Origin of the sequence: Ignatzschineria sp. F8392 (assembly GCF_002252045.1) — a bacterium.
Taxonomy (GTDB): Bacteria; Pseudomonadota; Gammaproteobacteria; order Cardiobacteriales; family Wohlfahrtiimonadaceae; genus Ignatzschineria.
Genome location: NZ_NEFF01000002.1, coordinates 173,015 through 230,685 on the forward strand (window position 1 = coordinate 173,015; position 57,671 = coordinate 230,685).

A 57,671-nucleotide genomic window follows, 5' to 3' on the forward strand; every position below is an offset into this window, starting at 1 on the left:
TGCCCAAATTTATGGATCAATACTCTAAAGAAGATCGTGAGATTATCTTATCGGTTCGCCCAGGCATTACAGATCGCGCTTCTATCGAGATGGTAGATGAGAATGAGATTCTTAGCCAATATGAAGATCCTTCCCAAGCTTATGTTGATATCATCATGCCGATAAAAGCAGAACATTATAAGGCATATGTTAAAAATCACTCTCTATTTGGAGATATTAAGATAATCATTCAAACTATCTTGAAAATAATCAAGCGTTAATGATTTTCCAAAGGCCTTCTACCTATGTTTAAAACTCGATTACTCAACCTCCCGCGTAATATAAAAAGAGTTATCCAACTTCTTGTTGATATCTGTTTAATATGGTTTTCTATCCTTCTTGCCTTTATTATCCGCATCGGTTGGGATGATACCTGGCTCTATATTGGTGATTATCAGTGGCTCTTTATTGTTGCGCCGATAATCTCAATCCCTATCTTTATCATCATGGGGATGTATCGCGCCGTTATCCGCTATGTTGGGAAAGAGGCATTAATCACGATTGCCAAATCTGTTACGATTGCCGCCCTACTCCTCTCCCTTATTATCTATTGGTATGATGATGCACCGAGAGTTGTCCCCCGTTCGCTTGTCTTCAATTACTGGTGGATTACCTTACTGGCAATTGGAGGATTACGGCTCTTTATTCGACACTACTTCTTAGGGGATTGGCTCGATGTTTTTAAGCATACTTTCGGAAATCATAAAGATCGAGCAAGAGTTTTAATCTATGGCGCCGGCACTGCCGGGAAGCAACTTGTCTCTGCTTTGCGAAGTGGCTCCCATATCGAACCGATTGCATTTATTGATGATGACCCTAATATTCGATCTGCCAATATTGATGGCTTACGGGTATATGCCCCCCATCAATTAGAGATGGCACTTAAACGAACAAAAGCAACTGAATTACTCTTGGCCATTCCCTCTGCGCCTAGAGCAAGACGGCAAGAGATTATTACTTCTCTTTCTAAATTCCCTATCCGCGTCCGCACTATCCCTGGGTTTATCGATTTGGCAAAAGGGAAAGTGAAGGTGCAAGATCTGCAAGAGATCGATATTGCTGATCTTTTAGGGCGCGATCCTGTTGAGCCCCATCGTGATCTTTTCGATTTCTGTATTAAAAATCAGGTGGTAATGGTTACCGGCGCGGGTGGTTCTATCGGCTCTGAGTTATGCCGTCAGATTCTTTTAAGTGGTGCAAAACAGCTCATTCTCTTTGAAAATAGTGAATATAACCTCTACAAAATCACACGGGAACTGCAAGAAGAGATTAAGAAAGAGCAACTTGAGATTCAATTTACCCCCCTGCTCGGCTCGATCCAAGACCGAGATCGCCTTTATAACGTGATGACGAAGTTTAACGTCAATACAATCTACCATGCAGCGGCTTATAAACATGTCCCGATTGTAGAGAATAATATTACCCAAGGGGTTTTAAATAATGTTTTAGGCACCTACTACACGGCAGAAGCGGCAATCAAGGCGAGAGTGAATAACTTTGTTTTGATCTCCACCGATAAAGCCGTTCGCCCCACTAATGTAATGGGAGCGACAAAACGCCTTGCAGAGATGGTTTTACAATCCTTTAGTAAAGAGCGCGCAATTACCTTTTTAGGCGATAGCGATCCAACACAGAATAAGACGCGCATCACCATGGTTCGTTTTGGAAATGTATTGGGTTCTTCCGGCTCGGTAATTCCTCTCTTTAGGAAGCAGATTCAAGAGGGAAATAATGTCACTGTTACCCATCCTGATATTACCCGCTACTTTATGACGATTCCTGAAGCGGCAGAACTTGTGATTCAAGCAGGATCAATGGGGCTAGGGGGCGATGTCTTTGTGCTCGATATGGGTAAACCGGTGCGAATTTTAGATCTTGCGACAAAGATGATTCAGCTCTCCGGCTTAACAATCCGTACAGAGGAGAATCCCAACGGAGATATCGCCATTCAGTTTACCGGGCTACGCGCCGGGGAGAAGCTCTATGAAGAGTTATTGATCGGCGATAATGTCTCCGGCACAGAGCACCCAATGATTATGCGCGCCCATGAAGATTGGCTCCCGTGGTCAGAAATGAAGACGTTACTAGAGAAGCTCAAAACAGCGGCCGATCTTAACGACTACCCCACCATCCGCGCCCTACTTCTGCAATATGTTTCAGGGTATCAACCACAATGTGAGATTGTGGATCTGCTCTATTTGGATCGGTAGATTGTAGATTAATTCAATGATCTAGCATAAATAAAGATGCCGGCGATATAAGTGCCGGCATTTTTTTGTTTAGGCTTTTATATTACACATAATGATTACAGATTCAAATAGATAGTATTCCCATGGATCTTTATTATGTTTTAGATCGTACACCCGAAAAACTCAAAATTGAAAAGGATTATTCCTTAAGATATGCGATAATCGTATCCAATTAATTTTCGCTAGTTATTTTTTTAACTGTTCCTTAATCCATCACTTATCCGTTTATCAAACGATGCTATTTCTATGAAGTTATTACAAAACAATCTCTACCTCTACTTCTTTATGATTCTCTTCTCGATGGTTTTAGGCCGTTTTGTATTGGAGTCTTTCACTGTTATCGGGACGCTTGTTGCTATCTATCTTTTGATTCGCAATTGGCATTTCTACTTTGATGAGCTAAAGGAGAATCGCTATCTCTATGTTGCTTTAGCCTTTCTGATTCCAGTGGCGATCGCTTCTATCGATTCATTAAATCAATCGATGTCTCTATCTGTATTAGGGCGGTTTGTCCGCTATCTCTTTATCGGCGTTATTGCCGTTGCGATGGTGCAATATCAGGGGAATGAGAAGCGCCTAACGCTAATCACCTTTATCGCTGTTCTCTTTATCGCGATAGATGCCATTATCCAGTGGCAGACCAATTACCATATTTTGGGGTATGACCTTGTAATAGGGGATCGAGTCTTCGGTGTATTTGTAGGTAAAGCACATTTGAGTTACTTTTTGGGGACTTTCGCGCCGATCGTCTTCTTCTTTCTCTATCAAAAAATTGAAGAGAAGTTCAGCTGGCTTCGAATCTTACTTGCGGTTATCACAGTACTGATTCTAACAACAGCGATCTTTATCGGCGGTGCTCGTGCGGGGATGATCTCCCTCTTTGTCTCTGCCCTGCTCTTTATTATCTATCTTCTTTATAACGGCAAAATTAAGCATAAGTTGCGTTTTTTTGGAGCAATTGCCATCATCGCTATTGCCGGGCTTACGATCGTTAGCCAATCAGAGATTGTGCAGAAACGCTTCCAATCTACTACATCCGCTTTTGGGACAGATCGATTCTTAGCACAAGTCACATCTCATCGTACTAATATCTGGAATGTAGGCTTTGCCGAGATTCCTAACTACTGGATCAATGGTGTTGGCCCCCGAGCTTTTGATGAGGTTTATCAAACCTATCCAGAAGAGTATAAAATCTTTGACTACGTATGGCAGCCACATCTACACGGCTTAGAGGTATTAATCGAAACAGGAGTAATCGGCTTTATTCCTTATCTCTTAGTGCTTCTCTACCTCTTTATCCGTATGTTTACAGCAAGAGCGGGAAATATGTGGATTATGATGGGCTTTGTTGCCATTATGCCGATCAATAGTCATATCGGCTTGTATGAAGGCTATTGGATGTCACTAGCTTTCTCATCAATTATGATTGGTCTAGCGCAAGCATATCAGGCTGATAAAATTAATAATCAGAGAGGGAAGGTTGTTTGTAATTTCAATAAGTAAAGCTTGCCGAGTGGCAGATAAGAAATAGATACTACAATATGGCAAGCATTACATAACTTATATAATTTCTTTCAAAAACTACGTTTTACTAGGACATTATGGCTCAAAAAGAAAAATCGGTATCTACAGGGTACAGTTTTATCAATGAAGAGCTTTTACTTAAAGCTTGCGATTTAGGGAGAAACGAAGCGTTAGCCTTAATTGTTATCTCATCAGGTACCCTTCATACAAAAGAAGAAACTTATTGGTCTGCTCAAGCTGTTCAAAAAAGGTTACTAATAGATTGGAAATATGCAAAAACTGCTTTATGAGACAACCTCTGAAGATTATCCTGACTATACAGAAGAGCGGTATTTAGAGTATGAGTTAGATAAAAACAGATGGATTGTTACGGGAACATGCTTCCCTGTTCTATTTAAAAAAGGCTTCTATTTTTAATAGCAAAACATTGTATAAACGAAAAAAGTTATCTAGCTAAAGATCCAACCAGACTTGCCTACAAGTATCCTGATAAATCAGAGCTAATAACAGCAAAAAGAACAGTAGTATCACGGTCTATTGGGGATGAGGGGCTATATAAGGATCTATATGCATTTTATCCAGATAAAGGAATAGATACATCAAAGTTTAACGCATTTGATTTAACTATTTCTCCACCGTAAACTTACCCTAAAAAAACACAAGCCAAAACTAAAGATTTCTGTCATCATTATTTAGATGGAGGAAATCATGAAACGATCAAAATTCACAGAAACATAAATTGTAAACATTTTAAAACTGGCAGAAAAAGGCGTTAAAGTGACCGATATCTGCCGAGAGTACGGCATTAGTAGTGCTACGTACTATCAATGGAAAAGTAAATATGGAGGCTTAGAAGCCTCTGATTTGATGCGATTCCTTTAACAAGCGACTTATTTCTTTTAACAAAATCTGATATTGCCAGCAGATTATTTAAATCTTTACCAAAACCTGAGTCATACTATTCTAACTTCTTTCATAAAACAGGCTGTTGTGCTGAAAAGATATTTCAAGAGTACGTTAAGCAACAAGGCATTGCTCTAAGGTATTATCAAACACCATTAACAACTCTACGCTTAAATGGTGATGCAGCAAATATAGGGAATAAATTCCCCAAAAATTTTTATACTATGATAGCAGAGGATGAAGATTATGCAGATCTAAAAAGAAAAGTTATTAAATATCGAATTACTTCGCCTCTCAGGAATTATTCTTCCAATAACTTTTATAACTTTTATAACTTTTATAGTCTTATCGTTATAGACTAACTTTTAACTCTTTTTCTCTTAAAAATAATTATACCGATGAAATACACTCAAGTCTTATCTAATACAAAACTTCAAAAAACAGATCGAGTTCTATTTTTAATCCACTTAGCTATTGGTGATTACACCTATATGCAAAACATGTTTAGAGCTTTTCATCAAAAGTACCCTCACATAAAAATAGACTTATTCATATTAGAAAATCGCTGTACGGAAGATGCAAGCAAATGGCCAGCTCTCGAGAACTATGTAATCTACGATTGGTTGGAGACTTGCGGTTTTTATAATAAGATCTATCGTCGTAATTACGCTCCCAAATTCCTAAAAGAATCAATTGCAGAAGCCCACCAACAAAAATATCCGATAGTGATTACCCTAGGAACATTACAAGATGAACAAACAGAGATTTTAGGACGGAAAATAGCTGGAGAACAAGGGCTACTTGTCGGATTAAAAATTAATTTAAAATGGTATCGCTTTAAACACCATTTAATTAAAAGGCCATCATGGAGAGTTTTAGATTTAGCATTCTATAGCAAACCTTTAAAGCCTGGAGATCATATCAGTGCAGTTTATAACTCATGGGCAGAGCAACTTGCAGGTGTAACACTATCACCACAAGATAGACTACCATTTGTCGATATTCCTGAACAGTGGCTTAAAGCTGCTCAAAAACACCTCCAAAATTTAAAAATAGTAGAATCCTCACCAACGATCTTTATTAACTACATAGCAAAAGACCCTAAAAGGTCTTGGAAAGTAGAACAGGCTCTTAAGTTAGTCGAAATAATACGACAAAACGAACGGTTTCAAAAAACTACTTTTCTGATTAACACGCTACCCGAATTAATCTCATCATTAGACAAAAATATTAAAGAGCATAGTTTATCTAACACCTACTCATATAGTGCTACAGAAAATTTTTATCAACTCCCCGCTATGTTAAAACTTTCTGATTTGATAATTTCAGTAGAAACATCTGTGATTCACTTAGCCAATGCAGTTAAAACACCGGTAATAGCATTAATGAGGCAACGAACTCCTCACTGGGTTCCTTTAGATAAATCAATTTCAACGGTAATCTGGGTTCCTAAGAAAAAAGACAATATCGATAGTATTTCCCCTGAATTAGTTGCCAAAAATGTATTTAAAGCACTTACTATTTAAAGATTCTCCCGCGTTCTATACAGCCAATAAAATTATTTAAATAGTTACTCGTCTCATAGCCCTGAACACTTGCTTGAATCGCTTCGGGGCTTGGGAGTTCTAACTCGCCATCGAGGATCTTTTGGAGATATTCTCGGCTTTGAAATTCTTCATCCATCGGATAGAGCCAGCCATTTTTTCCAACTGTGATGAGATCTGCCGGGCCTGTCGGGCAATCGGTAGCAAGAACGGGAATACCGCGCATCATCGACTCAATAATAATGAGCGGTAAGCCTTCTCTAATAGAGTTAAGCAGTGTAACGCCGGCACTTTGCACCTGATCCCAAGCATCTTTCTGCCAGCCGTGGAAGGTTACCTTTTGCTCTAAATTGAGCGCCGTAATATGAGCTTTAAACTTCTCATCCCCTTCTGGATTTCCCGTTGAACCGAAGATATCGAGATGCCAATCACCTTTTAGTGAAACAAGATTTTCTAAGAGGGAATCGACCCGTTTAATATCACTAATACGCCCGATATAGACAAAGCGATTCTTATCTCGCTCCACCAATTCCGCAGCATCGACAGGATTATAGACAACGGTAACATTCTTCACTTTATAATCATCACGAAGTTCATCGGCAATGCCGTGACTAATGGCTAAATGGGCATCAAAAAGATCGATCTTTTTCGCCACTTCAATTGCGGTTGCTTCGCTACTTCCCGTTAAGGAGAGATGAATCCAGGAAAAGAGCGGAATTCCTGTCTTCTCTTTAAAGCGTTTTAAAAATGGATAGTTAGTCAAAAACTGTTTAGAGAGATCCATCGTAATTAAGGCATCGAGCTGATCCTTTGCCATCTCATCAAAAAGTTTATCGCCATTAAAACGAACATAAGTCTTTTGCAAAGCTCTAAAAAGCGTGCGCGGGAGAATCCCCTTCAACGCCATTATACTTTTAGGATAAGAGAGATATTTAAGATGCTTAAAATTTTTTGTAAAAGCATCATAACGGGGCTCATATAGACCATAAAAAAAGAGCTCGACATTCTTCGCCGGCATTGCGCGGGCAACAATTTCAAGCACCTTTTCAAGCCCGCCGGGGCCATCGTGGCGATTGCGAAGGAGTATTCCTATGCGAAGTGGTTGATTCACTTTATCCATTTAAACTTATGTTCCATGAAAATCATTAATTTAGATATTGATAGATTCTATCATCTATTACGCTGTTATAGGGGAGATATTACTGCTTTATCGATATCAATCATTCACTTTTTTAGATTTAAATAGAGACTACAATAAGTTGGGATAAACCAGCGAAATACGCTAAAATAACCGGTTATATAGGAACTATCGATTATTTCATACACTTTTTAGATGGAATCACAATGATTAAAGAGACGCTACTGATTGAAATTGGGACGGAAGAGCTTCCTCCACGAGCATTGAACAATTTATCCAACGCTTTTAAAGCGGGTATTGAAGCAGAATTGAAAGCGAAGAAGTTAGAGTTTTCAGAGATTAAAGCGTATGCTACCCCGCGTCGTTTAGCGGTTGTGATTTCGGATCTGCAATCGGAACAGGAAGATTATAGTAATGAACGTCGTGGGCCTGCGCTTCAGGCGGCGATGAAAGAGGGTGAGCCGACGCCGGCACTTTTGGGCTTTGCGCGCTCTTGTGGGGTTGATGTTGAGCAGTTGACGCTGCTTGAGACCGAAAAAGGGGCTTGGTATACCTTTAAAGAGGAGGTGAAAGGTGAATCACTCGCTTCCCTTCTCCCGGCGATGATCGAAAAAGCGCTCAAAGGTTTGCCGATTCCAAAACGGATGCGTTGGGCAGATCATGATTTTGAGTTTGTTCGCCCCGTTCGTTGGTTGGCGGTTGTTTATGGTGATGCGGTGATCGATATTGAGATCTTCGGCATTCAAGCGAGCAATGTGAGCCGTGGCCATCGTTTCCACACTACAGCACCGATTACTATTCCCCATGCAGATCAGTATGAGGCGATTATGGAGTCTGAAGGGCATATTATCCCGAGCTTCCATAAGCGTAAGGCGATGATTGAAGAGCAGATCCATGCCGCGACAAAATCGATCGGTACACCTATTATCAATGCCGGCTTACTTGATGAAGTGACGGCACTTGTTGAGTATCCTAAGGCGATGATTGGTCAGTTTGAATCCCACTTCTTAGATGTGCCACAAGAGGCGCTGATTATCGCGATGGAAGATCATCAGCGTTACTTCCCCATTGTTGATGAGCATGGCAAATTAGTGGATAAGTTCTGCTTTGTGAGCAATATCGTCAGCGAAGAGCCGGAAGCGGTAATCTCAGGAAATGAGCGGGTGATTCGTCCTCGCTTTGCGGATGCGGAATTCTTCTGGAATGAGGATAAGAAAAAGCCGTTAAGTGATTATTTAGCCGATCTTGAGAATGTTGTTTTCCAAACAAAGCTCGGTTCACAAGCGGACAAGATTCGCCGTGTTGCAACATTAAGTGAAGCGATTGCCGCAGAAATTGGCGCAGATACAGCATTAGTGGCTCGCGCTGCACGCCTTAATAAAGCGGATCTCATTAGTGATATGGTGCAAGAATTCCCCGAACTTCAGGGAACGATGGCGCGCTACTATGCTAATGTCCAAGGGGAAGATGCAGTTGTGGCAGATGCTTTAGAGCAGGTCTATTGGCCCCGTTTTGCCGGCGATCGCTTACCGGAGAGCAAAGAGGCGTTAGCATTGGGGCTTGCTGAGCGTTTAGATACCATTGTTGGCATCTTCTCTATTGGCGAGATTCCTACCGGTTCGCGCGACCCGTATGGGCTTCGTCGTAATGCACTTGCGGTATTGCGGATGTTGATTGAGTCGGAGTTGAATCTCGATCTACTAAAATTGATCCAAATTAGTGCCGATACTATGCCGGCAGAGATCGATGCGGAAAAATCTGTATCTACCATCTTCACCTATATCTTCGATCGTCTTCGTGCTTATTCGGCGGATCTTGGCGTGTCGAGTGATGTCTTTGCTTCGATCTCTGAATTGAAGTTGACCAATCCGCTCGATATCTACCATCGTCTCCTTGCGGTTGCGAAGTTTAAAGCGCTTCCAGAAGCGGGCACATTGATCGAGACCAATAAACGAATTCACAATATCTTAGAGAACAATCAATCAGAATCAGCATCAAGCGCTGTTTCGGCCTCTCTCTTAGAGAATGATTCGGAAAAAGCGCTCTACAATGCGAGCCAAGCGCTTAAAGAGGAGATCGGTAAGCTCTCTGCTGCGCGCGATTATCAGGCGATTTTACAAGCGCTAAGTAATTTAGCAACACCGCTTGCGAACTTCTTTGCCGATACAATGGTGATGGCGGATGATCTTGCGGTGCGTCAAAATCGTATTGCGCTTCTCACAGAGATTCGGGATTACTTTGAAACCGTCGCCGATATCTCAAAGTTACAGCTCTAGATCGAGATATCAAAACTAAAAGATGACGCGCTAAAAGATGATGCCCGAGATGATGCCCTGAGATGAGCTTAACTCTTTATGCTGAGTATTTAAGTAGCGAGAGTGACACTTAAGAGAGAGGCATCAGCGTAGAATCGATCAGCAGAGGGGAGCATTCAGATGAGTGGCTCCCCTCTCTCTTTCTGATTCAGATCATTCAGAGAACCTATTCATAAAGATAAGAGGATAAGGTAAAAGATGAGTAATAAGCCTATCAAGCCTATGGTGGAGCAGGATTTTGAAAAGGGGCGCCGGCTGCCCTTCCCCGATCTTGTGATTTTAGATCGTGATGGAGTGATTAATCAGGATTCAAGCGCCTATATCAAATCACGCGATGAGTGGATTCCGATTCCCGGCAGTTTAGAGGCGATGGCACGTTTGCATCAAGCAGGGGTGAAGATCGGCATTGCCACCAATCAACGGGGAATTGCGCTCGGGCTCTATGATCATCAAGCGCTCGAAGAGATGCATCAGAAGATGGCGGCGCTCTTAAGTGATGTGGGAGGCGCGATCGATGAGATTGCTTTCTGCACGGCGGATGATCCACTTCATCCCGATCGAAAACCGAATCCCGGCATGTTACTCACCATTATCAAAGCCCTTGATCTGCCCCAAACGAGTGTGATCTACTTTGTCGGTGATAAAAGCTCCGATGTGGCGGCGGCAGAGAATGCCACGTTGCAGAGTGATTATCGCGTTATTCCCGTTTTAGTCCGCACGGGGAATGGGATTAAGAGCGAAAAAAAGCTCAACGATCGAGAGCGACTTACTTATAATGATCTTGCATCGTTTGTGGATGCGTTACTATTTGATTCATCAGATTTATCAGCCCTATCAACAGAGGAGTAGTCATTGCGTATGATCACTTGGATTCGCTCACTTATAACCTTTATCGGCTTTCTCTTTATCTATCTTATTATCACGCCGGTGATGCTGATTAGTACTGTTCTGCTGACCGGTTCGTGGTATCGCAATGTGACGATCGCCTGGTCGAAGATTTTAGTGGGCTGGATGCGGATCGGTGCGGGTATCGATTATCGTATCATTGGTGCGGAGAACCTTCAGTATCTCAAAGAGCGCCCGCACTTTATTATCTCCAATCATCAATCAGCGCTTGAGACATTGATCTATACCATTATTCTCCCGCCCCACTCTTTTGTCCTTAAAAAAGAGCTTCTCTATATTCCCTTCTTTGGTTGGGGTTTGGCAAAGGCAAAGCCGATTGCGATCAATCGTAAAGATGGAAAAAATGCCTTAAAGCAGATCTCTACACAAGCAAAAGAGCGTTTTGCTGAGGGGCGCTCTGTCATTATCTTCCCCGAAGGGACACGTGTACCATTTGGGCAAGTAGTGCCTTTTAAGAAAGGGGGCTTTATTGTGGCCAAACAGTTAGCTGCACCAGTATTGCCGATGGCGATCAACTCCGGGATTGCGGCACCTAAAGGGCGTTTTCTAAAAGAGCCGGGGATCATCACCATTGTAATTGGCAAGCCGATTGAGTCGGAATCGCTCTCTACCGCAGAGTTAGCCAAAGAGACCGAGCGCTGGATTCGTGGCCATATTGTCCCCACACTCAATGTGAAAAAAGAGGCAACAGAAGCGGAATTAAAGGCCTTAACCGCGACAGAAGTAGAGGTGAAATAAGAATGAGAGATGCGGTACAAATTATCGGGGGTGAATATCGCTCCCGGAAGATTGAAGTGATCAATGCCGATGGCTTACGCCCCACCGCTTCTCGCGTTCGGGAGACACTCTTTAACTGGTTACAGACAACTATTCCCGGTGCATTAGTGATCGATGCTTTTGCCGGCACAGGTGCTTTAGGCATTGAAGCGCTCTCGCGCGGAGCGAAGATGGCGATCTTTATCGAAAAGGATGCCAATGTCTTTCGCACCTTAGAGAAGAATCTCCGCACGCTTAAAGTGCCGGAGGAGCGTTATCGCTTAATCAAAGGGAGTGCCTTAGAGGTTTTAACAGCAGGATCAAGCGGACATCAAGAACTCCTAGAATTAGCCACACAATATCCTCGGCAACATCTCTTCCTCGACCCGCCCTTCTTCCACGCGCTTTACGAACCGCTTCTTGAAGTTTTAACAGGGAATCCACTTCTCTCTACCCTCAGCTCCCTCTCCATTGAGATGCCGGTCAAAGCCAGCTTCAACCTAGAAACCACCCTCGCCCCACTCCAACTAAGTCGCGAGATGAAGACAAAAGAGAGTAAGGTGTTTCTCTTTAGAGCGAATTAAAACGGCTTATCAATAGCGGCGACATTTAAGTTAAATAGATTTCGCCAAGAAAACAGGTGGCTAAGAAAATAATCGGCATAATTCTCAACCCGCCGATAGCATCCCTCTCACGCAGAGCGATCGTCAGTGGGCTCTCTATACCGATCTTCGCGCCTTCTTTTTTAAGCTTAGCCACTCTCCGGGCTGTGGTCATATAGCGAATCTGCAACCAGATCAGCCATAAAAAATTGAGCACCTTAAATGATAGATAAAACTCATAGACAGATAAAAAATTGATAAATAAAAACATCTCCTCCTCTAAACTTCCCCGCCTGATTTAATTCCGTTAAAGCAGCTCTCGCTGCCATGCATCGCTTAAGAACTAAAATCGTCTCCACTTCATCAGATGACAATAATAGTAAATCGTTATAAGGTTGATCGACTATCTAACACCTTATTTTTAATGTTAAGTTTTAGAAGTAGTATATGTTGATGAAATCGACAGATCAATCAGACATGTTTAAAAAGCTGAGAAAAATCGACACGTTTTAACAATATGTTGATGGGATCGACATATAAAATGCGTTTACAAAAAACAGAAGCTGATGAGTTGCCGGTCCTCACTATTGCGCGCTTCCGAAGGTTACGCGCCGGCAAGGGCATCAAAGAGGCCAATTGGCGGGCATGCATCGGTGAAAAGAATGATATCGTTGGCTCCCGCCGTTCAACAGATTCTCTTAAGAATCATAAAATAATTCATTGAGACAAAAAAACTGATGAGTTGCCGGAGAATACCTCTGCATGCTTCCAAAAACTGCATGCCAGCAAATATCGTTACCTTAACGATTAATCATCTTGAGATAAAAAGTCGTTGCGTTGCCGGTCCTCACTATCGCGCGCTTCCGGAGGTTGCGCGCCGGCAAAAAGACATCAAAGATGCCAATCAGCGGGCATGCACCGGCAAAAAGAGCGATATCGTTGGCTCCCGCCGTTCAACAGATTCTCTTAAGAATCATAAAATAATTTATTGAGACAAAAAGGGCTGTTGAGTTGCCGGTTCTCACTATCGCGTTTTTCCATAAATTACGCGCCGGCAATAAGGCATCAGAGATACCGAATAGCGGGCATGCACCGGTGAAAAGAATGATATCGTTGGCTCCCGCCACACTATAAAACTTCCCATAATAAAAAAACACCTCCTAAAATAACAAAAGTCGGTTTTAATAAAAAAGTTAAGTATTCTAATACTTTCTTAATCTCAATTTGGGCTATATTTTCGGAAGATATATACTTAGAATATAAACAACTATCATAGTTCCATGTGACAACTATTTTAAATAGAAGGAGTTTAAACATGAGTAAGCTAAGTAATAAAATCTTAAACTGGTCTAATAAACTAATTAATTTCCCTGATATTCCCAGTACATCAACACACTATACAGATTACTTATCTTCCATTAAGCCGGCAAAAGTTAAATTAAGAAGTCCTGAAGAAGATATGCAAATTGTAGCTAAAGATATCGCAAAGGCTACGGCTAAAACACTGGCACATTATGGAGATGACTATAATGAAAAAGGAGATGACAAAAAGTGATAAGCCTAGTAAAACAAACCAAACCTCTTCAAACGAAACCAAAGATAATATAGTTACCGATGAAGTTGAAAGGATCACTCAAATAGCAACAAGTGATCTCCCAAGTGATATTAAAGAAGAGAAAATAAAAGAAACCCTTCAAATTGAGAGCCAAATTTTTTCTGGACCACTACCCCCTCCAATTTTATTAGAGGAGTATGAAAAAATTATTCCTGGTTCGGCAAAAGAGATTATTGAAATGTCAGTAGCTCAAAGAAAACACACCATGCAAATCATAGAGATAGAGACACTGACTTATAAATATAAAAAATAAGATCAACCTGCACTGATCAATTGCCACCCATTACTATCACGTTCTTTCAAGAAACACGCGCCGGCAAAAAGACATCAAAGATGCCAATTGGCGGGCATGCACCGGCAAAAAGAGCGATATCGTTGGCTCCCGCCGATCCAAAAATCTTCTTAGAGCAACTCGACATTTATCATGATGAAATATGTTGATAGGATCGACATATCTCTCGGATATGTTTAAAAAATCGGAAAAAATCGACACGTTTTAAGGATATGTTGATGGGATCGATATATTGAGAAATTAGAAAGTTTCTATCCAAACATTAAAAAAACCTCCGCTTGGGAGGTTTCTAACAGAGCTGCAAGGTATCAAAATCCCTTGAATTATAATAGAGCCATTTTATAGATCGCTAAAATTAAATCTTTGCTAGTAGCTCAAGACCTTCTTTATTATTTTCAAAACAGCGGTCGAAAGCTCTTTCTACTTGTTTAGAGTGATTATTTTCAGATAATGCTGAGCGTGGGTGCGCGACAATGTCTCTGTTTCTCTCAATTAAGATGAGACTATATTCCAAATCTAATTGATCGGTTAACTCTTGAATACGTTGTTGACTCTCAGCCGACATATATCTTTGCGTAAATTCTTTAGAAGAAATTCTCTTTTTATCTGTTTTAAGCACTTCAGTTTTCATATTTTCTCCCTTTAGCTTCAACCTATAATTTAATATTTATTGGAGATCTATTAAATAATAAGATCATATCTCGGCATAGGATAGATATCCTCTAACAATATAAGGGTAGCTCTCTTCTGCCATTACAAGGACGATTGAGGAAATTATTTTCTAAACACAATGAGGGATATCTGCAAATCAAGTTAGACTGCATATGTACAAATAAGTAATGATTAATCTCCCGGTATTATCGATGCCAAACCGCGGGCATGCACCGGTGAAAAGAATGAAATAGTTGGCTCCCGCCGTTCAACAAACCTTCTTAAGAATAATTGATCAAAATTAATTGAGACAAAAGAGGCTGTTGAGTTGCCGGAGATTACTATCGCACTCTTCCAGAAGCTACGCGCCGGCAATGGGGCATTATCGATGCCGGACCTCGAAAAGGTGCCGACATGGGCTTTTTACTTAATACCTTGTTCTGTTTACAGAAGTTATCAAAGCTTCTACAATAGCTCTATCTCAACGGGGTGCTGTTACTTGAGAGTCGGTCGAGTTTGATCGCTCAAGGAGAGCTGAGATTTCACCCGTCGAACCTGATCCGGACAATACCGGCGGAGGGATTTGAGAGTCGAGATGCCCGTGGGCTCTGCCTCAAATCCTGTGACATACTTACACAGGAGCCGTTATGACAGATATAACCCTTTCTTCCCCCCTTAAGCGTCTTTCCCACACTTTTGGTAGACCACTGCGTCGAATGCTTGTGACAGCTTCTATCGTGCTAACAGGATTCTCTCCATTGGCCTTTGCCGAAAAGCCGACCTTAACTGTCTATACCTACGATTCATTTGTGGCGGAATGGGGCCCTGGACCACTGATTAAGGAACGCTTTGAAAAAACGTGTGATTGTGAGCTGAAACTTGTCTCCCTTGGTGATGGCGTCTCACTCCTCAATCGCCTACGTATGGAGGGGAAAAGAAGTAAAGCTGATCTGATCCTCGGCCTTGATAATAACCTGATCGCAGCGGCAGAAGAGACCGAGCTCTTCACCCCGGCGAATATCGATCAATCAATGCTGAAACTCCCAATCGAATGGGAGAATAAGACCTTTATTCCCTACGATTATGGCTACTTTGCTTTTATCTACGATAAGCGCAAAATTCAAAATCCACCGACAAGTATGGATCAACTCTTAGATCCCGATAATCAGTGGAGCATTATCTACCAAGATCCACGTACAAGTACGCCGGGATTAGGCCTACTTCTCTGGATGGAGAAGATCTATGGGCAGGAGAGTGAATCTGCTTGGCAAAAAATGGCGAAAAAGACCGTTACCGTGACAAAAGGTTGGAGCGAATCCTATGGCCTCTTTCTAAAAGGGGAGAGCGATTTTGTCTTAAGTTATACCGCATCGCCCGGCTATCAGATGCTCTATGATCATGATGATAACTTTGCAGCAGCTCTCTTTGATGAAGGACACTATCTTCAAATTGAAGTGGCGGCGAAATTGAAGGCGAGCCCCCATCCGGAACTTGCCGATCAATTCCTCCAATTTATGTTAACGCCGGAATTTCAAGAGACTCTCCCGACCACCAACTGGATGTATCCGGTGATCGATATCCCGCTTCCTGCCGTCTATAATGCATTGCCCTTACCGGCAAAAGCACTGCTCTTTAGTGCAGAAGAGGTGGCAAAAGAGCGACAAAATTGGATCCGTATCTGGCAATTTGCCGTCAGTCGCTAACGATTAGATCACTATTAAACCGTTAATGATTAATCGACAACTGATTCCCGGGCTGTTGGCCTCATCGCTCTTGGTGATAGTGGCACTCCTTGCGTTTGGTGCGCTTTGGTTCTTCGCCCCTAATGTCTCGCTCAGTGAGATCTTAGGGGATCGCTACCTCTGGCATGTGATCGGCTTTACCTTCTATCAGGCGCTACTGTCGGCACTGCTCTCGGTCGGTCCGGCGATTTTACTAGCTCGAGCGCTCTATCGTCGCCGATTTGTCGGGCGCACATTGCTGCTTCGCCTCTCGGCAATGACCTTAGTCCTTCCGGTTTTGGTGGCGGTTTTTGGTATTCTCTCGATCTATGGCAAAAATGGTTGGCTTGCTACTCTTCTTCACTTTTTTGGGCTCGAATATCGCTTCTCCCCTTATGGGCTACAAGGGATTCTCCTTGCTCATGTCTTCTTCAATCTCCCCTTGGCAACGCGCATGTTACTGCAAGCGCTTGAAGGAATCTCGGTGGAGCAGAGACAGATATCGGCACAATTAGGGCTCAATGAGTGGCAACAATTTCGCATTATGGAGTGGCCCTATCTTCGCCGGCAGCTACTTCCGACCGCAGCGCTCATCTTTATGCTCTGCTTTTCAAGCTTTGCAACAGTCCTCGCTTTAGGGGGCGGACCACGCGCAACAACCATTGAACTTGCGATCTATCAAGCCTTAAGTTATGACTTTGACCCCGGAAGAGCGGCGATTTTAGCGCTAATTCAACTCTTCTTCTGTATCGGCCTGATGCTGATCAGCCAGCGGATCAATAGCGCCTTTGCCATTGGCACCACAACGCGCCGATCGTGGTTTGATCCTGCTGATAATCGTTTTCGACAGGTGCGAGATTTTGTGGTGATTATGATCGCCCTGCTCCTACTCCTACCGCCACTGATCGCCATTGTGGCAGATGGGCTCAATCGCCGAGTGTGGGAGGTATTGCAACAATCGGCTCTCTGGCAAGCCACCTTCACCTCACTCTTTATCGCCCTTTGTGCCGGGCTTTTAGCAGTAACTTTAACGATGATGCTCCTCTGGAGTAGCCGAGAATTGCGTCTCCGCCGAGCCGTTAAATGGGGGCAAGCGATGGAACTGAGCGGCCTTCTGATTTTAGCGATGCCGGGAATTGTATTGGCGACAGGATTTTTTATCCTCTTTAATGAGACGATCGGTATTCCCCAATCGCCCTATGCCTTAGTGATTCTAACCAATGCCCTCTTAGCGATTCCCTATGCCCTTAAAACATTGGAGAATCCGATGCGAGATCTTGCGGAGCGTTATAACCCCCTCTGCCACTCGCTTGCCATTAGTGGTTGGCGTCGGCTCTCCATCATTGAGCTTCGAGCACTTAAGAAACCGATCGCCCAAGCACTCGCCTTCGCCTCTGTTCTCTCCATTGGCGATTTTGGCGTAGTCGCCCTCTTTGGGAATGAAGATTTCCGTACACTCCCCTACTATCTCTATCAACAATTAGGCGCTTATCGCACCAATGATGGCGCAGTGACGGCGATGCTTCTACTACTGCTCTGCTTTATTCTCTTTACCCTCTTAGAAATGATCTCAGGACGCACCATAGAGGAGGAGAGATGATACAAGAAAGGATTTTAACGATGACGCAAGAGATGACGCCAGTGATGATTCAGCTCAACAATATCCACTACTATTTAAGACGCGCAAAGGGAGATCGAAAAGAGGACAAGAGTCATCACAAGATTGCTCACTCTTCCCACTCTGACGACTCTGCCCATGCGCCACTACAGATGCGCTTCGATTTTACTATCACACAAGGGGAGCGAGTGGCCATTATGGGGCCAAGTGGTGCCGGGAAGAGTACGCTCCTCAATCTGATCAGCGGTTTTCAATACCCGGAAAGCGGAAAGATCTACCTCAATGGGGAAAACTTCACCACAGCACCGCCGGCAAAACGGCCGGTTTCGATGCTCTTTCAGGAGAATAATCTCTTTAACCATCTCACCGTTCGCCAAAATATCGGCTTAGGGATCGCACCGACACTGCGCCTAAAAGCAGAGGAGCAGAAAACCGTTGCAGCAATTGCAGAGCAGGTGGGGCTTACAGAGTTTCTCGATCGCTTACCAGGACAACTCTCCGGCGGACAACGACAGAGAGTCGCCCTTGCTCGCTGTTTTATTCGGGAGCAACCGATTCTGCTACTCGATGAACCCTTCTCTGCCCTCGATCCGGCCCTGCGCCATGAGATGCTCCTCTTACTCGAAGAGCGTTGCCGTGCGCGCGATATCACCCTGCTGATGGTCTCCCACAATATTGAAGATGCGCATCAAATTGCGCCTCGAACGTTAGTGATCGATCGCGGAGGAATCGCTTATGATGGCGCCACTGAAAAGCTCCTTAGCGGAGAAGATCCTGCTGCGCTACTATTGGGAATTACCCAACCCCCCAATAATTCCTAATAATCCAAAATAATCCGAGACAACCCAGCATAGAGATAAATGAGATTCAAAAAAAGAGTGCCACCCTATGGATAGCACCCTTTGATAACACTCTTTGATAAACGCCTTATTAAGTACGCGCTCCTTTTCGGCGGAAATGCACCACGCCCCAGATAATGAGCAGAAGCAGAATCACTCCGCCGATCGCCATTCCCGGTAGCATAAAGGGTTGCGCCTTTAAAAGTAACGGTGCCGGACCGCCTAAACGAACCTCGCGCACCATCTCTGGTGTAATCTTCACCGATTGATTTCCATACTTTTCATAGACAAACTGTACAATTCTAGCGATCTGGGTATCATCTAACGCCTGTGTCGGTGAGTTGACCCCAAAGTTAGGCATATAGTAACGGGTCTCCCCAACCTTACGATCAACCCCATTGAGGATCGCGGCAATCGCATTACTCGGATTGTAATCACCTGTTGCCGTATTGTGGTAGAGCGAGGGATAGAACTGCTCAGGCGTTCCACTGCCATCATTTTGGTGACAAGATGAACAGTAAGCACTATAGAGGCTCTCCCCACTCTTTAGAGTGTGATAGGCATCAACAGGCTCTGTTCCTCGAAGGAGAATATCCACATCAAATGGCGCACCGTAACTATCTCGCGGTGCTTTCTGCTCACTACTCTCGATCGCTTTTACACTGCGAATATAGGTCGCAATCGCTTGAAGATCCTCGATCCGAAGATGTTGGAAACTATCGGAAACAGCTTCTGCCATCGGCCCGCCCGCTTGTGCTTTGCCATCAAGAAGCCCTTGCTGAAGATAGGTGACCAGATCATCTTGAGACCAATTACCGATCCCGGCATTGATGCTTGAGGTGATATTAGGGGCATACCATGAACCAAGCTGTCCGCCGGCAAGGTATTGACTCTTCTCCTCCCCCATCATCATATCCCGGGGTGTATGACAGGTACTACAGTGAGCAAGTGCCTCTACAATATAAGCCCCACGATTCCACTCATCACTCTGTGAAGTATCTGGCTGAAAAGGGCCTTTATCGAGAAAGAGTCCATTCCAAACAATCATCATCGAACGCATATCGAATGGAAAAGGGAGATCTGTATGATGAGTCGGCGCTATATCTACCGGTGTAACTGCCGTCATAAAGTAGGCGTAGAGATCAGCGATATCTTCATCTTTCAGCTTTGTGTAAGCAGTATAGGGCATCGCCGGATAGAGATGCTCACCATCGGCGCGAATACCTTTACGTAAAACATCCCGAAATTGTGCAAGGGTATAGTTACCAATACCATACTCTTTTGAGGGTGTGATATTACTGGAGTAGATATCTCCTAAAGGCGAGCTTACGGCATAACCGCCGGCAAAAGGTTTCCCATTCTCGGCAAAGTTGGTGTGACAGGCCTGACAATCCCCTAAAATTGAGAGATACTCCCCCCGCTTTGCATCACCGGTTATCGTACTAAGATCGCGCTCCCCCGTTGCCATCGCTATAGTTGGCAGCATTGTGGCAAAAGAGAAAGAGAGTGCGAGAAGGAGTGATTGTGATAATTTTTTCATAATTTACTCCAAACTTTTAAGTAGATCATCAGCAGCACGAAGACCGAGCGCCGCCATTGAGAGCGTTGAGTTGACAACACTTGAGGAGGGCATCGCACCGCCACCAGGAAGCCAGAGATTATCATGATCATAGGTTCGACAATAACTATTGACCACTCCATTTTGAGGCGTATCCCCCATAATATTGCCTCCCATAATATGGTTATTAGGGACAAATTCTGTGGTCACAACCACCTCTTGCCCTTTAAAGAGTGCGGCAATCTCTCGCAATTTCTCCTGCGCCGCAATACGACCACGACGCGTATAATCCCCCACATCGTAGTAGATATCGGGGCAAGCTAATCCCAGCGCATCTTTACGTGTTTTACTCAGTGTCAGACGATTCTCTTCTGAGGGGAGGACTTCGAGCATAATATCCCAATAAACAGAGTGGGTGGTTCGCTCACGAATTTCCCGCTGTAGCGCCTTCCCTTCATACCCCTTCTCAAGCGCCACCTGCGTTTCGGCAAGGTTTCGATTAAGGTTATTCATAATAATTAAGAAAGCCGCATGATCTCGGCGGAAGCTCCCATCGCGATAACCTACCATTGCGGCACTCTGCGCCGGACCTCGACCTACCCAGAGCGGATCTTTCGATTGGAAAGAGCAGTGAATGCCGGAGTGATCCATCATATTTTTCCCAACTAAACCAGAACTATTGTTGGCAATACCATTGGGATTGCTCTCATTTGCGGCAAGAAGTAGTAGGCGCGGCGTTTCAATACCATTACAAGCGAAGACAAAGCGTTTACCACTCACCTTGTGAGATTTTTTCTCCCGATCATAGTAGTGAATCGCGGTGATACGATTATTTTCATCATTATCCACACGATAGACGACCGTTTCGGAGAGAACCGTTGCTCCATTACGCTCTGCACGAACTACATGATGAATCCCGTTATACATCGCACCAATGGGGCAGATCGGCATACAGTTATTATTACCGCAACAGACGGGACGCTCCTCCCACACTCGTGAACTTCGCCCTTGTGGAATGGGAACAAGATGGCAGCCAAACGCATTAGTCGTTGCCGCAACTGAACGCTCAAAGTAGGACCAGGGAATCATCTCCATGGGATAGGGACGACTTCGCTCCGGTGGTGATTGCATCTTAGGATCACGCGGTCCGGCGACACCGATCTCATACTCTGCACGGGTATAGTAGGGTTCAAGATCATCATAGGTGATCGGCCAATCTCGTCCCACGCCATAGAGCGATTTCATCTTAAAATCGTGAGGGGCATGGCGCCAACAGGAGGCTGCCCAGTGCCAAGTGGTTCCCCCTACCGTTTTGAGATAATCTTGTGCATAAGCTGCGGCATTGGGGCCGGAGAGCTGAAGATATCCATTATCGGGGAAGTAATCGGGGAAAGGCGCATTGGGAGATTGTGGATAGAGGCTCTGATAATCGATCCCTGCACGATTCTTTTCCGGCATATTGCGAGAGTTCTCAACAATCTGCCCCCGCTCAACACGAAGACCGGCATCAAGCAGGAGGACGCTATGCCCCTTTGCGGAGATCTCCGTTGCCATCATCGCACCCACAATTCCACTACCGACAATCACAACATCGGCTTCCCAATCCCCATTTGCTAACTGCTTTGCGCTATTTGTTACTCTATTTTCTGCCATATATTACGCCCTCTTTCTTCTTATATTTATCTTCTTGTACTTATCTTCTTGTACTTATCTCTTGTACTTATCTATTTATGAGCCTTATTGGCTCTCTTATTGATCCCTATTGGGTCGGATATCTCAATCGACTTAAAAAGTGATAGGGAAATCGGGTTCTTTAGTAATTCCCGGCGGTAGTGCTTTAAACCAGAGCTCACCGCGGAAACAGTAGGTAGGCGTCGGAAGACCATCTGCCGTAGGGCGATACATAAAAGCATCCTTATAGGCGATCACCCGGACCTGCCCTGCCTCATTAGGACCGACAGTGCCGGTATACCAAGAGTGAAGAATCTTCTTCTGAAGAGCGCGATTGCTAGCAAATTGAGGGGCTTCATCGGGGAAAAGTTCTAGAAAAGCGGCAAGATAACGTGTTCCTAACTCTCGATTGAGCGTTTCATAGCCGGTTAGTTTTCGCGAAAGATCTAAAAATGCATCGAGATGTTGCTCCACAAGCGGAGAAGCTACCTGTGCCATAGAGAGTGGCGGCAAAAGGGAGGTAGAGAGAAGAAGACCGCCGGCATAGATAAAGCGGCGGCGAGAGAGATCAGCTCGAATCATAGAGGCCTCACTTCAGGTCGGTACCACGATATTGCCCTATCAATGGTCTCATCAATCATCTCATCAATGATTGTTTGATAGATTGAATATTGGAAGCATCGGATACAAAAGGGTTAAGTGGCTATCTTCAATATCTATCATCCATTAACTGATCCATCGATCCATCGATCCATCGACAATGATTAACTCATTAACGAATGAATATATTATCGAATTAATCGCCAATTATTTCGTTAATGGTTTTATCAATGGTTTCGTTAATAGCTTCGTTAATGGTTCTATTAATGATCTATATTAAAAACAGATGAAGCCCCATTTAATCACACCGCTAGAAAATAGAATAGAACTCTATTTATTAAAATATTTAATAGCTATTTTATATTGATAGCCGATCTCTATTAACTCTCTTTTTATTAGAGATTATCTTATTTTAGCTCGATTTTATCAGCTGATTGCCACTGATATTCGAAGAGTATTCCAGCATTGCGCTGCGGCTAATTCTCTGCCGGTATAATTTCACCATCAATCAAGGGGACCTGATACTCTTCCCACAACTTTTTGATGCGTTCAAAGAGGATTAAAGGATCGGCCTTTTTACTAATAATGCCTAAGAGCGCCGGCGGGCGAGGAAGAGAGTGCAGCACTAGACGATCATTTTGCGTCACAATAATGCCGGGAACCTCTTTCGGAGCGAGCTGTTTCTGTAGGAGATCTAAAGTCTCAACGCCAGTGATAACAGGAAGGATCAGATCCACAACAATAAGATCGGGCGTATAGCCGGCATTTAAAAGGCGAGCAGCCTCTGCATAGTGAAAGCAATATTGACATTGATCCTGCGAGAAGAGCACACGAAATTTCTCCTGCAATGTGGCATCTTCCGTTACCAATAGAATATTTTTCAATAACATTCTTTAAGCCTCCAAATAGAGAGTGCCGTAGCATTTGCCCGGCACTCAGCATCTTATCTGCAATCATTTAGGGATCGCTCTAGAGATGAATAATTGATCTTAAATTGGGAACCTGCACACCGCTCTAACGACCGCCGGAGATTCTTCGATCATACGCTAAAAAGGTATCTGACCAGAGAATCACCTCCTGCACACGGGGTGTCACTCGGCGCAACGCTTCTGCACGCGTAACCCAAGCCCATTCGCTATGTTCAGGACGCCCAAGATCGGGATTGATCGGCAAGCGAATACCGCGTCGTTTCGTCTCTGCAAGATAGTAACGCGCAACCTTTTTACCGCGAAAGTAGGGATCTGTCTCAAAGTAGTCATAGCCCCAGGGGAAGGTGAGGTCACGAATTGTTGTCTCCTCACGAACCTCCCGCAGTGCTGTCTCTAAGGGCTTCTCTCCCGCTTCGATCTGACCTTTAGGGAAATCCCAAAAGTTGTAAGCTCGAAGCAGAAGGTAGCGAAACTCTCGTCTATCCCATCGTACGATGACCGCTCCACAAGATAAAATCTCAGGAGGACTCTGTTTCATCTTTAACCTTTAGTGGTACTCAGGGCTAAACTCACGAACAGCGTCAACCATTGCTTTAACATTCTCAGGATCGATTCCCGGATGAATCCCATGACCTAAGTTAAAGATATGGCCTTCATCTGCAGCCACTTTACCAAAGCCGGCAAGTACCTTCTTCACATTTTCACGCACGATTTCAGGCGTTGAGTAGAGAACACCCGGATCCATATTCCCTTGAAGCACAACCTGCTTACCTACTAAAGCTTTCGCTTCAGCAATATCGGTCATCCAATCTAAACCTAAGCCATTAGCACCAATAGCCGCTTGCTCTTTAAGCCACATGCCCCCATTTTTCGTAAAGACGATTGAAGGGATCTTCTGACCATCATACTCCGTGATAAGGCCGGCAAGGATCTTCTCCATATAACGGAGTGAGAACTCTTGGTAATGCTCTTTCGATAAGATGCCGCCCCAAGTATCAAAGATCTGAACAGCCGCTGCACCATTTTTAATCTGGGCGTTGAGGTAGTCGATCACGATATCGGAGAGCTTATCGAGCAGTTGATGCATCTCTCTTGGATGCTCATACATAAAACCGCGCACCTTACCAAAATCTTTACTACCGCCCCCTTCAATCATATAGGTAGCGAGCGTCCATGGGCTACCGGTAAAACCGATCAATGGCACCTCATTCTTTAACGCTTTACGAATCGTTGAGACCGCATTCATTACATAGCCTAAGGAGTCTTCCACATCAACAACTGGAAGTTTAGCAACCTGTGCAGGATCGGTGATCGGCGTTTCAAAGACAGGACCTTTCCCAGGGACAAAGCTTAAACCTAATCCCATAGCATCAGGGATTGTTAAGATGTCAGAGAAGAGAATCGCAGCATCAAAACCGAAACGATCGATCGGCTGAAGGGTTACTTCGCACGCAAGTTCAGCATTACGGCAGAGCGCCATAAAGTCACCCGCTTGTGCGCGCACTCGGCGATACTCTGGTAGATAACGCCCTGCTTGACGCATCATCCAGACAGGAGTTCTATCTACTTTCTCTTTTAAAAGGGCACGAATAAAACGATCATTTTTATAAGTCATTGTTCTGTCCTAACACTTAGTTTATATCTAATTTATATCGGCACGATTATATCATATCCCCCTTTTCTCCACTCTCTTTATTATTTTAAATCGCTAGCTTATAAGGCTTTTTTGGACTATAATACGGGGCTTGCTATTTTGATTACTTTCTACTCATCGAATCACTCATTGAGAGGGGTAACAAGGGCAAAGAAGGCTGGATTAACCCTTTTTATGACCCATAAACGGAAGGGCTATTCCGGTAAAATTTAACTTAAACTACTCACAGATGAAAACTCCTAGACGGGGGTGCTCTGTAGCTCTTAACTTCTCAATAACACTCCTTCTTCTTCAAAAAGAGCGTGTAGAGAGGTGCCCAAGAACTACCTAGAGTTACGTCTTAGGAAAATCTGGAGGCTTAACCCTAAATTTACAAAGGAAATTATATATGTCACAAGTTTCAATGCGCGATATGCTCGAAGCGGGCGTTCACTTCGGTCACCAAACTCGTTTCTGGGACCCAAAAATGAAACCTTACATCTTTGGATCACGTTCTAAAATTCATATCATTAACTTAGAAGAGACTCTTCCTATGTTTAATGATGCGATGAACTTTATCTCTAAAGTAGCTTCACAAAATGGTCGTATCCTTTTTGTAGGTACAAAACGCGCAGCATCTGACATTATCACAGAGCAAGCGAAACGTGCAGGTATGCCTTACGTTAACCATCGCTGGTTAGGTGGTATGCTGACTAACTTCAAAACTGTTCGTAACTCAATTCGCCGTCTTCGTGAAATCGAAGAGATGCAAGAAGATGGTTCTATCGAGCGCTTGACGAAAAAAGAAGGTATTTTATTAGAGCGTGAAGTTGCGAAGCTCGAAAAAAGCCTTGGCGGTATTAAAGATATGCCTAATATTCCGGATGCGATCTTCATTATTGATGTTGGCTATGAGAGCAACGCAGTAGCTGAAGCGAAAAAAATGGGTATTCCGGTAATCGGTGTTGTAGATACAAACAGCTCACCAGAGAATATCGATTACGTTATTCCTGGTAACGATGATGCTATTCGTGCAATTCAACTCTATGCAACAGCAGCAGCTGACGCGGTTATCGAAGGCCGTGGTTCAAACGCACAACTGATCTCTGAAGATCTTCAAAAGAAAGATCAATTCGTAGAAGTTGAAGAAGTTGTAGTGGTAGAAGAAGCCGCAGAATAATCAGTAAGGTTAAGCGCTCATCTCGGTGGGCGCTTCACTTTATCACCAATTTCCGATTCACTTTTCATTTATTAAGGTATTTATAATGGCGACAATTACAGCAGCTATGGTAAAAGAACTCCGTGAACGTACAGGTTCAGGGATGATGGAATGTAAAAAAGCGCTCACCGAAACTAACGGCGATATCGAAGCAGCAATCGAATTAATGCGTAAAAGCGGTCAAGCAAAAGCTGATAAGAAAGCAGATCGCGCAGCAGCAGAAGGCGTTCTTTTAGTTCGTAACGATGACAAATTTGGTGTAATCGTTGAAATTAACTGTGAAACTGACTTCGTTACTAAAAATGAAGACTTCATCGCATTCTCAAACAAAGTAGCGGATATCGCATTTGAAAAGCGTGCAAACACAATTGATGATTTAGCAGATATCACTGTTGATGGTGTATCTCTTGATGAAGCACGTAAAAACCTCATCGCTAAGATCGGTGAAAACATCACTGTTCGTCGCGTAGCAGGTCTTCATGCTGAAGGTCGTATCGGTGCTTATGCTCACGGTATCCGTATTGCGGCACTCGTTGACGTTGAAGGTGGAAATGAAGAGCTTCCACGTGATATCGCAATGCATATTGCTGCATCAAACCCTGTATGTGTTGATGCATCAGGTGTTCCTGCTGAACTCTTACAAAAAGAGCGTGATATCTTTACTGCACAAGCAGCAGAGTCAGGCCGTCCTGCAGATATCCAAGAAAAAATGATCGAAGGTCGTATCCGTAAGTATCTTGAAGAAGTTACTCTTGTCGGACAAAGCTTCGTGAAAGATCCTGATATGACAGTTGAAAAACTTCTTAAATCAGAATCTGCAAAAGTAAACGCATTCGTACGTTTAGAGCTTGGTGAAGGTGTTGAGATTGTTGAATCAGACTTCGCTGCAGAAGTTATGGAACAATTAAAATAGATCTCTATAGATCAGAGCTGATCACAACAGATCACGCAATAAACAGTGCACGATCTCAATGTTAAATCAGCAGAGACTATTTTGTAAAAGAGAGAGCCACTTCAATGAAGTGGCTCTTTTTTGTTGAGAACAACTAATTTTAGTCTCTAAGGAAATCACTTTTAAATACTAATTCGCAAAATAATGATACAAAGTTTGAACGCTTAGGATAGTCATAATAACAACAACTATAACACCAAAAATAGTTTGCCATACAGGATGCTTGTAATCCCCGACTACATCCTTACGATAAGCTGCAAGTAAAATTGGACCTAAAGTCAGTGGTAAAATCAAACCGTTTAAAGCACCGACAAAAATTAATATTTCTACAGGACGCCCAACACTAACAAACACAATCGTTGACACAAAAATAAAAGCAATAATGACTTTATTTTGATGCTTCGCTACTTTACTGCTAAAAATACGAAGAAATGTTACAGATGTATATGCCGCACCAATGACAGATGTTACAGCTGCAGCCCACATAATGACACCAAAAATTAAATACCCTACATTTCCTGCGGCATGTTCAAATACAGATGCTACCGGGTTCGTAGCAGCTAGTTGAAAGCCTTGGCTAATAACACCTAAAGCCGCAAGAAATAATATAACTCGCATAATAGCAGTAACGCCTATACCCATTAATGACCCATTAGAAACATCACGAATTGCTGATGCACCATGTACTCCCGCATCTAATAAGCGATGCGCTCCTGCAAATGTTATATATCCTCCAACTGTTCCACCAACCAAAGTAACAGTTGCTAAAATTAGAGCAGAAACTGGAGCATCAGGAACGAAAGTTCTATAAAAAGCCTCACCAACAGGAGGATTAGATTGCAAAACAATATAAATTGTTAAAAAAATCATTATAATGCCGGCTAACTGAATAAACTTATCCATAATTCGTCCAGCTTCTTTAAAAAGAAATATGGCTATAGCGATTGCAGCACTAATCATTGCTCCTGCTTCAACAGATAGGCCGGTAAATACATTTAAGCCTAGACCTGCACCAGCGACATTACCTATATTAAAGGCTAGTCCCCCCATCACAACCAGAATAGAAATAAAATATCCCAGGCCAGGTATTACTTTATTGGCAATATCTTGTCCTCTCATATTAGAAATAGTAATGATTCGCCAAATATTTAGCTGTGCACCTAAATCAAGAATAATTGATAAGAAAATGACAAATGCAAAACTAGCACCCAGCTGCATGGTGAAAGTAGTTGTTTGCGTTAAAAATCCAGGTCCAATTGCAGATAGACCCATTAAAAAAACAGCTCCAAGAATAGCACTACGTCGCGCTTTTATATTTTCGTTAATATTATAGGGCTGAGTTGAAGTATCCCTTTCCATAGATGGCTCCTTTGGTTTTATATAATTTATTATATTTCTTGTTTATCATTTTTATAGATTATTATATATATAGCATTAAGTAGCTATTTTTAAATTTATTTATCTGTTAACGATCTAAAGTTATAAAAATTTAAATAAGTGGTCTGTTTTGAAATAGTTTATCGATAATTAAGCTTTAATTTTAATTCCATGAGCTGTTAAAGATTGACGAATTTGTTTCACAAATTTTAATGCCGCAATCCCATCACCATGTACACAGATCGTTTCTGCTTTTAATGGAATAGTACTCCCTGTTACGGTAATCACTGACTGCTCCCTTACCATTTGAAGAACTTGCTCAGTTGCAATAACCGGATCCGTAATTAAAGCATTGGGTTCAGAGCGAGATGTTAATGTACCATCTGACTGATAACTTCTATCTGCAAAAACTTCACTTTTAGTTTTCAAACCAATAGATTCCCCAGCTTCAATTAAAGCACTTCCCGATAAGCCATATAAAATCGCATGACCTTTAGATATATCCGCTACAGCTTGAGCAATAGCAGAAGCAATAGTTCGATTTACTGCCGCCATATTATACAAAGCCCCATGAGGTTTCACATGATGAATACTTCCCCCTAAAGCATGAGTAAACCCTTGCAATGCCCCAACTTGATAAATAACCAAGTTATATACTTCTTCAGCTGTTATAGCTATATTTCTTCTACCAAACCCTTGCAAATCAGCAAATCCCGGATGGGCCCCTATAGCGACATCATGATCTAGCGCCAACTGAACTGTTTTATGCATAACATCCGGATCACCGGCATGAAATCCACATGCTATATTAATAGAACTTACAAAAGGCAAAATTGCTTCATCATTCCCCATTTTCCAAATGCCAAAGCTTTCTCCTAAGTCACAATTGAGATCTACTATTTTCTCCATAATTTTCTCCCGAATCTCTTAAGATTCTTGCAAAAGATACTCAACATTATTCAGATACTGTTGCTGTATGCTTAATTTTTTTCTAGCTTCTTCTTCATCAATTATAAGAAAACGCACTTTATTTCTCGCCGGCAAATATGCTAACTTCCATAATTCTGCCTGAGGTATAACTGCTACCCGAGGATAGCCTCCGGTACTTTGACACTCTGCAGCAAGGACAAGTGGTTGCCCATCTGGTGGAACTTGAATAACACCCTCAAAGACTCCCTGGGAGCGCATCTCTTTTACACTCTGAAATTCTAATGGATCTCCTTTTAGACGAATTCCCATACGATTGCTATTGCTATCAACTTCCCATTCTTGAGTAAAAAATTTTTTTTGGGAGTTAACATCAAATTGATCAAACTCTGGTCCCTTTAAAACAGAAACTGTACTGCTAATATAGGTTCGACTAAATGCCCTTACCCCAATGGCTCGAGTAATAGTGTGAAAAGGTTCATTTAAATGAAGCTTATCTCCTTTTGATAGCGGAGTACCATCTCCTTTATGTCCACCGATACCATTTTTAAGATCAGTACTACAAGATCCCATTGTAGGGGCTACATCAAACCCTCCTGCAACAGCTAAATAACTATACATTCCAGAGTTATAAGTAGGTCTTAATTCAACAACTTGCCCTTTATGAATATAAGTTCTCCAACCATGCCAACCTTGACTATGCCCATCAATAATAATCACGCAATTAGAGCCTGTTACAGAAATCCAGGTACTACTATGAAACTTTAGTTTTACCGGGGTAATGATACTGACTTCAAGTGCGGGTGTATTCCCCTCGTTTCCTACTAAACGATTTGCTAAATGAAGTGACACTCCATCAATTGCACCCGCTTTGCCTACTCCTGATTGAGCGTAAGAAAATCGACCATAATCCTGGATGCTACTTAAAATTCCAGGGGCAAGAACCTCGATCATACTAATATCTCCTCTACAACAAAACGTAATTGATCTCCAGGATGAAATAGCGAAGGATTATCCCTATTTTGATCAAAAAATAGTAATTCAGTATTACCAATAATCTGCCAACCTCCGGGGGACTCTCTAGGATATACCCCTGTTTGAGCGCCCCCTATTCCAACACTACCAGCAGGTATACTCATCCTTGGTTTTGATCTTCTTGGTGTATGGATTTTTGAATCTAACCCTCCTAGGTAAACAAAACCTGGCATAAAACCTATAAAGTAGACTGTATAAATAGGTGCTGTATGAAGCTTAATAACTTCATCTATTGTCATATGATTCTGCCGAGCCACGTCGAGTAAATCTGGGCCTTTGTTTCCACCATACACAACAGGAACTTCTAATAATTTTCCACCCGTTTCTTGTGAAAAATTATTTTTTTTAGAGTCTTCCCATAATTGACGAAGTTGTTGTTTCAATATATTTCTATCAATATCACTATACGGATTAAGTAATATTGTTAAATTATTCATACCGGGAACAATATCAATAATAGAGGTATCCTCTCCATCTTCTAGTTGTTTCCCAATCCACCAAATTTTCTGTTGGTTCTCTAAACTGATTTCACCATCAACTGAAAGTGTAATTCCCCGATCACCAATGGTATATATGCTTACAGACACAAAATCCTCCTATGATTGTTATAATTATATAATTAGCATACAGTGCTCTAGGGTATCTGTATATTTACTCAAAAATAAATATGTTGTTTATTTTATATTTTGTGAAGAACTAAGATTACTTCTTCGGCCTAAAGGCGGTGGTCACCGCTTCATTAACCTCGATATATCCGGCACCAATGAGATCTAGGCAGTATGGAATTGCGGAGAAGATTCCATTGACCACTGTTTTACCCTCTTTATCTTTAACGCCGGCGAGGGTCTCTTCGATCGCTCTTGGGCGACCGGGGAGATTGACAATTAAGCTCTCTTTACGAATCACCCCTACTTGTCGTGAGAGAATCGCCGTTGGGACAAAGTAGAGACTCACCTGACGCATCTGCTCGCCAAACCCTGGCATCTCCTTATCGGCAACCGCTAAGGTGGCATCGGGCGTAACATCTCGCTTAGTAGGGCCTGTTCCTCCGGTAGTCAAAACAAGATCACAATGGAGATTATCCACCAGATCTTTGAGCGCCTCTTCAATCACCGGTTGCTCATCTGCAATCAGGCGTTCATGAAATTCAATCTCATTTTTAATAGCTGAAGAGAGCCACGCTTTGAGATGGGGAATTCCCTCATCTTTATAGACTCCTTGGCTCGCTCTATCGGATACGGAGACAACACCTATCTTAATCACTTGCATCTTTAACTCCCTTCTTACGATTGATCTTTTCTAATCTTTTTCTAATCTGATCACTCATTTTATCAAATCACCTACTGAAATGCCGGAGATAAAAAAAGATCTTGTAATCGATGACTACAAGATCTTCTCTCTACTCTACCGATCGATTTAATGATCGATCGACTGAACTATCGATTCTAGAAGAAGCTATAGAGCAGTGATGGGAAGACTCCTAAAAGAATTAAGAGCATCACATTGATATTGAAGAATACTTGGCTTGTACCCGTTGCTTCTAATGTCAACTCACGTCCTGATACCTCTTCATCAAAGAACATCACTTTGATAACACGGAGATAGTAGTAAAGACCGATCACAGACATTAAGAGAGCAAAGATCACAGTGTAGAGATGACCTGCTTCGAACGCTGCACGCAATACTACAAATTTTGCATAGAAGCCGACGAAGAATGGAATGCCGCCCATCGACAACATGACACATGCAAGAAGAATCGCATACCATGCATGACTCTTCGCAAAGCCTTTAAGATCATCAATCGCTTGAATCTCTTTACCATTGATCTTCACAGAGAGGATAAAGCCAAATGCAGCTGTCGTCGTCAATGCATAAGTGATTGCATAGAAGATACCAGCGCTAAGCGCATTATCTGATTCTGCAGTAATGAGTAGACCTAGGAGGATAAATCCAGCATGTGAGACCGCTGAATAACCGAGCATACGGCGCAGATTATCCTGTTTAAGTGCCACTAAGTTACCGATGATAAAGGAGATAATTGAGATTGCGATAATAAAGGGCTGCCAATTAGGTGCAAATGCTTCTAAAGCACCAATTAAGAGGAATGCCGCCATGATAAAGCTGGCAATCTTAGGTGCCGCACCGATAAACATCGCAACAGCAACTGGAGCGCCTTCATAGACATCAGGCACCCAGTTATGGAACGGAGCGCCCCCTAACTTAAAGACCACACCCACAATCAAGAAGACTGCAGAGAAGAGCATTAAGCGTGCTTGACTATCGGTCATCCCATCAGCAATCACATTGTTGATATCGATAAATTGTAACGAGCTTGTCGCACCATAGAGAAGCGCCATACCAAAGAGTAAGATCCCCGATGACATCGCCCCGACAACAAAGTACTTCATTGCCGCTTCCGAACCTTTTTGGCTACGGCGATTGAGCGCCACTAAACCATACATCGGGAGTGACATCAGCTCAAGACCCACATAGACCGTTAAGAGACTTGCCGCAGAAACAAGTACTAACATCCCCAAGGTACTCAAGAGGATGAGAACATAATATTCTGCATTTGCAATATCACTATCGGCTAAACGTCCGTAGCTATAGATTAAGCCAAATGCCACAACAATCGTCATCGCCACTTTCAGGAGCAGTGAGATCGGATTATAGGTGATCTCCCCAAACCAGAAAGCATCTGCCCCTATAATGCCACCGGTGAGGTCCACATTATATTGGTAGAGCGAGAGAATTGCTGTTCCAAAGAGCGCAATAAGGGAAAGCGTATAGAGCATCGACTGCTTCGCATTCTTATTTAAGCTCTCATATAACAAGATGATGACGATCATACTCATCAAGAAGATCTCAGGAAGAGCAACGAGTATATCTGTCAGTTTAAATTCCATCATTTTTAACGTCCTTTAGAATTGAGCTGTCAAATGAACAAGAAGTCCATCAATCGTTGTCTGCATGAGATTCGCAATTGGCTCCGGCCAAACCCCAAGAAGAATGACAAGAATTGCTAATGAACCTAACATGAACCACTCGCGACCGTTGATATCTTTCATCTGTCTGACATGGTCATGAACGATATCCCCTAAGATCACTCGTTTTGTTAACCAGAGGTTATATGCCGCACTGAGAATCAATGATAAGGCAACTAAAAGAGCGATATAGATTGAATAGTGGAAGCTTGCAAGGATTGTCCAGAACTCACCAATAAACCCTGAGGTTCCTGGAAGTCCTGAGTTCGCCATTGCAAAGAAGATAAAGAATGCCCCAAATACTGGCATCGCATTGATCACACCACCATAATCTGCAATCTCTCTTGAATGGATACGATCATAGAGAACACCGATACAGAGGAACATTCCCGCAGATACAAGACCATGAGAGATCATCTGCATCATTCCCCCTTGAAGGGCCATCTGCATCGCTTCAGGATCGAGATCGCCACCATCTAACATCGCAACAGGCAAGATAAATGCTAATGTTACAAAGCCCATATGGGAGATTGAGGAGTAAGCGATCATCTTCTTCATATCGCGCTGTACAAGTGCTACTAACGCAATATAGAGAATCGCAATCACACTGAGCGCCACTACAAACCACGCAAAATATGCCGCTCCTAATGGTGCAATAGGTAACATAAAGCGAACAAATCCATAACCCCCAATTTTAAGGGTAATCGCAGCTAGAATCACAGAACCACCGGTCGGTGCTTCAACGTGCGCTGAAGGTAACCAAGTATGAACCGGGAACATCGGCACTTTTACCGCAAATCCAGCAAGGAATGCGAAGAAGAGCCATTTCTGTGTACTCTCTGCGATCTCAAGATTTTGAAAGCCTAAGATATTGAAGTTACCGCTTTGGAGATAGAGATAGATCAATGCCACAAGCAGGAAGATCGAACCTAAGAAGGTGTAGAGGAAGAACTTCAATGCCGCAGTAATACGACCTGGTCCACCCCAGATCCCGATAATTAAGAACATCGGAATGAGCATCGCTTCGAAGAAGATATAGAAGAGAATCCCATCAACAGAAGCAAAGATACCATTCATCAATCCTTCAAGGATGAGGAATGCTGCAAAATATTGATGTGGACGATCTTTAATAATCTCCCAACCGGCGATCACAACCAAAATAGTGACAAAAGTTGTGAGGACGATAAAGGGCATAGAGAAACCATCTACCCCTAAATGATACCCAATTCCAAGATCTCGACTCCAGACATAGTTCTCTACAAACTGCATCGCAGTTGTGTCTGAATTGAACTGGAATATAAGTGGTAACGATATAATAAATGTAAGAATAGCAAAGGCTAATGAGGTCCAACGGACTCGGGTCGGCTCATTGCCAACCGCGAGTACCACTAACCCCCCGATAATCGGAAGCCAAATGACTAAACTTAACCAAGAGATTTGCATTGTTTCCATTGTTTATTCCTAGTTAAAAAATACGACCCATGTCATAAGCGCTAATAGACCAACTACCATTAAGAATGCTGCATGATAGATGTACCCAGTTTGAATACGACGGATAACGCCACCTACAAAGGAGGCTACATGTGCCGCACCAAATACAATCCCTCGGTCGATCAGTTTGTCATCGATCTTCTGCCAGAAGAAGCGACCTAAGCCCACAGAGCCATTCGCAATCACCTTCTGGTTAAAGTCATCGAAGTAGTATTTATTCTCAAATACTCGATAAAGACCGATCTTCTCAAGGATCTCTTTACCCTTCGCTGCCACTTTCGGCTGAATAAGGAAGCTATACCAAGCGACCGCAATACCGAGAAGCGTGAGATAGAATGCTGGCGCTGTCAATGCTTCTTTCGTCATCGCCCAAGAGCCTTCAAAGCCCTGCTTCATAATCTCTGTTGCCGGATTGACTGCATTATTGATATAGACAGAATCGGCTAAGAAGGTATTTTCAAACATCATCGGCGCCATATACCAACCGAGAATAACCGATGGAATCGCAAGAAGAATCAAGGGAAGTGTAACAACCCATGGTGACTCTTTTGGCGTCTCTGGTAAAACACTCTCATCTTCACTGTGATGATCATGTCCTAAGGACTCATCAACAGTGTAACGCGCTTTACCATGGAAGACTAAGAAGTACATTCTAAAGGTATAGAGCGCAGTCATAAAGACCCCGATCTCAAGTGCTAAGTGGGCAAAACCAGAACCAAATGTTGAGCTATGCTCAAGCGACCAGATAATCCCCTCTTTTGAGTAGTATCCAGAGAAGAATGGCATCCCCACAAGTGCTAAAGAACCGATCAATGTAGTGATCCAAGTAATCGGCATCTTCTTACGAAGGCCTCCCATAAAGCGCATATCTTGAACATGGCTCATTCCGATAATCACCGAACCTGCGCCTAAGAAGAGAAGTGCTTTAAAGAATGCATGCGTTGTTAAGTGGAATGCTGCAAGTGAGTATGCAGATGCCCCTAATGCTACCGTCATATAACCTAATTGTGAGATTGTCGAGTAAGCAATAACGCGTTTAATATCATTTTGGAAGAGACCTAAAACTCCCATAAAGAGTGCGGTAATCGCACCAAGGATCATCACCATTGAGAGCGCTGTTGTTGAGAGCTCATAGATCGGTGACATTCTCGCAACCATAAAGATCCCTGCAGTAACCATCGTCGCCGCGTGAATCAATGCGGAGATTGGGGTTGGACCTTCCATCGAATCGGGTAACCAGACATGAAGTGGAACCTGTGCTGATTTACCCATCGCCCCGATGAAGAGGAAGACTGCTGCAAAGGTCATGATATTCCAATCAGTTCCTAAGAAGTGGAGTGTTCCTGCCGCTTCAGGAAGACGGTCAAACGCCTCCGTATAGGTCAGTGAGCTCGTCATGTAAGCAACACAAGCGATTCCGATTAAGAAACCGAAGTCCCCTACACGGTTCACTAAGAATGCTTTCATGTTGGCATAGGTCGCTGTTGGCTTTTTAAACCAGAAACCGATCAAGAGATAAGAGACAAGACCTACCGCTTCCCATCCGAAGAAGAGTTGCATGAAGTTGTTAGACATCACAAGCATCAACATGGAGAAGGTAAAGAGTGAGATATAGCTAAAGAAGCGGTTATATCCCGGATCACCTTTCATATACCCTACAGAGTAGAGATGAACCATTGTTGATACAGAGGTGATAACCACCATCATCATCGCCGTTAAGTTATCGACTAAGAAGCCAACACCGACGCTTAATGATCCTGTATCCATCCAGGTGTAGATATTTTCATCAAAGATTGGTGCACGTCCTGACATATGCTCAATAAGAACATAGCCAGAGAGAAGTGCCGCAATCGCGACAAAAACGATCGTGACAGTATGTGCCACCTTTTCATTAATTACTCGGCAGAAAAGACCCGAGATAATTGAACCAAAGAGGGGCAATAAAACAATTAAAAGATAGATATACTTTAAGTCCATTGCACTAGCCTCTTAATTCCGTAATTTCATCGACATTAATGCTACCGCGATTTCTGAATACTAACACTAAGATTGCAAGACCAATCGCCGCTTCCGCAGCTGCAACCGCTAATGTAAAGAAGACAAAAATCTGCCCATTTAAATCGCCCGAGAACTGTGAGAATGCAACAAAAAGCGTACTACTTGCTAGTAACATTAACTCGATACACATCAAGAGAACAATCAAGTTCTTACGATTGATGAAGATCCCCGCAGTACTAATTCCAAATAGAATCGTCGAGAGAATAATATAATCATCTATGACTAAATTCATACCTATTTTTCCTCCTCTTCTGTAACTGCGTCTTCGCTCTCTTCCTTCACAGGTGCCGGCGCTAAAACCGCAGAATCCATCTTCACCATACGTACACGTTTTGTTGGATCTGCCTTAATTGCCCAGCTGACAGAGACATCTTTACGACGAAGTGGTCCGATACGGCGTGTTAAAGCGATCGCCGCAATCATCGCTACTAAAAGAATCAATGCGGTCGCTTCAAATGCATAGATATAGTTCGTGTAGAGAAGCACCCCTAACTCTTGCGCATTGGTTAACTCAGCGCCTGCACGGATCGATTCAACACCACCTTCGAGCGCGAATTGATTCGCAATAAAGCTATCGCCCCCTAAGATTACAATAAGAATCTCTGCAATAAAGATGATCGCGACTAATACCGCAATCGGCAAGTAACGAACAAAACCCTCTTTTAAGAGATCATGCGGAATATCGAGCATCATCACCGCAAAGAGGAAGAAGACCATCACCGCACCACAGTAGATAATAATCAAGGAGAGTGCTAAGAACTCCGCTTGAAGAAGTAACCAACAGCAGCTCACCATCACAAAGATCAGAACTAGGTGCAGTACTGATGTCATGGTATTTTTTGCACTCACCACTCTAATCGCTGAATAGATCGTGATTAGTGCGAAGATATAAAATAGTATCTTAAATAACATCTTCCCCTCCTAGTATAAGTGAGAATCTGCAGCACGATCTTTAGCGATTTGTACTTCATACTTATCGCCAAGTGCTAAGAGAGATTCTTTTGTGATGATATTTTCGCCCTTCTCTTCCATATGGTATTCAAAGACGCGTGTTAAGACGATTGAATCCACAGGACATGCTTGTTCACACAATCCACAGAAGATGCATTTGAAAAGATCGATATCGTAACGTGTCGTACGACGAGTGCCATCGCCACGCTCTTCGGTATCAATCGTAATTGCTAATGCAGGACAGACTGCTTCACACAATTTACAACCGATGCAACGCTCTTCCCCATTCGGATAGCGACGCAATGCGTGAAGCCCACGAAAACGCCCAGATTGTGGGGTTTTCTCAAACGGATACTCAATCGTGAATTTCGGTCTAAAGAAATAACGTAAGGTAATTCCTAAACCTTTACGTAATTCTTTTAACGTAAATGTCTCGTAGAGTGATTTTAAATATCTAAACATATGTTAGTTCCTACCTATTCCTTTAAAACCATGGTTTTAGACCGACGCCGTACATTACGAGTACTACCGCAATCCACACAAGAGCTATCGGAATAAAGAATTTCCAACCTAGACGCATAATCTGGTCATATCGGTAACCGGGGAAGGTTGCACGAACCCAGATCATCGCAAAGAGGAAAAAGGCCATTTTGATAATCATCCAGAAGATGCTATCTGTCGCAAGTAATGAAAGAACAGGAATATTCTCTATCGCTTCTACGCCAGAGAGCGGTGCAAGCCATCCACCAAAGAAGAGCAAGCTCATCAATGCAGAGACCAAAATCATATTGGTATATTCTGCAAGGTAGAAGGTCACAAAGCCCGTTCCTGAATACTCTGTGAAGTATCCCGCAACAATCTCTGATTCCCCTTCCGTCACCTCAAAAGGCGCACGATTTAACTCTGCAAGACCGGCAATAAAGTAGATGACAGCCATTGGCAGAAGTGGAATAAAGTACCAATTGATCAGACCGAGTGATCCCCCTTGCCCTTTAACGATTTCGGTAAAGTTAAGGCTACCTGAGATCATCACCACCGTGATTAAAGCAAATCCTAACGCTAACTCATAAGAGACCACTTGCGCCGCACTACGAATGGCGCCGAAGATCGCAAACTTTGAGTTAGAACTCCAACCTGCCATTAATGACGCATAGACGCCAAGAGAGGTCATCGCCAAGATGTAGAGGATTGCTGAATCCATCGAGGAGCTAACCCAACCATCATTGAAAGGAACAACTGCCCACACACCAAATGCTGTTGTTACCGCAATAAATGGTGCAATAAGGAACATTGTCTTATTCGCAGCTGATGGAATGATAAACTCTTTAAAGAGCATCTTTAAAAGATCCGCAAATGGTTGGAGAAGCCCTTTAGGACCTACTCTATTAGGGCCTAAACGGATATGCATATAACCCAAAACTTTACGCTCTGCAAAGGTTAGATATGCCACCGATAGAACGATTGGCAAAAAGATCACCAATGTTTTTATCAGAGCCCACACAAGCGGATAGTGAATAATCGCCATTACGGTATCCATCTAATTTGCCCCCTTAATTGATTGATAAAACTTCGTGGTTCCTGCATATTCTGTAGGAATACGAACACAGCCCTCTGCTACCTTCTCCGATACTCTCGAAAGGAAGGTATTTTCACTATTGAGGAGAGGCATTACTGCACTCTCATCATTTGCGTTATTAAAGGCAATACGGGCACGCTTCGCTAAAGGTGTCTTCTGAAGTGCCACACCTCGTCTAACATAAGCATCTGTTGAGTAGAGAGAAGTAGTCGGTACTGCTAACAGACCCTCTTTCTTCAATGCTCGATAGTCAAAGGAGACTCCTGAAACCTCATTTTGGTTCTCTGCTAATTTTGCGCCATTCTCCGCTTTCCACTTCGTTAGAAGCTCATCAGAAGAGATGTAATCGAAGCCATCGATTTCAAAATGGTTACCTAAAACACGTAAAATCTTCCAGATAGGACGCGCTTCACCATGTGGGAGCGATGCTGCTTGTAATGTCTGTAACGTTCCCTCAAGGTTAACGTAACTTCCTGAGGTCTCTGTCCAAGCAGCTCCCGGAAGAATGACATTCGCAACTGACTTTAATGTCTCGCTAGCAAATGGGGTAATTGCAACGACAGCTTCAGCAGCTTGCAGTGCATCGAGCGCTAATTTTGACTCAACAAAATCAGATTCTGGATCGATAGCGCCGACTAAGAGGTAAACTTTTAAAGGAGAAGCTAACATCGTAGCACTATTACTGCCTTCTGTTGTTAACGCCGTTAATGCCGCTCCTGAACTATTTGATCCTGGCGTGAAGTAACCGAGTTTCGCACCAGTTAAACGCGCAAGCTCAGCACTTAATGCACGGATTGTTGCAAATTGTGGATGGCTAATTGCATCATGCCCTAAAACGATCCACTCACGCTCCCCTTTGAGGAACTGCTCGGCAATTGAGATCACCGCATCTTCATTGATTGAATCGCTATTGATCACAGAAATAAGCTCTGTACGAACTGACTCACCCTTCATATTGGCAACTTTCGCCACAACTGCCGCAAGCTCACTCACCCAATCAAAAGGATGTGCAATAATCTCGGCATGGAAAGGATGGAGTTGATCTGCGCTATAAGATCCTAAGAAGGAGACTTTTGCACCCTTCTTCACCGCATCACGAAGACGAATCGCTAATACGGGTACTTCCATACGAGGATCTGCCCCGACAAGTAGTACTGAATCGAGCTCATTCACTTCAGGAATAGAAAGACCTAAGGCACGGAATACAGGTTCTGCACGATCACCACTAAAGTCACGCTGTGTTAAGCGATAATCAACATTCTTAAGGCCTAAACCCTCTTTTAACTCCTTGATGAGTTGCATCTCTTCAAGCGTTGCCATCGGTGAAACAAAGATTCCAACCTGATCTGCACCATATTTTTCAATCGCGCCTTCGATCAGAAGTTTTGTCGCTTTAAGGGCATCATCCCATGAGCTTTTAACCAACTCACCTTGACCATTATCTAAAAGAGGATGAGCAGCACGATCATCACTTGAGAGCGCTTCATAGCTGAAACGATCACGATCTGAAATCCATGGCTCATTGATCTCATCATTGCGACGAGATACAACACGCGCCACTTTTCCACGGAGAGTATGAATCTCGGTATTAGTACCGATTCCATCATGCATGCTAATAGAGTCATGGTTGAGATACTCCCACGGACGCGCCCCATATTTTGAAGGCTTCGCCGTTAACGCGCCAACAGGACAGATATCGATAATATTGCCCGAAACTTCAGAGACTAAGGCATGTTTAATATAGGTTGTGATCTCTAGACGATCACCACGATCAACGCCCCCCAATTCACGCATGCCGGCAATCTCATCACCAAAGCGAACGCAACGGGTACATTGGATACAGCGATTCATAAAGGTCTCAACTAAAGGACCGATATTGACCTTTTCAACATGGCGCTTCTCTTCAATATAGAGCGATCGATTTTGCCCATACTCTGCTGAGAAATCTTGTAATTCACACTCGCCCCCTTGGTCACAGATAGGACAATCAAGCGGGTGATTAATTAACAAGAACTCCATAATTGCTTTTTGTGCTGCACGCGCTTTCTCATTACGTGTGCGAACAATCATGCCATCCATAATGGGGGTTGCACATGCAGGTGCCGGTTTTGGCATCCGCTCAACATCCACAAGGCACATACGGCAACTCGCCGCAATGGATAATTTATCGTGATAACAGAAGCGAGGAATAGTGATTCCTTCACGATCTGCCACTTCAATCAACATTGTTCCGGCGGGTGCTTGAAACTCTTTACCATCGATATTAACGGTAAACATCTTCACTTCATTACTCATTATTTCGCCCCCTCAACCATACTTCTGCCATGTTCAATATAGTATTTGAACTCTTCTGGGAAGTGTTTGACAAAGCTGAGTACCGGCATTGCTGCTGCATCACCTAGTGCACAGATTGTTCGACCCCCAATATTATTGGCAACATGAACAAGACGGTCGAGATCTTCTGGACGCCCTTCCCCTTTGAGAATGCGATCCATAATTCTAAACAACCAACCTGTTCCCTCACGGCATGGCGTACATTGGCCACACGACTCGCTAAAGTAGAAGCTTGAGAGTGTGCGTAATGCCTTCACCATGTCGGTGGTCTCATCCATCACGATCACCGCACCTGAACCCATCATCGATCCCGCTTTTTTCGCGATCGAATCGTAATCCATATTGGTCTCCATCATAATATGACCCGGTACAACAGGAACTGATGATCCTCCTGGAATAACCGCCTTGATTTTACGACCTTTCCAGATACCGCCTGCAAGCTCTAAGAGATCTTTAAAAGGGGTTCCCATCGGGATCTCATAGTTTCCTGGCTTTTCCACATGACCTGAGATAGAGAAGATCTTCTGTCCTCCCGCCCCGGGAATTCCATGCTCCTTAAACCAATCGGCACCATTGCGAATAATGCGACCGACAGATGAGAGCGACTCACAGTTATTGATCGTGGTCGGCTTACCATAGAGACCGACTGCCGCTGGAAAAGGTGGCTTAAAGCGCGGTTGCCCTTTCTTCCCTTCGAGAGATTCAAGAAGCGCCGTCTCCTCACCACAGATATAAGCTCCCGCACCCAATGCACCATAGAGCTCAATGGAGATACCCGTTCCTTGGATATTCTGCCCAATTAAACCGGCATCACGTGCTTCTTGCACTGCCGCTTCAAAGCGCTTGAAAGGCTCTTCGCTAAACTCTCCACGCATATAGTTGTAACCCACTTTCGCACCGATAGCGTAGGCGGCAATCGCCATCCCTTCCACCAATGCATGCGGGTTAAAACGGAGGATATCTCTATCTTTACAGGTGCCCGGCTCTGACTCATCCGAGTTACAGACAAGGTAGCTACTACCATCATCATTCTTCGGCATAAAGCTCCACTTCACACCCGTTGGGAAGCCTGCGCCCCCACGACCACGAAGCTCAGAAGCCTTCACCATCTCAATGACTTCCTCTTTAGAGAGTTCCCCTCTTAATATCTTTTTCCACCCGTCGTAGCCCCCTAAGCTCAAGTAGGTCTCGAGAGACCAAGGCTTATCGTGCCCGAGAGTGAAGTAACAAACTTCGTTTTGTACCATTAGTTTGCCTCTTTATTATCTGCTCTTGATTCGATACGGTCGAGAATCTCATCAATCTTCTCAATCGTTAAGTTCTCATGATACTCGTGGTTGATCAGTGCCGCGGGCGCTGCTGTACATGCCGCAATACATTCATCCTCATTCTTAAGCGAAAAAAGACCGTCAGGAGTTGACTCCCCGGCCTTAATACCTAAACGTTGCTCTACATGCGCTAAAATCTCTTCTCCGCCACGAAGCATACAGGAGATATTAGTACAGATCATAATGGCATTTTTACCACATGGTTTCGTTTCGAAATTGGAGTAAAAGGAAGCGACCTCATAGACCGCGATAGGGGGCAACTCCAGATAATCTGCAATTGCATCCATAATCTCAACCGTTAAATAACCACCATTTTCATGTTGAGCTTCACGCAGTGCAGCAAGGAGCGCTGATTGCTTCCGATCTTCAGGGAAGCGTGCGAGCCAGCGATCAATCTCTGCTCTCGTATGGCTACTTAATATACTTTCTCTATTTTTCATCTTAGCTACTCTATACTCTGTAATTGATTAAACTAGCGGTCAATATCCCCAAACACCATGTCTTGTGTTCCCAGTATTGCAACTAAGTCAGATAACATATGGCGTTTTGCCATCTCTTCTGTTGCGGAGATATGGGCAAATCCTGGCGCTCTCAATTTCACGCGATAGGGCTTATTGGCACCATCAGAGACGAGATAGACACCGAACTCCCCTTTAGGATGTTCTACAGCGGCATAAGCTTCCCCTTCAGGAACGCAGAAGCCCTCTGTAAAGACCTTAAATTGTTGAATAAGTGATTCCATGCCCTCTTTAACATCCCGTCTTTGCGGAATAGTGACACGGCTATCGGTACTCATTACAGGACCTTTGTTTTCACGGAGCCACTTAATACATTGCATCATCAAGTGTGCTGACTGCTCCATCTCTTCAAGTCTTACCAAGAAGCGATCATAACAGTCACCATTAACACCCACAGGAACTTCAAAGTCGAGTTGGTCATAGACAGAGTAAGGTTGTGTTTTACGAAGATCCCATGCAACTCCTGAACCACGAAGCATTGGACCTGTAAATCCTAATTCAATAGCTCTCTCAGCGGAGACTGCACCAATACCAACAACACGCCCCTTCCAGATACGGTTACCCACAAGTAAGTTGCGATACTCCACCATATTCTGCTTTAAGAAGCGCTCACAGAAATCTTCTAAATAATCGAGAACATCCCCCTGACGCGCCGCGTTGATTCGCTCAAGTTTCTTCTTCGATCTAAACTTGCTCGGCTCATACTTTGGCATTGTATCGGGAAGATCTTTCGCAACGCCTCCAACACGATAGTAGAAAGGATGGATTCGCGCACCGGTAATCGCCTCTTGCGCATCATAGAGCTCCTCACGATCACGGAAACAGTAGAGAAGCATCGCCATCGCACCTAAGTCATGGCCATGTGCCCCTAACCACATTAAGTGGTTCATAATTCGGGTCGCTTCATCCATCAATACCCGAATATATTGCGCACGAATCGGCACTTCAATTCCCAGTAGCTTCTCAACAGCTAAAACAAATGCATGTTCGTTATTTAAGCATGAGCAGTAATCTAAACGGTCGAGATAACCGATCGATTGGGTATAAGGTTTTGCTTCCATCAACTTCTCAGTCCCACGATGGAGTAGACCGATATGAACGTCAGCACGCTCAACCGTTTCCCCTCGAAGCTCAAGGATCATCCGCATTACACCATGGGCTGCCGGATGTTGAGGTCCGAAGTTAATTGTATAGTTTTCAATATTTGTCATTGTTGTCATCTCTTACCCCTTACGAATCATACGTGGAATATTGACGCGTGACTCAATCGAAACCGGTTGATAGACCACACGGCGTAACTCTTCATCATAGATCACTTCCACATTTCCCGTCAGTGGGAAATCTTTACGAAGCGGGTGACCAATAAATCCATAATCCGTTAAGATTCGACGAAGATCTGGGTGATTCTTAAAGGCGATACCAAACATATCGAACACTTCGCGTTCATACCAGTTAGCGCCACTCCAGATATCGGTTACAGAATCGAGCATGGGGATCACATTATTCTGTTCACCATCGAGATAACATTTCACACGAAGGCGAGCGTTATGAGTCAATGAGAGAAGGTGATAGACAACAGCAAAACGTTCACTCATCGACGCTTTATAAGCTGTCGCTTCAAGGTGATTGCCGGCACGACCGACCGCTTGTGGTGTTGTTCCACGGCTAAAACCATGATTGGAGGCTTCCACATCCCACTCAGTTAAGCCATAGGCAGCATAATCAACAGCAGTGATATCGGTGACCTGCTCAAACTTCAAGGCATCATTGTGCGCCAATTGCGCCATCACTTCATGCACATTTTTCGGGTCGATCGTAATCGTTAACTCACCATATGCCAGAACCGATTTTAAGATCTTATCGCCAAGCGTACTCTCTAATGTCTCGAGGAGCTCTTCTGGATTTCTAATAAATTTAGCCATCTTACACCTACCCTAATCTTGCAATCGTGCTAGTTCTCTTAATCTTATCGTGGAGACGTAAGATACCAAACATCAATGCTTCTGCTGTCGGTGGACAACCTGGCACATAGACATCTACCGGGACGACACGATCTGATCCTCTTACCACAGAGTAGGAGTAGTGATAATATCCCCCACCATTTGCGCAAGAACCCATAGAGATAACCCATTTTGGATCTGGCATCTGATCGTAGACTTTACGAAGTGGAATCGCCATCTTGTTTGTCAATGTTCCAGCAATAATCATTAGATCTGATTGTCTCGGTGACGCTCTAAAGACGGCGCCGCCAAATCTATCTAAGTCATATCTTGCAGCACCCACATGCATCATCTCTAATGCACAACATGCAAGACCAAAGGTCACAGGCCATAAGGAACCTGTCCTCGCCCAGTTAATTGCTGAATCGAGAGTTGTTGTGACAAACCCCTCTTCTAATCTAGCTTCTAATCCCATTCAAGCGCTCCCTTCTTCCACTCATACGCAAAACCGACTGTCAATAAAACCAGAAAAACTACCACAGCCATAATGCCGGGTAGTCCAATCAGTTTCATGGCGGTCGCCCAAGGTATCAGGAAGATTAACTCTAAGTCGAAAATAATAAAAAGAATTGCGATAAGAAAGAAGCGGACATCGAACTTCATACGGGCATCTTCAAATGCCTCAAATCCGCTCTCATATGGAGATAGCTTTTCAGCGTTAGGGGCGTTCGGCCCTAAAAAGTATCCAAGGGCTACCAGAATGCCGGCGAAGACAATACTGAAGCCTACAAAGACCGCTACAGGAAGATATTCCATCATAGCCAATTTTCCTCCAAGACTTTGATTTTACTCATCAATTGATATAAACAAGTGCAAAGCCTACCCGACTCGCCACCGAATATGCTTCAAAACACTGACATGAAATTGTATCCTAACCCCACTATACTAATGGATTAATGGACAAAATTAAAGTTTATCGTCAATTATACTTTCCTGATACTTATCCCAATTGGAGACCGCTATGAACAACAATGACCGCATCTCAAGACTCCTTAAAAACCCCGATTCTCCGCTCATACAATTTCTCAAGGAGAATGATGCGAAGTTCAGAGCATTACGTCAAAAATTACATAGTTACCCTGAGCTCTCCCGCGAGGAATTTAATACTGCAAAATTGATCGAGGACAAACTTCACGCTTGGAATATTCCCACAGAGCGCCTTACTGAGACAGGTGTTATCGGAATTTTACAGAAAGGGGATTATGAAAATGCGCCACGTGTAGCGCTTCGAGCTGATACTGATGCGCTCCCAATCACCGAAAAAGGGAATCATCCTCATTGCTCGAAAGTTCCCGGCGTTATGCATGCTTGTGGCCATGATGGGCATACGACAATGCTCCTTGCGGCCGCTAAGTATCTCGCTTTAGAGGCAGAATTTGATGGCACCATTATCTTTATCTTCCAGCCTGATGAAGAGGATCAAGCTGGTGCTCGCCGAATGGTAGAGGCGGGTCTTTTTGAGAAGTTTCCTGTTGATGCTGTCTATGCGATGCATAACTTTCCCGGAGCTAAGCAAGGAGAGATTCTGATCCGCAAAGGACCACAGATGGCTGGCACCTGTGAGGTTCATATCGATATCTTCTCTAAAGGAGGGCATGCTGCCCATCCCTATCAGACAACTGACTCCGTTCTTGTCGCCTCTGAAGTGGTGGTCGGCCTGCAATCGATTATCTCACGCAATATCTCCGGGATCGATTCTGCCGTCATTACCATCGGTTCGATCCATGGGGGAGATGCCAATAATGTCATCCCCAATAAGGTCTCGCTCTTAGGGACCCTTCGCTACTTTGATCTTGAGATTCGAGATCGTATTAAAGCACGCATCAAGCAGTTAACAGAAGGGATCTGTAGCGCCTATGGCGCCACCTGTGAAGTGCGTCTGATCGATGGCTATATTCCGACGATCAATCACGATAGAGAGACAGAGATCGCCATAGAGGCGGTCGATAAGTTGATTGCAGAAGATTCTATTATCCGAAACAAGGTGCCATCGATGGGCGCTGAAGATTTCGGCTTTATGCTTCATGCTTGCCCCGGCGCCTATTTCTATATTGGCAATGATCGAGATCATCAATTTGTTGGTCTTCATACCGACCAATATGACTTTAATGATGACAATATCCTGATCGGTGGTGCACTCTGGAGTGAGCTTGCACTCCATTTTTTAAAGCGAAGAGCAGCTTCTTCCGATCAGAACAAATAACTAAAAATGGAATAAGATGAAAATGATATACTATTCACCTTTGCAAGGAGGAAGTCTATGAATATCACAAAACCCCTATATCGCCCCCGCAGAATGCGCCGTAATCCTGCGATTCGTCAACTCGTTCAGGAGAGCTTTTTTGATCTCAATGACCTCATCTGCCCGATCTTTGTGGAAGAGAATATTGAAGAGAAGGTAGAAATTAAGACTCTTCCTGGCGTCTATCGCTATCCTGAAAAAGATTTAGCAAAAGAGGTGGCTGAGTTACAAGCATTAGGAATCCGCTACATTATGCCCTTTGGTATCTCCCATCATAAAGATGAGAGCGGTAGCGATACTTGGGAAGAGAATGGTTTCCTTGCACGTATGATTCGCACTATTCGTCAAACAGCACCTGAGATGATTATTATTCCTGATATCTGCTTCTGTGAATATACCTCACATGGACATTGTGGCGTAATCTGCGATGGTGAGGTTGATAATGACGCTACGATTGAAAATTTAGCCAAACAGGCTGTCACGGCTGCACGAGCGGGTGCCGATATTTTAGCCCCTTCAGCCATGATGGATGGTCAAATTCGCGCCATTCGTGAAGCGCTCGATGCTGCCGGCTTTGAGCATGTCGGAATCTTAGCGCATGCGATCAAATTCTCTTCTGCTTTCTATGGCCCTTTCCGCGAGGCAGTTAACTCAGAGTTGAGCGGTAACCGTAATGGCTATCAGGCTGACTTTGCCAATGGACGCCAAGCGATGATTGAAGCAGCGCTTGATGAAGAGGAAGGTGCCGATATCCTTATGGTGAAACCGGGAACCCCTTATCTCGATCTTTTAGCGCGCTTACGCGAGAGAACTGATCTCCCACTTGCATCCTATCAAGTCGGGGGGGAGTATGCCGCTATCAAATTTGCAGCACTTGCCGGCGCATTAGATGAAAAAGCAGTGGTTGCAGAGACACTCATTGGATTTAAACGTGCAGGGGCAGATATGATTGTCAGCTACTACACAAAAGAGGTAGCAACTTGGTTGAAAAATGGAGAGATCTCCAGCCTCAGCCGATAAGATCAATTGATCGGAGGATCTTTTATTACTATATGAAAACAAGTCAATTTTTAATCAACACACTCCGCGATACACCTAATGACGCGGAGATTAAATCACACCAATTGATGCTTCGTGCCGGCCTTATTCGCCGTGTTACTTCAGGAATCTATAGCTGGAGTCCTCTTGGGCTTCGCGTTCTGAAGAAGACAGAAGCTATTGTCCGTGAAGAGATGAATAATGCCGGGGCTCTAGAGATGTTGATGCCATCAGCACAGCCGGCAGAACTCTGGATTGAGTCGGGTCGTTGGGAACAATTTGGCCCTGAATTACTTCGCTTTAAGGATCGCCATACGCGTGAATATTGCCTAGGCCCTACTCACGAAGAGGTGATTACCGATTTTGCCCGTCAAGAGTTAAAGAGTTATCGTCAACTACCGATCAACTTCTATCAGATCCAGTGGAAGTTCCGTGATGAGATCCGTCCCCGTTTCGGCGTGATGCGTTCTCGTGAATTCTTAATGAAAGATGCCTACTCCTTCCATATCGATGCAGAATCACTCGATGAGACCTACAACAAGATGTATCGCGCCTACTCTAATATCCTCGATCGTCTCGATCTTGAGTATCGTGCTGTTTTTGCTGACTCAGGTGCAATTGGTGGCAGTAAATCTCAAGAATTCCATGTGATCACACAAGCAGGTGAAGATGCGATTGTCTACTCAACCGAGTCCGACTACGCAGCGAACGTTGAAGCCGCGGAAGCGATTGCAGTAGGGACTCGAGGTGAAGCAACAAGCCCACTGAAAAAGCTTGAGACCCCTAATGTTCACTCTATCGAAGAGCTTGCTAAATTCCTCAATTCGCCACCAGAGATGCATCTTAAGACCTTAATTCTCCATGGGAAAGAGGATGATGAACTCATTGCGGTCTGCCTCCGTGGCGATCATGAACTCAATGAGGTGAAGGCGGAAAATAGCGGCCTTTTCAAAACACCGCTTCAGTTTGCAACAGATGAAGAGATTGCAGAGAAACTCAATACTACACCCGGCTCTATTGGCCCGGTTAATCTCCCAATCCGTACTCTCTTTGATCGTCAAGCGGCATTGATGAGCAACTTCAGTTGTGGCGCTAATGAGACAGGATTCCACTATATCGGCGTCAATATCGGCCGTGATCTTCCTGAGCCAGAAGTACTCGACTTAAGAGAGATTAAGGTGGGCGATCCCTCTCCATGTGGTAAAGGGACCATTGCGATGGCGCGCGGCATTGAGGTAGGCCATATCTTCCAATTGGGAGACCGCTACTCAAAAGCGATGAATGCTACTGTTCTTGACCAAAATGGAAAAGCAACTGTTATGCAGATGGGCTGCTACGGTATCGGTGTTACCCGAATCGTTGCTGCCGCAATTGAGCAGCGCAATGATGACGCCGGCATTATCTGGCCTAAAGCGATTGCCCCTTTCACCCTCTCACTGATTCCGATGAACTATGGGAAATCGGCCTTAGTGAAAGAGACTACCGATAAGCTCTATGATCAACTCATGGCGCTTGGCATCGATGTTCTCTTAGAAGATCGCAACATTCGTCCGGGCGAAGCATTTAGTGATCATGAGTTGATCGGCATTCCTTTCCGCATTGTTATCGGGGATCGTACCTTGAAAAATAGTGAGGTGGAGTTTAAAGCAAGAGGGGATGAAGAAGCAACAATGGTACCCCTTGATCAAATTATTCCATTTATTCAAGAGCAACTTCTCGCTTAATATGACTCATGGATGACTCATGGATCAGGCTCTAGCGCTGATCCATGATCGCTTCTCTTATCTCCCTACTCTTCTACCCTCATATTCTCTGAGAGATGTTGAGAGGTGTTGAGAGGTGTTCAGGAATTATCAGAGACAAAAAAAGATCTACCAATAAATAATCTTGGTAGATCTTTTTTATTTGAATCCTTCTGTTAGAACCTACAGCCCTCTACGACTTGTAGCTTATAGCTGAGATTCTTCTCGCTCCGCTTTCTCTCTTGCCTTCTCTTCTCGAAAAGCTTTCTGCTCTTCAATCGTCATTGCAATATTGTGACGAAGGTAGATCGGTGAGACTTGATCGGCATAGAGTCCTAATCCTCGATCGAGATCACGCTTAGCCAAAAGAGCGATATCTCCTGCTCGTGGATAGTGACGATCCTCTACTAACGTCACATCTAAGAGTGATGTCGCTCCCTCATCTAAGAGCCAGCCATCTCCCACACCATAGAGCGTTACATTCTCATACTGCCCGGTCTTCGCTTCGATACTCTCTCGAATATCTTCTACTCGTGCGGAGATCTCCGCTAAAGTATTGACCTGATCCTTCTCGATAATCTTAAGATCACCCTCTTCATCAAGTCCGTAGATTGCCCAGTAGACCTCATTCATCTTGGCATCGATCATCGGCATTACCAATGCATCAGGATGCTCTTCCAAAATAGGATAGGCTAATGCCGCAAGCGTCGAGATCGGTACTATGGGCAATTCCAGTCCGGCACCGAGCCCCTGAATAAACCCACAAGCAATCCTTAAACCGGCAAAGCTTCCCGGGCCGACCGCAAAGGCCAACCCATGAAGCTCATTAAGTTCAATCTCGGCCGCCTCTATCACCTCTTCTGTCATCGGCTTGAGAAGCTCGATATGCTTACGAGGTGCGACAGAGAGCCGTTCGACAATCTCGCCATTCACATAAACCGCTGCCGAACACGCTTCCATCGATGCATCAACTGCTAAAATTTTCATCTTTATTCAACGATATACTCTGTACTACAGTAAGGACAACGCACTTTCCCATCATGATTAGGCGCCAGATAGACGCGCGGGTGGTAACCCCATGCATCAACATCAATAGGGGGACAACAGATGGGAAGTTCCGCTTCTGTTAATTCTACTTCTTTCTGCTCTAATGCCATAATCTCAACTCCTTAGCGTGAAATCGGTTTGTACTTAATACGTTGTGGATTGTCTGCATCATCCCCTAAGCGACGGCGACGATCCGCTTCATACTCTTCGTAGTTTCCTTCAAACCATTCTACATGAGAATTTCCTTCAAAGGCTAAAATATGTGTTGCAATTCGATCGAGGAACCAACGGTCATGGGAGATAACGACGACACAGCCAGCAAAAGCTAAGATAGCATCTTCCAATGCGCGCAAGGTCTCAATGTCGAGATCGTTCGTCGGTTCGTCAAGTAAAATGACATTACCGCCAGAGCGAAGCACTTTTGCCAAGTGAACACGATTACGCTCACCTCCAGAAAGATCCTTGATAAATTTCTGCTGATCCGATCCTTTAAAGTTAAAACGGCCACAATAAGCACGTGATGGGGTCTCATAGTTACCCACACGAATAATATCAGAACCTCCTGAGATCTCTTCCCAGACAGTTTTAGAACCATCTAATGTATCGCGACTCTGATCAACATAGGCTAACTCGACACTCTCTCCGACACGGAAAGTTCCCGCATCTGCTTCTAATTGACCTGTCATCAATTTAAAGAGTGTTGATTTACCGGCACCATTTGGTCCGATCACCCCTACAATTCCTCCGCGAGGAAGATTAAAGCTTAAATCTTCATAGAGAAGTTTATCTCCAAATGCTTTCGCCACATCCTTCGCTTCAATCACAAGATCACCTAAGCGAGGACCCGGTGGAATATAGATCTCCATCGTCTCATTACGCTCTTGGAACTCTTGACTCTCTAACTCTTCAAAACGAGCAAGACGCGCTTTAGATTTTGTCTGGCGACCTTTCACACCTTGACGAACCCACTCAAGCTCTTTCTTAATCGCTTTTGCACGGGATTCTTCCTGCTTAGCTTCCTGCTCTAGGCGTTTATTCTTCTGCTCAAGCCAGCTTGAGTAGTTTCCTTCATAAGGAATTCCGTGACCACGGTCTAACTCTAAAATCCAGCCCGCAACATTATCTAAGAAGTAACGGTCATGCGTTACCGCAACAACAGTTCCCGGATAATCGTGGAGGAATCGCTCAAGCCACGCCACAGATTCTGCATCGAGATGGTTTGTCGGCTCATCGAGCAGCAACATATCAGGTTTTGAGAGAAGCAATTTACAGAGTGCAACTCGGCGACGCTCTCCCCCTGAAAGGGTAGCAACATCACGATCCATTGGTGGCAGGCGCAGTGCATCTGCTGCAATCTCAAGTTGACGCTCTAAGTTATGGCCATCCGTTGTCGCTAAAATCGCTTCAAGTTCAGCCTGCTTAGTCGCTAATGCATCAAAGTCTGCATCGGGTTCGGCATAAGCGGCATAGACTTTATCGAGCTCTTCTTGTGCATTCTTAATATCGCCGAGAGCTTCCTCAAGATTTCCACGAACATCGAGCGCTTCATTGAGCTTTGGCTCCTGCTCGAGATAGCCGATCTTTGTTCCAGGTTGAACACGTGCTTCCCCCTGAATATTGGTATCCACTCCTGCCATAATGCGAAGAAGTGTTGATTTACCAGCACCATTTAATCCTAAAACCCCAATTTTCGCACCAGGAAAGAAGGAGATCGAAATATCTTTTAAAATCTCTCGATTAGGCGGTACGATTTTACTGACACGATTCATCGTGTAGATAAATTGTCCTGACATATAATTTTAACCCTTATATAAAGACGACAAGATGAACGAGCGAGGGGATTCTATAAAAATCAACATAAGAATCAATATAAGAATCGATATAGGAATCAATATGGCAATCAGAGCAGTATCACGAAAGAGAATCCTCTCTTTCCCTGCGCATCGATCCCACAATCACCCTATCAAAAGGCTCGATCACCGATCTGTTTACAAATAATTTCCCCGATATTCTACCCCATATTCCGCTAAATTGATCCTCATCGGGCGAGAATTATTTCACGCGCCCTGGAAAAAGAGCGCAAGCCACTTTCAGAGAATCTTCCGATAAGCGCTTTATGGAGATCATAATATCTGATCCCGATTGATCTTAGTAACACCTGACATCCCCATTAACACCGTGATATGGTAAAGCGTATCCAATATTCATTCATACATATCATTCACACATATTGATTCAAAATGTCATTCACTAATATCAGTAACAGAATCAGCAACAAAACTTAATATAAATAGGTCGGCCAAAAATATTTGTCCATCATCATCAACAGAGGAGAAAAGAATGAGTTACCAAATTATCTTAAAAGAACAGGGAGATATCTCTAATTTTGAGAAGGTTGAAATCACCCTTCCAGCGCCAAAAGAGGGAGAGGTACGTATTGAGCAGAAAGCGATTGGGCTCAACTTTATCGATACCTACCATCGCGATGGACTCTATGCTTTAGAGACACCCACCGTCATTGGGCAGGAGGGTGCCGGCATTATTACTGCGGTCGGGAAAAATGTCACCCAATTTAATATTGGAGATCGTGTCTGCTATGCGAGTGTTTTAGGTGCTTATGCCTCAGAGCGTAATATCACCACAGATCGATTAATTAAGATTCCAAGTAGCATCTCCTATGAAGAGGCTGCCTCCTCCCTCATTCGAGGGGGAACCGCGAGCTATCTTCTCTTTGATCTCTTTCAACTCAAGCCGGAACATACCACACTGATCCATGCCGGTGCCGGCGGTGTCGGCCAGATCCTGATCCAGTGGGCAAAAGCGATCGGGGCTACCGTGATCACCACCGTTAGTACAGAGGAGAAGGCTGAGGTTGTGCGGATGCTTGGCGCTGATTTAGTGATCAATTATCGCACTGAAGACTTTGTGGAGAAGGTTCGAGAGTTTATTCCGGAAGGAGTTGATGTGGTCTATGATGGCGTTGGGAAAGAGACCTTTATTCCCTCATTAGATACCTTAAAACCTTTAGGTATGATGGTCTCTTTTGGTAATGCATCAGGTGCGCCACCGGCAATCTCTCCACTCCTGCTTTTAGAGAAAGGGAGCCTCTTTCTAACGCGCCCTAACCTCAATGCCTATACCTCAACAAAGGAGCGCTATCGAACGGTGATGGATCGTTGGTTCCTTGCACTCAGTAGTGGAAAAATTAAGCTCTCTTTACAACAAAAGTTTCCTCTTTCAGAAGTTGGACGTGCCCATCAAGCATTAGAGAATCGAGAGATTATCGGCTCAGCAGTTCTGATTCCTTAACGGCATTTTAGAAAGCAAAGCGTGATTTAAAACAAAATTAAGAGAGAAAGCGAGGATTCCTCGCTTCTTTTATTTCTATAAAAGATTACAATAGGAGGCTATTTCATTCTATCGATTTACATAATCTATTTAGACTATCTAATTTAAGCTATCTATCTAGGAACGCTCTTGAGAGGTGCTATGTAGAATCCCCAAAGAGCATCTAAAGGTGCGAATAACTCTTTTAACTAAAGTTGTCTAGTCAAGTTGTCTATTGAAGGCAATGATTAAGACTTAGATCACTATAAGAAGTACTTATTCACCTTATACTCATTAAATCTTATCAGTAAGATCGACTAACGGGACTCTACAGCGATACTCTCGACAGACTTTGATAGAGTTCCTCTTATATAGATCTTATATAGATCTTCTATTGAGATTCACTACTTGAGTAATCTCTTTAGCGAATCTCTTTAAGCGGCCTGCTTAGATTGACTGACTGAATTGACTGACTAAATGGAATGATTAGATTAACTATTTAGATGAACTATCCACCCCATCCTTAACTATGAGGTAATCTCTTAATTATGACTGAATTTATTGCGATGCTCTCCGGCGCCTTCTTTATCGGTTTTGCGGCACAGACCCACTGTGTGGGGATGTGTGGACCGGTAATTGGTATCTTGGGAATGAACAACTCCTATAAACGTATTCCGGCAGCCATTCTCTATAACCTTGGCCGTATCTCCACCTACACCCTCTTAGGTGTATTAGGGGGATTGATTGCCGCCTCGGTCTCCGATATCACCTCCATTCAATATGTGATTCGTTATGTGGCAGGAATTATTATGATTCTCATTGCGCTCCAACTCTTTGGACTTCCCCAATTTTTAGGATTTATTGAGCGCCCCTTCCAACATATCTGGAAACCGATTCAACGCTTCTCACAACGCTTCTTCCCGATTCGAACAGCAAAAGGAACCTATCTAGTGGGGATGATCTGGGGGCTTCTCCCCTGTGGTGCGGTCTATGGTCCTCTCGCAGTGGCAATGGGTGCCGGCTCAGTCGCAAAATCTGCCGGCATTATGTTTGCTTTTGGGCTCGGAACACTCCCTATTATGTTGGGCTTAGCTATCTTTGGTAATTATATCGGTCACTTCTTTGCCAAAAAAGGAATTCGTATCCTTGCCGGCATACTCGTTTTAGCAATGGCGATCTACTATCTCGGCTGGATTGCACCGCAAGAGAAGGTAACTAAACGCGCCGCGATGGTGAGTGAGCAGACCCATAAAGTGCGAGAAGGTGAGATGAGTGCAGCTGAAGTATTAGAGCAGATGCAAAAAGGGGGCATGAGTCATGGTAAGAAGATGGAGCAAGGGGAGAACTCAATGCAAAAATCGATGAAAGATTCCATGCCGAACAACTCGGACCAAAAATCTTCGAGCCATTAATGGAAAGTTTCTCATAGAGAATCTTCTCAATAAATATTAAGAACCGAAACATTAATAATCAAAATATCAATACTATTAAGACCTTAAGCGATCGAGCCACCTTATCGGGCGTTCTGATGAACTTAAGGTCTTTTTTATACCAATTCTATCGTTGTTAAACGATTGTCATAAAGAGTTTTTATACTTCAAAAGTATTCTTAACCACATCATCGATACTTTTGAGGAGACATTATGCAACTGAAGGTTAAAAAAATCACCGCACTCTCACTACTAAGTGCAACGCTCTTTGCACAAAGCGCAATAGCACAGACAGAGATTGAGTGGTGGCACTCAATGGATGGCGCACTCACCGATTGGGTTAATGATTTAGCTGAAGGTTTTAACGAATCCCAAACTGAATTTAGAGTCATTCCAACCTATAAAGGGGGATATGAACAATCGATGACTGCGGGAGTTGCTGCTGTTAGAGCTGGAGAGGCTCCCGATATTCTCCAAGTTTACGAAGTAGGGACTGCCTCGATGATCTATGCCGATGGCGTGACAAAATCGGTCACAGAGATTATGCAAGAAAATGGGATTCCCTTCGATCTCAATAGCTATATTCCCGCGGTAGCAAGTTACTATACCGCACCCAATGGAGAGCTGTTATCACTTCCCTTCAATAGCTCAACAACAGTGATGTACTACAATAAGGATGCGTTTAAAAAAGCGGGATTAGATGCAGACAACCCTCCTAAAACCTGGGCTGAAGTGCGTAAAGCCACTGAAACATTAAAAGCCGCTGGGGTCTCCTGCCCTATGACAACTGAATGGATGGGATGGACACAGCTTGAAAGCTTCTCGGCATGGCATAATGCCCCTTACGCCTCTGAAAATAATGGTTTTGATGGCTTAGATACAGAGCTACTGATCAATAAGGCACTCCAATTACGTCACTTCAACAATCTCGATGAGATGGCAAAAGAGGGATTATTTCACTATAAAGGACGCGCAAGTGAAGCGGGCCCTGC

Annotated in this window: 57 protein-coding genes, 1 pseudogene and 1 riboswitch (2 of these 59 running past the window's edge); of the genes and pseudogenes, 27 read left to right on the forward strand and 31 right to left on the reverse strand. The window is 43.8% G+C overall.

Features of this window, described 5'->3' with window-relative positions; genetic code table 11:
• The 7 genes and pseudogenes from B9T19_RS05000 to B9T19_RS05025 all read left to right on the forward strand — a co-directional run.
• A protein-coding gene (locus tag B9T19_RS05000) for a sugar transferase (protein WP_094567508.1) crosses the window boundary here: on the forward strand, window positions 1–260 show its 3' portion. 334 nt of this gene lie to the left of the window's left edge; the window shows 260 of its 594 coding nt (coding positions 335–594); the start codon falls outside the window, past its left edge; its stop codon occupies window positions 258–260.
• Window positions 261–284: 24 nt separating this feature from the next.
• Window positions 285–2,249: a nucleoside-diphosphate sugar epimerase/dehydratase gene (locus B9T19_RS05005; protein ID WP_094567509.1), complete on the forward strand. Its 1,965-nt coding sequence runs from the start codon at window positions 285–287 to the stop codon at window positions 2,247–2,249.
• Between the two features lie 285 nt (window positions 2,250–2,534).
• Window positions 2,535–3,791: an O-antigen ligase gene (locus B9T19_RS05010; protein ID WP_094567510.1), complete on the forward strand. Its 1,257-nt coding sequence runs from the start codon at window positions 2,535–2,537 to the stop codon at window positions 3,789–3,791.
• Between the two features lie 98 nt (window positions 3,792–3,889).
• Window positions 3,890–4,102 carry a hypothetical protein gene (locus B9T19_RS05015; protein WP_094567511.1) on the forward strand — a complete coding sequence of 71 codons (213 nt, stop codon included), beginning with the start codon at window positions 3,890–3,892 and terminating at the stop codon, window positions 4,100–4,102.
• The gene (locus tag B9T19_RS10585; protein WP_158214354.1) at window positions 4,083–4,229 is read left to right on the forward strand and encodes a hypothetical protein; all 147 of its coding nucleotides are present in this window, start codon (window positions 4,083–4,085) and stop codon (window positions 4,227–4,229) included. Before B9T19_RS05015 ends, B9T19_RS10585 begins: the two co-directional genes overlap by 20 nt.
• A 321-nt stretch (window positions 4,230–4,550) precedes the next feature.
• A pseudogene (locus B9T19_RS05020) lies at window positions 4,551–4,685 on the forward strand (transposase); the annotation flags it as partial.
• Between the two features lie 428 nt (window positions 4,686–5,113).
• Window positions 5,114–6,241: a glycosyltransferase family 9 protein gene (locus tag B9T19_RS05025; protein WP_094567512.1), complete on the forward strand. Its 1,128-nt coding sequence runs from the start codon at window positions 5,114–5,116 to the stop codon at window positions 6,239–6,241.
• Here the strand turns inward: B9T19_RS05025 and B9T19_RS05030 are convergent.
• Entirely contained in the window at window positions 6,234–7,379 is a 1,146-nt protein-coding gene (locus B9T19_RS05030; protein WP_094567513.1) for a glycosyltransferase, read from the reverse strand. The genes B9T19_RS05025 and B9T19_RS05030 overlap by 8 nt on opposite strands.
• Before the next feature lie 224 nt (window positions 7,380–7,603).
• Between B9T19_RS05030 and glyS the strand changes: the two genes are divergently transcribed.
• From glyS to rsmD, 4 genes are all read left to right on the forward strand, one after another.
• A complete protein-coding gene (gene glyS, locus B9T19_RS05035) occupies window positions 7,604–9,673 on the forward strand; it encodes a glycine--tRNA ligase subunit beta (protein ID WP_094567514.1) in 2,070 nt (689 codons plus the stop codon).
• A gap of 237 nt (window positions 9,674–9,910) precedes the next feature.
• On the forward strand, window positions 9,911–10,561 hold the full coding sequence (locus tag B9T19_RS05040) for an HAD-IIIA family hydrolase (RefSeq protein ID WP_304441079.1): 651 nt from the start codon (window positions 9,911–9,913) through the stop codon (window positions 10,559–10,561).
• A gap of 9 nt (window positions 10,562–10,570) precedes the next feature.
• Complete coding sequence (locus B9T19_RS05045) at window positions 10,571–11,356, forward strand: 1-acyl-sn-glycerol-3-phosphate acyltransferase (RefSeq protein WP_094567515.1); 786 nt, start codon at window positions 10,571–10,573, stop codon at window positions 11,354–11,356.
• Window positions 11,357–11,358: 2 nt separating this feature from the next.
• Window positions 11,359–11,958 (forward strand): 16S rRNA (guanine(966)-N(2))-methyltransferase RsmD, encoded by a 600-nt coding sequence (gene rsmD, locus B9T19_RS05050; protein ID WP_094567516.1) that lies wholly within the window; start codon window positions 11,359–11,361, stop codon window positions 11,956–11,958.
• A 25-nt stretch (window positions 11,959–11,983) separates the two neighbouring features.
• On the opposite strand, the gene B9T19_RS05055 is transcribed toward rsmD, so the two are convergent.
• Window positions 11,984–12,247, reverse strand: coding sequence for a hypothetical protein (locus B9T19_RS05055; RefSeq protein WP_094567517.1), 264 nt, complete (start codon window positions 12,245–12,247; stop codon window positions 11,984–11,986).
• A gap of 270 nt (window positions 12,248–12,517) precedes the next feature.
• Between B9T19_RS05055 and B9T19_RS05060 the strand changes: the two genes are divergently transcribed.
• From B9T19_RS05060 to B9T19_RS05080, 4 genes are all read left to right on the forward strand, one after another.
• Entirely contained in the window at window positions 12,518–12,700 is a 183-nt protein-coding gene (locus tag B9T19_RS05060) for a hypothetical protein (RefSeq protein WP_094567518.1), read from the forward strand.
• A 55-nt stretch (window positions 12,701–12,755) separates the two neighbouring features.
• Complete coding sequence (locus tag B9T19_RS05065) at window positions 12,756–12,968, forward strand: hypothetical protein (RefSeq protein WP_094567519.1); 213 nt, start codon at window positions 12,756–12,758, stop codon at window positions 12,966–12,968.
• Between the two features lie 323 nt (window positions 12,969–13,291).
• Window positions 13,292–13,531 carry a hypothetical protein gene (locus tag B9T19_RS05075; protein ID WP_094567521.1) on the forward strand — a complete coding sequence of 80 codons (240 nt, stop codon included), beginning with the start codon at window positions 13,292–13,294 and terminating at the stop codon, window positions 13,529–13,531.
• Complete coding sequence (locus tag B9T19_RS05080; RefSeq protein WP_158214355.1) at window positions 13,506–13,844, forward strand: DUF2335 domain-containing protein; 339 nt, start codon at window positions 13,506–13,508, stop codon at window positions 13,842–13,844. The genes B9T19_RS05075 and B9T19_RS05080 overlap by 26 nt, the downstream gene beginning before the upstream one ends.
• A gap of 394 nt (window positions 13,845–14,238) precedes the next feature.
• Here the strand turns inward: B9T19_RS05080 and B9T19_RS05085 are convergent, their stop codons facing one another.
• Window positions 14,239–14,514, reverse strand: coding sequence for a hypothetical protein (locus B9T19_RS05085; RefSeq protein ID WP_094567523.1), 276 nt, complete (start codon window positions 14,512–14,514; stop codon window positions 14,239–14,241).
• A 348-nt stretch (window positions 14,515–14,862) separates the two neighbouring features.
• Between B9T19_RS05085 and B9T19_RS10590 the strand changes: the two genes are divergently transcribed.
• The 4 genes from B9T19_RS10590 (at window position 14,863) to thiQ (ending at window position 18,694) form a co-directional block, all read left to right on the forward strand.
• Window positions 14,863–15,054 (forward strand): hypothetical protein, encoded by a 192-nt coding sequence (locus B9T19_RS10590; RefSeq protein ID WP_158214356.1) that lies wholly within the window; start codon window positions 14,863–14,865, stop codon window positions 15,052–15,054.
• Window positions 15,010–15,134, forward strand: a riboswitch (TPP riboswitch). Its footprint overlaps the gene before it by 45 nt.
• 116 nt (window positions 15,135–15,250) lie before the next feature.
• Window positions 15,251–16,237: a thiamine ABC transporter substrate binding subunit gene (gene thiB / locus B9T19_RS05090; protein ID WP_094567699.1), complete on the forward strand. Its 987-nt coding sequence runs from the start codon at window positions 15,251–15,253 to the stop codon at window positions 16,235–16,237.
• Between the two features lie 25 nt (window positions 16,238–16,262).
• Window positions 16,263–17,855, forward strand: a complete 1,593-nt coding sequence (gene thiP / locus B9T19_RS05095; RefSeq protein ID WP_094567524.1) for a thiamine/thiamine pyrophosphate ABC transporter permease ThiP — start codon at window positions 16,263–16,265, stop codon at window positions 17,853–17,855.
• A gap of 170 nt (window positions 17,856–18,025) precedes the next feature.
• Window positions 18,026–18,694 (forward strand): thiamine ABC transporter ATP-binding protein ThiQ, encoded by a 669-nt coding sequence (gene thiQ, locus B9T19_RS05100; protein ID WP_094567700.1) that lies wholly within the window; start codon window positions 18,026–18,028, stop codon window positions 18,692–18,694.
• Window positions 18,695–18,803: 109 nt separating this feature from the next.
• On the opposite strand, the gene B9T19_RS05105 is transcribed toward thiQ, so the two are convergent.
• From B9T19_RS05105 to hemE, 6 genes are all read right to left on the reverse strand, one after another.
• Window positions 18,804–20,252: a cytochrome c gene (locus B9T19_RS05105; RefSeq protein WP_094567525.1), complete on the reverse strand. Its 1,449-nt coding sequence runs from the start codon at window positions 20,250–20,252 to the stop codon at window positions 18,804–18,806.
• A 3-nt stretch (window positions 20,253–20,255) separates the two neighbouring features.
• The gene (locus B9T19_RS05110; protein WP_094567526.1) at window positions 20,256–21,923 is read right to left on the reverse strand and encodes a GMC family oxidoreductase; all 1,668 of its coding nucleotides are present in this window, start codon (window positions 21,921–21,923) and stop codon (window positions 20,256–20,258) included.
• Window positions 21,924–22,055: 132 nt separating this feature from the next.
• Window positions 22,056–22,523, reverse strand: coding sequence for a sugar dehydrogenase complex small subunit (locus B9T19_RS05115; RefSeq protein ID WP_094567527.1), 468 nt, complete (start codon window positions 22,521–22,523; stop codon window positions 22,056–22,058).
• Window positions 22,524–23,017: 494 nt separating this feature from the next.
• Window positions 23,018–23,431, reverse strand: coding sequence for a response regulator (locus B9T19_RS05120; RefSeq protein ID WP_094567528.1), 414 nt, complete (start codon window positions 23,429–23,431; stop codon window positions 23,018–23,020).
• A gap of 124 nt (window positions 23,432–23,555) precedes the next feature.
• Entirely contained in the window at window positions 23,556–24,008 is a 453-nt protein-coding gene (locus B9T19_RS05125) for an NUDIX domain-containing protein (protein ID WP_094567529.1), read from the reverse strand.
• A gap of 9 nt (window positions 24,009–24,017) precedes the next feature.
• Complete coding sequence (gene hemE / locus B9T19_RS05130; RefSeq protein WP_094567530.1) at window positions 24,018–25,085, reverse strand: uroporphyrinogen decarboxylase; 1,068 nt, start codon at window positions 25,083–25,085, stop codon at window positions 24,018–24,020.
• A gap of 427 nt (window positions 25,086–25,512) precedes the next feature.
• On the opposite strand from hemE, the gene rpsB reads away from it, so the two are divergent.
• Together rpsB and tsf are read left to right on the forward strand one after the other, a co-directional pair.
• Window positions 25,513–26,283 (forward strand): 30S ribosomal protein S2, encoded by a 771-nt coding sequence (gene rpsB / locus B9T19_RS05135; RefSeq protein ID WP_094567531.1) that lies wholly within the window; start codon window positions 25,513–25,515, stop codon window positions 26,281–26,283.
• 85 nt (window positions 26,284–26,368) lie between these two features.
• Entirely contained in the window at window positions 26,369–27,235 is an 867-nt protein-coding gene (tsf, locus tag B9T19_RS05140; RefSeq protein WP_094567532.1) for a translation elongation factor Ts, read from the forward strand.
• Window positions 27,236–27,403: 168 nt separating this feature from the next.
• Here tsf and B9T19_RS05145 read toward each other — a convergent pair whose 3' ends face one another.
• From B9T19_RS05145 to ndhC, 19 genes are all read right to left on the reverse strand, one after another.
• Window positions 27,404–28,633 (reverse strand): NRAMP family divalent metal transporter, encoded by a 1,230-nt coding sequence (locus B9T19_RS05145; protein ID WP_094567533.1) that lies wholly within the window; start codon window positions 28,631–28,633, stop codon window positions 27,404–27,406.
• 168 nt (window positions 28,634–28,801) lie between these two features.
• Window positions 28,802–29,560 (reverse strand): LamB/YcsF family protein, encoded by a 759-nt coding sequence (locus tag B9T19_RS05150; protein WP_094567534.1) that lies wholly within the window; start codon window positions 29,558–29,560, stop codon window positions 28,802–28,804.
• Window positions 29,561–29,578: 18 nt separating this feature from the next.
• Window positions 29,579–30,532 carry a biotin-dependent carboxyltransferase family protein gene (locus tag B9T19_RS05155; RefSeq protein WP_094567535.1) on the reverse strand — a complete coding sequence of 318 codons (954 nt, stop codon included), beginning with the start codon at window positions 30,530–30,532 and terminating at the stop codon, window positions 29,579–29,581.
• Entirely contained in the window at window positions 30,529–31,200 is a 672-nt protein-coding gene (gene pxpB / locus B9T19_RS05160) for a 5-oxoprolinase subunit PxpB (RefSeq protein ID WP_094567536.1), read from the reverse strand. The genes B9T19_RS05155 and pxpB overlap by 4 nt, the downstream gene beginning before the upstream one ends.
• 115 nt (window positions 31,201–31,315) lie before the next feature.
• Window positions 31,316–31,882: a molybdopterin adenylyltransferase gene (gene mog / locus B9T19_RS05165; RefSeq protein WP_094567537.1), complete on the reverse strand. Its 567-nt coding sequence runs from the start codon at window positions 31,880–31,882 to the stop codon at window positions 31,316–31,318.
• A 176-nt stretch (window positions 31,883–32,058) separates the two neighbouring features.
• On the reverse strand, window positions 32,059–33,522 hold the full coding sequence (locus B9T19_RS05170; RefSeq protein WP_198959048.1) for an NADH-quinone oxidoreductase subunit N: 1,464 nt from the start codon (window positions 33,520–33,522) through the stop codon (window positions 32,059–32,061).
• Between the two features lie 12 nt (window positions 33,523–33,534).
• Window positions 33,535–35,049 carry an NADH-quinone oxidoreductase subunit M gene (locus B9T19_RS05175; protein WP_233146798.1) on the reverse strand — a complete coding sequence of 505 codons (1,515 nt, stop codon included), beginning with the start codon at window positions 35,047–35,049 and terminating at the stop codon, window positions 33,535–33,537.
• Window positions 35,050–35,058: 9 nt separating this feature from the next.
• Window positions 35,059–37,065 carry an NADH-quinone oxidoreductase subunit L gene (gene nuoL / locus B9T19_RS05180; RefSeq protein ID WP_094567538.1) on the reverse strand — a complete coding sequence of 669 codons (2,007 nt, stop codon included), beginning with the start codon at window positions 37,063–37,065 and terminating at the stop codon, window positions 35,059–35,061.
• Window positions 37,066–37,069: 4 nt separating this feature from the next.
• Window positions 37,070–37,378: an NADH-quinone oxidoreductase subunit NuoK gene (gene nuoK / locus B9T19_RS05185; RefSeq protein WP_094567539.1), complete on the reverse strand. Its 309-nt coding sequence runs from the start codon at window positions 37,376–37,378 to the stop codon at window positions 37,070–37,072.
• A gap of 2 nt (window positions 37,379–37,380) precedes the next feature.
• Window positions 37,381–38,058, reverse strand: a complete 678-nt coding sequence (locus B9T19_RS05190; RefSeq protein ID WP_094567540.1) for an NADH-quinone oxidoreductase subunit J — start codon at window positions 38,056–38,058, stop codon at window positions 37,381–37,383.
• 9 nt (window positions 38,059–38,067) lie between these two features.
• Window positions 38,068–38,559 (reverse strand): NADH-quinone oxidoreductase subunit NuoI, encoded by a 492-nt coding sequence (nuoI, locus tag B9T19_RS05195; RefSeq protein WP_094567541.1) that lies wholly within the window; start codon window positions 38,557–38,559, stop codon window positions 38,068–38,070.
• 22 nt (window positions 38,560–38,581) lie between these two features.
• Window positions 38,582–39,634: an NADH-quinone oxidoreductase subunit NuoH gene (gene nuoH / locus B9T19_RS05200; protein WP_094567542.1), complete on the reverse strand. Its 1,053-nt coding sequence runs from the start codon at window positions 39,632–39,634 to the stop codon at window positions 38,582–38,584.
• Window positions 39,635–41,968 (reverse strand): NADH-quinone oxidoreductase subunit NuoG, encoded by a 2,334-nt coding sequence (gene nuoG / locus B9T19_RS05205; RefSeq protein WP_094567543.1) that lies wholly within the window; start codon window positions 41,966–41,968, stop codon window positions 39,635–39,637.
• Window positions 41,968–43,254: an NADH-quinone oxidoreductase subunit NuoF gene (nuoF, locus tag B9T19_RS05210; RefSeq protein ID WP_094567544.1), complete on the reverse strand. Its 1,287-nt coding sequence runs from the start codon at window positions 43,252–43,254 to the stop codon at window positions 41,968–41,970. The genes nuoG and nuoF overlap by 1 nt, the downstream gene beginning before the upstream one ends.
• Window positions 43,254–43,775 (reverse strand): NADH-quinone oxidoreductase subunit NuoE, encoded by a 522-nt coding sequence (gene nuoE / locus B9T19_RS05215; protein WP_094567545.1) that lies wholly within the window; start codon window positions 43,773–43,775, stop codon window positions 43,254–43,256. The genes nuoF and nuoE overlap by 1 nt, the downstream gene beginning before the upstream one ends.
• Before the next feature lie 32 nt (window positions 43,776–43,807).
• The gene (locus B9T19_RS05220; protein WP_094567703.1) at window positions 43,808–45,064 is read right to left on the reverse strand and encodes an NADH-quinone oxidoreductase subunit D; all 1,257 of its coding nucleotides are present in this window, start codon (window positions 45,062–45,064) and stop codon (window positions 43,808–43,810) included.
• A gap of 12 nt (window positions 45,065–45,076) precedes the next feature.
• The gene (locus tag B9T19_RS05225; protein WP_094567546.1) at window positions 45,077–45,775 is read right to left on the reverse strand and encodes an NADH-quinone oxidoreductase subunit C; all 699 of its coding nucleotides are present in this window, start codon (window positions 45,773–45,775) and stop codon (window positions 45,077–45,079) included.
• Window positions 45,776–45,782: 7 nt separating this feature from the next.
• Window positions 45,783–46,268, reverse strand: a complete 486-nt coding sequence (locus B9T19_RS05230; RefSeq protein ID WP_094567547.1) for an NADH-quinone oxidoreductase subunit B family protein — start codon at window positions 46,266–46,268, stop codon at window positions 45,783–45,785.
• The gene (gene ndhC / locus B9T19_RS05235; protein ID WP_094567548.1) at window positions 46,259–46,612 is read right to left on the reverse strand and encodes an NADH-quinone oxidoreductase subunit A; all 354 of its coding nucleotides are present in this window, start codon (window positions 46,610–46,612) and stop codon (window positions 46,259–46,261) included. The genes B9T19_RS05230 and ndhC overlap by 10 nt, the downstream gene beginning before the upstream one ends.
• Window positions 46,613–46,814: 202 nt before the next feature.
• Here ndhC and B9T19_RS05240 point away from each other — a divergent pair, with 202 nt between their 5' ends.
• Genes B9T19_RS05240 through B9T19_RS05250 form a run of 3 tightly spaced genes read left to right on the forward strand, consistent with a single transcriptional unit; the run spans window position 46,815 to window position 50,857 of the window.
• Window positions 46,815–48,056: a M20 family metallopeptidase gene (locus B9T19_RS05240; protein ID WP_094567549.1), complete on the forward strand. Its 1,242-nt coding sequence runs from the start codon at window positions 46,815–46,817 to the stop codon at window positions 48,054–48,056.
• A 57-nt stretch (window positions 48,057–48,113) separates the two neighbouring features.
• Complete coding sequence (gene hemB / locus B9T19_RS05245) at window positions 48,114–49,115, forward strand: porphobilinogen synthase (protein ID WP_094567550.1); 1,002 nt, start codon at window positions 48,114–48,116, stop codon at window positions 49,113–49,115.
• Between the two features lie 32 nt (window positions 49,116–49,147).
• Window positions 49,148–50,857 (forward strand): proline--tRNA ligase, encoded by a 1,710-nt coding sequence (locus tag B9T19_RS05250; RefSeq protein ID WP_094567551.1) that lies wholly within the window; start codon window positions 49,148–49,150, stop codon window positions 50,855–50,857.
• 225 nt (window positions 50,858–51,082) lie between these two features.
• Here the strand turns inward: B9T19_RS05250 and tsaB are convergent, their stop codons facing one another.
• Genes tsaB through ettA form a run of 3 tightly spaced genes read right to left on the reverse strand, consistent with a single transcriptional unit; the run spans window position 51,083 to window position 53,715 of the window.
• Entirely contained in the window at window positions 51,083–51,862 is a 780-nt protein-coding gene (gene tsaB, locus B9T19_RS05255) for a tRNA (adenosine(37)-N6)-threonylcarbamoyltransferase complex dimerization subunit type 1 TsaB (protein ID WP_094567552.1), read from the reverse strand.
• 2 nt (window positions 51,863–51,864) lie between these two features.
• Window positions 51,865–52,032 (reverse strand): zinc-finger domain-containing protein, encoded by a 168-nt coding sequence (locus B9T19_RS05260; RefSeq protein WP_094567553.1) that lies wholly within the window; start codon window positions 52,030–52,032, stop codon window positions 51,865–51,867.
• A gap of 12 nt (window positions 52,033–52,044) precedes the next feature.
• Complete coding sequence (gene ettA / locus B9T19_RS05265; RefSeq protein ID WP_094567554.1) at window positions 52,045–53,715, reverse strand: energy-dependent translational throttle protein EttA; 1,671 nt, start codon at window positions 53,713–53,715, stop codon at window positions 52,045–52,047.
• A gap of 547 nt (window positions 53,716–54,262) precedes the next feature.
• Between ettA and B9T19_RS05270 the strand changes: the two genes are divergently transcribed.
• From B9T19_RS05270 to ugpB, 3 genes are all read left to right on the forward strand, one after another.
• A complete protein-coding gene (locus tag B9T19_RS05270; RefSeq protein WP_094567555.1) occupies window positions 54,263–55,231 on the forward strand; it encodes a quinone oxidoreductase in 969 nt (322 codons plus the stop codon).
• A 566-nt stretch (window positions 55,232–55,797) separates the two neighbouring features.
• Window positions 55,798–56,661 (forward strand): sulfite exporter TauE/SafE family protein, encoded by an 864-nt coding sequence (locus tag B9T19_RS05275; protein ID WP_094567556.1) that lies wholly within the window; start codon window positions 55,798–55,800, stop codon window positions 56,659–56,661.
• A 237-nt stretch (window positions 56,662–56,898) separates the two neighbouring features.
• Window positions 56,899–57,671: the 5' portion of a sn-glycerol-3-phosphate ABC transporter substrate-binding protein UgpB gene (gene ugpB, locus B9T19_RS05280; protein WP_094567704.1), read on the forward strand. The gene runs 541 nt beyond the window's last position; 773 of the gene's 1,314 nt are visible here — the first part of the coding sequence; the start codon lies at window positions 56,899–56,901; its stop codon lies off the right edge, out of view.

Excerpts from the sequence above, each read along its gene's own strand:
- B9T19_RS05005 (WP_094567509.1), top strand. The coding sequence starts at position 285 with ATGTTTAAAACTCGATTACTCAACCTCCCGCGTAATATAAAAAGAGTT.
- B9T19_RS05010 (WP_094567510.1), top strand. The coding sequence starts at position 2,535 with ATGAAGTTATTACAAAACAATCTCTACCTCTACTTCTTTATGATTCTC.
- B9T19_RS05015 (WP_094567511.1), top strand. The coding sequence starts at position 3,890 with ATGGCTCAAAAAGAAAAATCGGTATCTACAGGGTACAGTTTTATCAAT.
- B9T19_RS10585 (WP_158214354.1), top strand. The coding sequence starts at position 4,083 with ATGCAAAAACTGCTTTATGAGACAACCTCTGAAGATTATCCTGACTAT.
- B9T19_RS05025 (WP_094567512.1), top strand. The coding sequence starts at position 5,114 with ATGAAATACACTCAAGTCTTATCTAATACAAAACTTCAAAAAACAGAT.
- B9T19_RS05030 (WP_094567513.1), bottom strand. The coding sequence starts at position 7,379 with ATGGATAAAGTGAATCAACCACTTCGCATAGGAATACTCCTTCGCAAT.
- glyS (WP_094567514.1), top strand. The coding sequence starts at position 7,604 with ATGATTAAAGAGACGCTACTGATTGAAATTGGGACGGAAGAGCTTCCT.
- B9T19_RS05040 (WP_304441079.1), top strand. The coding sequence starts at position 9,911 with ATGAGTAATAAGCCTATCAAGCCTATGGTGGAGCAGGATTTTGAAAAG.
- B9T19_RS05045 (WP_094567515.1), top strand. The coding sequence starts at position 10,571 with ATGATCACTTGGATTCGCTCACTTATAACCTTTATCGGCTTTCTCTTT.
- rsmD (WP_094567516.1), top strand. The coding sequence starts at position 11,359 with ATGAGAGATGCGGTACAAATTATCGGGGGTGAATATCGCTCCCGGAAG.
- B9T19_RS05055 (WP_094567517.1), bottom strand. The coding sequence starts at position 12,247 with ATGTTTTTATTTATCAATTTTTTATCTGTCTATGAGTTTTATCTATCA.
- B9T19_RS05060 (WP_094567518.1), top strand. The coding sequence starts at position 12,518 with ATGCGTTTACAAAAAACAGAAGCTGATGAGTTGCCGGTCCTCACTATT.
- B9T19_RS05065 (WP_094567519.1), top strand. The coding sequence starts at position 12,756 with ATGCCAGCAAATATCGTTACCTTAACGATTAATCATCTTGAGATAAAA.
- B9T19_RS05075 (WP_094567521.1), top strand. The coding sequence starts at position 13,292 with ATGAGTAAGCTAAGTAATAAAATCTTAAACTGGTCTAATAAACTAATT.
- B9T19_RS05080 (WP_158214355.1), top strand. The coding sequence starts at position 13,506 with ATGAAAAAGGAGATGACAAAAAGTGATAAGCCTAGTAAAACAAACCAA.
- B9T19_RS05085 (WP_094567523.1), bottom strand. The coding sequence starts at position 14,514 with ATGAAAACTGAAGTGCTTAAAACAGATAAAAAGAGAATTTCTTCTAAA.
- thiB (WP_094567699.1), top strand. The coding sequence starts at position 15,251 with ATGCTTGTGACAGCTTCTATCGTGCTAACAGGATTCTCTCCATTGGCC.
- thiP (WP_094567524.1), top strand. The coding sequence starts at position 16,263 with ATGATTAATCGACAACTGATTCCCGGGCTGTTGGCCTCATCGCTCTTG.
- thiQ (WP_094567700.1), top strand. The coding sequence starts at position 18,026 with ATGCGCTTCGATTTTACTATCACACAAGGGGAGCGAGTGGCCATTATG.
- B9T19_RS05105 (WP_094567525.1), bottom strand. The coding sequence starts at position 20,252 with ATGAAAAAATTATCACAATCACTCCTTCTCGCACTCTCTTTCTCTTTT.
- B9T19_RS05110 (WP_094567526.1), bottom strand. The coding sequence starts at position 21,923 with ATGGCAGAAAATAGAGTAACAAATAGCGCAAAGCAGTTAGCAAATGGG.
- B9T19_RS05115 (WP_094567527.1), bottom strand. The coding sequence starts at position 22,523 with ATGATTCGAGCTGATCTCTCTCGCCGCCGCTTTATCTATGCCGGCGGT.
- B9T19_RS05120 (WP_094567528.1), bottom strand. The coding sequence starts at position 23,431 with ATGTTATTGAAAAATATTCTATTGGTAACGGAAGATGCCACATTGCAG.
- B9T19_RS05125 (WP_094567529.1), bottom strand. The coding sequence starts at position 24,008 with ATGAAACAGAGTCCTCCTGAGATTTTATCTTGTGGAGCGGTCATCGTA.
- hemE (WP_094567530.1), bottom strand. The coding sequence starts at position 25,085 with ATGACTTATAAAAATGATCGTTTTATTCGTGCCCTTTTAAAAGAGAAA.
- rpsB (WP_094567531.1), top strand. The coding sequence starts at position 25,513 with ATGTCACAAGTTTCAATGCGCGATATGCTCGAAGCGGGCGTTCACTTC.
- tsf (WP_094567532.1), top strand. The coding sequence starts at position 26,369 with ATGGCGACAATTACAGCAGCTATGGTAAAAGAACTCCGTGAACGTACA.
- B9T19_RS05145 (WP_094567533.1), bottom strand. The coding sequence starts at position 28,633 with ATGGAAAGGGATACTTCAACTCAGCCCTATAATATTAACGAAAATATA.
- B9T19_RS05150 (WP_094567534.1), bottom strand. The coding sequence starts at position 29,560 with ATGGAGAAAATAGTAGATCTCAATTGTGACTTAGGAGAAAGCTTTGGC.
- B9T19_RS05155 (WP_094567535.1), bottom strand. The coding sequence starts at position 30,532 with ATGATCGAGGTTCTTGCCCCTGGAATTTTAAGTAGCATCCAGGATTAT.
- mog (WP_094567537.1), bottom strand. The coding sequence starts at position 31,882 with ATGCAAGTGATTAAGATAGGTGTTGTCTCCGTATCCGATAGAGCGAGC.
- B9T19_RS05170 (WP_198959048.1), bottom strand. The coding sequence starts at position 33,522 with ATGATGGAATTTAAACTGACAGATATACTCGTTGCTCTTCCTGAGATC.
- B9T19_RS05175 (WP_233146798.1), bottom strand. The coding sequence starts at position 35,049 with ATGGAAACAATGCAAATCTCTTGGTTAAGTTTAGTCATTTGGCTTCCG.
- nuoL (WP_094567538.1), bottom strand. The coding sequence starts at position 37,065 with ATGGACTTAAAGTATATCTATCTTTTAATTGTTTTATTGCCCCTCTTT.
- nuoK (WP_094567539.1), bottom strand. The coding sequence starts at position 37,378 with ATGAATTTAGTCATAGATGATTATATTATTCTCTCGACGATTCTATTT.
- B9T19_RS05190 (WP_094567540.1), bottom strand. The coding sequence starts at position 38,058 with ATGTTATTTAAGATACTATTTTATATCTTCGCACTAATCACGATCTAT.
- nuoI (WP_094567541.1), bottom strand. The coding sequence starts at position 38,559 with ATGTTTAGATATTTAAAATCACTCTACGAGACATTTACGTTAAAAGAA.
- nuoH (WP_094567542.1), bottom strand. The coding sequence starts at position 39,634 with ATGGATACCGTAATGGCGATTATTCACTATCCGCTTGTGTGGGCTCTG.
- nuoG (WP_094567543.1), bottom strand. The coding sequence starts at position 41,968 with ATGAGTAATGAAGTGAAGATGTTTACCGTTAATATCGATGGTAAAGAG.
- nuoF (WP_094567544.1), bottom strand. The coding sequence starts at position 43,254 with ATGGTACAAAACGAAGTTTGTTACTTCACTCTCGGGCACGATAAGCCT.
- nuoE (WP_094567545.1), bottom strand. The coding sequence starts at position 43,775 with ATGAAAAATAGAGAAAGTATATTAAGTAGCCATACGAGAGCAGAGATT.
- B9T19_RS05220 (WP_094567703.1), bottom strand. The coding sequence starts at position 45,064 with ATGACAAATATTGAAAACTATACAATTAACTTCGGACCTCAACATCCG.
- B9T19_RS05225 (WP_094567546.1), bottom strand. The coding sequence starts at position 45,775 with ATGGCTAAATTTATTAGAAATCCAGAAGAGCTCCTCGAGACATTAGAG.
- B9T19_RS05230 (WP_094567547.1), bottom strand. The coding sequence starts at position 46,268 with ATGGGATTAGAAGCTAGATTAGAAGAGGGGTTTGTCACAACAACTCTC.
- ndhC (WP_094567548.1), bottom strand. The coding sequence starts at position 46,612 with ATGATGGAATATCTTCCTGTAGCGGTCTTTGTAGGCTTCAGTATTGTC.
- B9T19_RS05240 (WP_094567549.1), top strand. The coding sequence starts at position 46,815 with ATGAACAACAATGACCGCATCTCAAGACTCCTTAAAAACCCCGATTCT.
- hemB (WP_094567550.1), top strand. The coding sequence starts at position 48,114 with ATGAATATCACAAAACCCCTATATCGCCCCCGCAGAATGCGCCGTAAT.
- B9T19_RS05250 (WP_094567551.1), top strand. The coding sequence starts at position 49,148 with ATGAAAACAAGTCAATTTTTAATCAACACACTCCGCGATACACCTAAT.
- tsaB (WP_094567552.1), bottom strand. The coding sequence starts at position 51,862 with ATGAAAATTTTAGCAGTTGATGCATCGATGGAAGCGTGTTCGGCAGCG.
- B9T19_RS05260 (WP_094567553.1), bottom strand. The coding sequence starts at position 52,032 with ATGGCATTAGAGCAGAAAGAAGTAGAATTAACAGAAGCGGAACTTCCC.
- ettA (WP_094567554.1), bottom strand. The coding sequence starts at position 53,715 with ATGTCAGGACAATTTATCTACACGATGAATCGTGTCAGTAAAATCGTA.
- B9T19_RS05270 (WP_094567555.1), top strand. The coding sequence starts at position 54,263 with ATGAGTTACCAAATTATCTTAAAAGAACAGGGAGATATCTCTAATTTT.
- B9T19_RS05275 (WP_094567556.1), top strand. The coding sequence starts at position 55,798 with ATGACTGAATTTATTGCGATGCTCTCCGGCGCCTTCTTTATCGGTTTT.